The organism is Brochothrix campestris FSL F6-1037 (assembly GCF_000525915.1).
Lineage (GTDB): Bacteria > Bacillota > Bacilli > Lactobacillales > Listeriaceae > Brochothrix > Brochothrix campestris.
This window is the reverse complement of record NZ_AODH01000013.1, coordinates 1-57,671: the sequence shown is the minus strand read 5'-3', so window position 1 is coordinate 57,671 and position 57,671 is coordinate 1. Positions and strand designations below refer to the sequence as shown.

General features: G+C 40.7%; 46 protein-coding genes, 3 pseudogenes and 1 CRISPR repeat array. Of the genes and pseudogenes, 46 read left to right on the top strand and 3 right to left on the bottom strand.

All coding sequences use genetic code 11. The annotated features are described in order from the left end of the window. Positions 1 to 45: 45 nt before the first annotated feature. Positions 46 to 648: a lysophospholipid acyltransferase family protein gene (locus tag BCAMP_RS03675; RefSeq protein ID WP_035313768.1), complete on the bottom strand. Its 603-nt coding sequence runs from the start codon at positions 646 to 648 to the stop codon at positions 46 to 48. A 268-nt stretch (positions 649 to 916) separates the two neighbouring features. On the opposite strand from BCAMP_RS03675, the gene BCAMP_RS03670 reads away from it, so the two are divergent. The 22 genes and pseudogenes from BCAMP_RS03670 to BCAMP_RS03565 all read left to right on the top strand — a co-directional run bounded on the left by BCAMP_RS03670 (position 917) and on the right by BCAMP_RS03565 (position 28,167). Next, positions 917 to 2,083, top strand: a complete 1,167-nt coding sequence (locus tag BCAMP_RS03670) for an exonuclease SbcCD subunit D (protein WP_035313767.1) — start codon at positions 917 to 919, stop codon at positions 2,081 to 2,083. Further along, positions 2,070 to 5,162, top strand: a complete 3,093-nt coding sequence (locus tag BCAMP_RS03665) for an AAA family ATPase (RefSeq protein ID WP_035313765.1) — start codon at positions 2,070 to 2,072, stop codon at positions 5,160 to 5,162. Before BCAMP_RS03670 ends, BCAMP_RS03665 begins: the two co-directional genes overlap by 14 nt. A 138-nt stretch (positions 5,163 to 5,300) precedes the next feature. Beyond that, entirely contained in the window at positions 5,301 to 5,882 is a 582-nt protein-coding gene (locus BCAMP_RS03660) for a GNAT family N-acetyltransferase (RefSeq protein ID WP_035313763.1), read from the top strand. Further along, entirely contained in the window at positions 5,883 to 9,008 is a 3,126-nt protein-coding gene (locus BCAMP_RS03655) for a DEAD/DEAH box helicase (RefSeq protein WP_035313761.1), read from the top strand. Between the two features lie 15 nt (positions 9,009 to 9,023). Further along, positions 9,024 to 9,602, top strand: coding sequence for a lytic transglycosylase domain-containing protein (locus BCAMP_RS03650; RefSeq protein ID WP_035313760.1), 579 nt, complete (start codon positions 9,024 to 9,026; stop codon positions 9,600 to 9,602). A 229-nt stretch (positions 9,603 to 9,831) separates the two neighbouring features. After that, a pseudogene (acnA, locus tag BCAMP_RS03645) lies at positions 9,832 to 12,527 on the top strand (aconitate hydratase AcnA). A gap of 249 nt (positions 12,528 to 12,776) precedes the next feature. Beyond that, the gene (rpsB, locus tag BCAMP_RS03640; RefSeq protein WP_035313758.1) at positions 12,777 to 13,505 is read left to right on the top strand and encodes a 30S ribosomal protein S2; all 729 of its coding nucleotides are present in this window, start codon (positions 12,777 to 12,779) and stop codon (positions 13,503 to 13,505) included. A gap of 111 nt (positions 13,506 to 13,616) precedes the next feature. Further along, the gene (gene tsf, locus BCAMP_RS03635; protein WP_035313756.1) at positions 13,617 to 14,501 is read left to right on the top strand and encodes a translation elongation factor Ts; all 885 of its coding nucleotides are present in this window, start codon (positions 13,617 to 13,619) and stop codon (positions 14,499 to 14,501) included. 166 nt (positions 14,502 to 14,667) lie between these two features. Further along, a complete protein-coding gene (gene pyrH / locus BCAMP_RS03630; RefSeq protein ID WP_035313754.1) occupies positions 14,668 to 15,393 on the top strand; it encodes a UMP kinase in 726 nt (241 codons plus the stop codon). Position 15,394: 1 nt separating this feature from the next. Continuing rightward, positions 15,395 to 15,952, top strand: coding sequence for a ribosome recycling factor (gene frr, locus BCAMP_RS03625; RefSeq protein ID WP_035313753.1), 558 nt, complete (start codon positions 15,395 to 15,397; stop codon positions 15,950 to 15,952). 202 nt (positions 15,953 to 16,154) lie between these two features. Continuing rightward, positions 16,155 to 16,923, top strand: a pseudogene (locus BCAMP_RS03620) (isoprenyl transferase). A gap of 24 nt (positions 16,924 to 16,947) precedes the next feature. Then, entirely contained in the window at positions 16,948 to 17,736 is a 789-nt protein-coding gene (locus tag BCAMP_RS03615) for a phosphatidate cytidylyltransferase (RefSeq protein WP_035313751.1), read from the top strand. Positions 17,737 to 17,901: 165 nt separating this feature from the next. Continuing rightward, on the top strand, positions 17,902 to 19,170 hold the full coding sequence (rseP, locus tag BCAMP_RS03610; RefSeq protein ID WP_035313749.1) for an RIP metalloprotease RseP: 1,269 nt from the start codon (positions 17,902 to 17,904) through the stop codon (positions 19,168 to 19,170). 24 nt (positions 19,171 to 19,194) lie between these two features. Continuing rightward, positions 19,195 to 20,895 (top strand): proline--tRNA ligase, encoded by a 1,701-nt coding sequence (locus tag BCAMP_RS03605; RefSeq protein ID WP_035313747.1) that lies wholly within the window; start codon positions 19,195 to 19,197, stop codon positions 20,893 to 20,895. A 122-nt stretch (positions 20,896 to 21,017) separates the two neighbouring features. Then, on the top strand, positions 21,018 to 21,398 hold the full coding sequence (locus tag BCAMP_RS03600; RefSeq protein ID WP_035313745.1) for a hypothetical protein: 381 nt from the start codon (positions 21,018 to 21,020) through the stop codon (positions 21,396 to 21,398). A 278-nt stretch (positions 21,399 to 21,676) separates the two neighbouring features. Continuing rightward, positions 21,677 to 22,633, top strand: coding sequence for an LD-carboxypeptidase (locus BCAMP_RS03595; protein WP_035313743.1), 957 nt, complete (start codon positions 21,677 to 21,679; stop codon positions 22,631 to 22,633). Between the two features lie 358 nt (positions 22,634 to 22,991). After that, the gene (locus BCAMP_RS03590; RefSeq protein WP_035313741.1) at positions 22,992 to 25,073 is read left to right on the top strand and encodes a bacterial Ig-like domain-containing protein; all 2,082 of its coding nucleotides are present in this window, start codon (positions 22,992 to 22,994) and stop codon (positions 25,071 to 25,073) included. Further along, positions 25,073 to 25,783: a hypothetical protein gene (locus BCAMP_RS12485; RefSeq protein WP_156921133.1), complete on the top strand. Its 711-nt coding sequence runs from the start codon at positions 25,073 to 25,075 to the stop codon at positions 25,781 to 25,783. The genes BCAMP_RS03590 and BCAMP_RS12485 overlap by 1 nt, the downstream gene beginning before the upstream one ends. Positions 25,784 to 25,794: 11 nt before the next feature. Further along, the gene (locus BCAMP_RS03580) at positions 25,795 to 26,292 is read left to right on the top strand and encodes a hypothetical protein (RefSeq protein ID WP_035313740.1); all 498 of its coding nucleotides are present in this window, start codon (positions 25,795 to 25,797) and stop codon (positions 26,290 to 26,292) included. Between the two features lie 104 nt (positions 26,293 to 26,396). After that, positions 26,397 to 27,338, top strand: coding sequence for a DUF916 domain-containing protein (locus BCAMP_RS03575; RefSeq protein WP_051456867.1), 942 nt, complete (start codon positions 26,397 to 26,399; stop codon positions 27,336 to 27,338). Further along, a complete protein-coding gene (locus BCAMP_RS03570; RefSeq protein WP_035313738.1) occupies positions 27,316 to 27,576 on the top strand; it encodes a P-loop NTPase family protein in 261 nt (86 codons plus the stop codon). Before BCAMP_RS03575 ends, BCAMP_RS03570 begins: the two co-directional genes overlap by 23 nt. Positions 27,577 to 27,984: 408 nt before the next feature. Further along, positions 27,985 to 28,167, top strand: a complete 183-nt coding sequence (locus tag BCAMP_RS03565; RefSeq protein ID WP_198015695.1) for a hypothetical protein — start codon at positions 27,985 to 27,987, stop codon at positions 28,165 to 28,167. Between the two features lie 169 nt (positions 28,168 to 28,336). Here BCAMP_RS03565 and BCAMP_RS03560 read toward each other — a convergent pair whose 3' ends face one another. Then, on the bottom strand, positions 28,337 to 29,047 hold the full coding sequence (locus BCAMP_RS03560) for a LytR/AlgR family response regulator transcription factor (RefSeq protein WP_035313735.1): 711 nt from the start codon (positions 29,045 to 29,047) through the stop codon (positions 28,337 to 28,339). Positions 29,048 to 29,182: 135 nt separating this feature from the next. Between BCAMP_RS03560 and BCAMP_RS03555 the strand changes: the two genes are divergently transcribed. The 9 genes from BCAMP_RS03555 (at position 29,183) to BCAMP_RS03515 (ending at position 40,366) form a co-directional block, all read left to right on the top strand. After that, positions 29,183 to 30,790, top strand: coding sequence for a DUF2075 domain-containing protein (locus BCAMP_RS03555; RefSeq protein WP_035313734.1), 1,608 nt, complete (start codon positions 29,183 to 29,185; stop codon positions 30,788 to 30,790). Positions 30,791 to 30,934: 144 nt separating this feature from the next. Next, positions 30,935 to 31,816, top strand: a complete 882-nt coding sequence (locus BCAMP_RS12480; protein WP_051456866.1) for an Rpn family recombination-promoting nuclease/putative transposase — start codon at positions 30,935 to 30,937, stop codon at positions 31,814 to 31,816. A gap of 329 nt (positions 31,817 to 32,145) precedes the next feature. After that, positions 32,146 to 34,404 (top strand): type II CRISPR RNA-guided endonuclease Cas9, encoded by a 2,259-nt coding sequence (gene cas9, locus BCAMP_RS03545; RefSeq protein ID WP_035313733.1) that lies wholly within the window; start codon positions 32,146 to 32,148, stop codon positions 34,402 to 34,404. Positions 34,405 to 34,408: 4 nt separating this feature from the next. Beyond that, complete coding sequence (gene cas9, locus BCAMP_RS14655; protein ID WP_332248500.1) at positions 34,409 to 36,097, top strand: type II CRISPR RNA-guided endonuclease Cas9; 1,689 nt, start codon at positions 34,409 to 34,411, stop codon at positions 36,095 to 36,097. 17 nt (positions 36,098 to 36,114) lie between these two features. Then, positions 36,115 to 36,990 (top strand): type II CRISPR-associated endonuclease Cas1, encoded by an 876-nt coding sequence (cas1, locus tag BCAMP_RS03535; protein ID WP_035313731.1) that lies wholly within the window; start codon positions 36,115 to 36,117, stop codon positions 36,988 to 36,990. After that, positions 36,983 to 37,306, top strand: a complete 324-nt coding sequence (gene cas2, locus BCAMP_RS03530; RefSeq protein ID WP_232217904.1) for a CRISPR-associated endonuclease Cas2 — start codon at positions 36,983 to 36,985, stop codon at positions 37,304 to 37,306. The genes cas1 and cas2 overlap by 8 nt, the downstream gene beginning before the upstream one ends. Continuing rightward, positions 37,303 to 37,962, top strand: a complete 660-nt coding sequence (gene csn2, locus BCAMP_RS03525) for a type II-A CRISPR-associated protein Csn2 (protein WP_035313730.1) — start codon at positions 37,303 to 37,305, stop codon at positions 37,960 to 37,962. The genes cas2 and csn2 overlap by 4 nt, the downstream gene beginning before the upstream one ends. An 84-nt stretch (positions 37,963 to 38,046) precedes the next feature. Next, a CRISPR array of direct repeats spans positions 38,047 to 39,602; the repeat unit is 36 nt; unit sequence GTTTTAGAGCTGTGTTAAATTGAATGGTATTAAAAC. A 24-nt stretch (positions 39,603 to 39,626) separates the two neighbouring features. Next, the gene (locus BCAMP_RS12980; RefSeq protein WP_198015694.1) at positions 39,627 to 39,968 is read left to right on the top strand and encodes a PTS transporter subunit EIIC; all 342 of its coding nucleotides are present in this window, start codon (positions 39,627 to 39,629) and stop codon (positions 39,966 to 39,968) included. Further along, the gene (locus BCAMP_RS03515; RefSeq protein WP_051456865.1) at positions 39,941 to 40,366 is read left to right on the top strand and encodes an HAD family hydrolase; all 426 of its coding nucleotides are present in this window, start codon (positions 39,941 to 39,943) and stop codon (positions 40,364 to 40,366) included. The genes BCAMP_RS12980 and BCAMP_RS03515 overlap by 28 nt, the downstream gene beginning before the upstream one ends. Positions 40,367 to 40,419: 53 nt before the next feature. Here BCAMP_RS03515 and BCAMP_RS03510 read toward each other — a convergent pair whose 3' ends face one another. Next, positions 40,420 to 41,070: a FadR/GntR family transcriptional regulator gene (locus tag BCAMP_RS03510; RefSeq protein WP_035313728.1), complete on the bottom strand. Its 651-nt coding sequence runs from the start codon at positions 41,068 to 41,070 to the stop codon at positions 40,420 to 40,422. A 339-nt stretch (positions 41,071 to 41,409) separates the two neighbouring features. Between BCAMP_RS03510 and BCAMP_RS03505 the strand changes: the two genes are divergently transcribed. The 15 genes and pseudogenes from BCAMP_RS03505 to pnp all read left to right on the top strand — a co-directional run bounded on the left by BCAMP_RS03505 (position 41,410) and on the right by pnp (position 57,411). Continuing rightward, complete coding sequence (locus tag BCAMP_RS03505) at positions 41,410 to 41,763, top strand: hypothetical protein (RefSeq protein ID WP_035313727.1); 354 nt, start codon at positions 41,410 to 41,412, stop codon at positions 41,761 to 41,763. A gap of 18 nt (positions 41,764 to 41,781) precedes the next feature. Beyond that, positions 41,782 to 41,994, top strand: a complete 213-nt coding sequence (locus tag BCAMP_RS03500; protein WP_035313726.1) for a hypothetical protein — start codon at positions 41,782 to 41,784, stop codon at positions 41,992 to 41,994. A gap of 71 nt (positions 41,995 to 42,065) precedes the next feature. Then, entirely contained in the window at positions 42,066 to 42,281 is a 216-nt protein-coding gene (locus BCAMP_RS03495) for a hypothetical protein (protein ID WP_035313725.1), read from the top strand. A gap of 436 nt (positions 42,282 to 42,717) precedes the next feature. Then, positions 42,718 to 46,981: pseudogene (locus BCAMP_RS03490) on the top strand (PolC-type DNA polymerase III). A 360-nt stretch (positions 46,982 to 47,341) separates the two neighbouring features. Then, positions 47,342 to 47,797: a ribosome maturation factor RimP gene (gene rimP / locus BCAMP_RS03485; RefSeq protein WP_035313724.1), complete on the top strand. Its 456-nt coding sequence runs from the start codon at positions 47,342 to 47,344 to the stop codon at positions 47,795 to 47,797. Between the two features lie 33 nt (positions 47,798 to 47,830). Continuing rightward, the gene (nusA, locus tag BCAMP_RS03480; RefSeq protein ID WP_084038505.1) at positions 47,831 to 49,051 is read left to right on the top strand and encodes a transcription termination factor NusA; all 1,221 of its coding nucleotides are present in this window, start codon (positions 47,831 to 47,833) and stop codon (positions 49,049 to 49,051) included. A 19-nt stretch (positions 49,052 to 49,070) separates the two neighbouring features. Then, positions 49,071 to 49,352, top strand: a complete 282-nt coding sequence (gene rnpM, locus BCAMP_RS03475; RefSeq protein WP_035313723.1) for an RNase P modulator RnpM — start codon at positions 49,071 to 49,073, stop codon at positions 49,350 to 49,352. Next, positions 49,342 to 49,524, top strand: coding sequence for a L7Ae/L30e/S12e/Gadd45 family ribosomal protein (locus BCAMP_RS14895; protein WP_332248498.1), 183 nt, complete (start codon positions 49,342 to 49,344; stop codon positions 49,522 to 49,524). The genes rnpM and BCAMP_RS14895 overlap by 11 nt, the downstream gene beginning before the upstream one ends. A gap of 144 nt (positions 49,525 to 49,668) precedes the next feature. After that, entirely contained in the window at positions 49,669 to 49,998 is a 330-nt protein-coding gene (locus BCAMP_RS03465) for a translation initiation factor IF-2 N-terminal domain-containing protein (RefSeq protein WP_035313722.1), read from the top strand. A 14-nt stretch (positions 49,999 to 50,012) separates the two neighbouring features. Beyond that, positions 50,013 to 52,052 carry a translation initiation factor IF-2 gene (gene infB, locus BCAMP_RS03460; protein WP_084038503.1) on the top strand — a complete coding sequence of 680 codons (2,040 nt, stop codon included), beginning with the start codon at positions 50,013 to 50,015 and terminating at the stop codon, positions 52,050 to 52,052. 59 nt (positions 52,053 to 52,111) lie between these two features. Then, positions 52,112 to 52,459, top strand: a complete 348-nt coding sequence (rbfA, locus tag BCAMP_RS03455) for a 30S ribosome-binding factor RbfA (RefSeq protein WP_035313721.1) — start codon at positions 52,112 to 52,114, stop codon at positions 52,457 to 52,459. An 83-nt stretch (positions 52,460 to 52,542) separates the two neighbouring features. After that, entirely contained in the window at positions 52,543 to 53,472 is a 930-nt protein-coding gene (gene truB / locus BCAMP_RS03450) for a tRNA pseudouridine(55) synthase TruB (protein WP_035313720.1), read from the top strand. 33 nt (positions 53,473 to 53,505) lie between these two features. Then, entirely contained in the window at positions 53,506 to 54,450 is a 945-nt protein-coding gene (locus BCAMP_RS03445; RefSeq protein ID WP_035313719.1) for a bifunctional riboflavin kinase/FAD synthetase, read from the top strand. Positions 54,451 to 54,594: 144 nt separating this feature from the next. Beyond that, entirely contained in the window at positions 54,595 to 54,864 is a 270-nt protein-coding gene (gene rpsO, locus BCAMP_RS03440; RefSeq protein WP_035313718.1) for a 30S ribosomal protein S15, read from the top strand. Positions 54,865 to 55,299: 435 nt separating this feature from the next. Then, positions 55,300 to 57,411, top strand: a complete 2,112-nt coding sequence (pnp, locus tag BCAMP_RS03435; RefSeq protein ID WP_035313716.1) for a polyribonucleotide nucleotidyltransferase — start codon at positions 55,300 to 55,302, stop codon at positions 57,409 to 57,411. Positions 57,412 to 57,671 lie beyond the last annotated feature (260 nt).

Sequence of the window (57,671 nt, the reverse complement as noted above, 5' to 3'; positions counted from 1 at the left end):
CCATAAAACGGTTAGTTTTAGGACGGCTTAGCGATAATGTTTGGTTTACTTGCTTTTTGTTGCTTCAAGCTCGCTCCGCAACTCATCGAAGGCAGCAATAAGGACGGCTGATTTTTGTTCGAGCGCTTCTTTCGATTTGGCATCTGCCATCGAAATCGGTTCACCGTAACGAATCGTTACTTGTTTTCGTTGAAATAACTCTTTTAAGTTTTGTGGTCCGTCATAATAAGCTGGTACAATCGGTACTTTTGCCATTTTAGCGATGGTTACGGCACCACGTTTCAATTGGTTATGCGTATTTTTGCGAGTGCCAGAAGGAAAAATGCCAAGGACATTACCATCCTTTAAAAGCTTAACGGGCACTTTTAAAGCACTTGGTCCAGGATTGGTGCGGTTAACTGGAAACGCATTTAAGCCTCGCAACACCTTACCAAATAATTTGTTTTTGAATAATTCTTCCTTCGCCATAAAGTGAATTTGAATCGGTTTAATGGTGACGCCCAAGTATAAAATTTCTAACCACGAGGTATGGGGCGAAACAAGCACAAAAGGTGCAGGGATAACTTTAGCTCGATTTTGGATGTTAATCCGTCCGTTGGCTAAAAATAGAATTCCTGCAATTAATGATCGTGCAAACTTATAAAACATAGGTGGACACTCCTGTCGATTTCATTCTCAACACTTAGTGATACTAAATGTATGGATTACTTTCTAATTATAGAGGGTTCTTGTCAATTTTAAAAGGGGGTAGACAAACGTTTTGTTAAATTAAATGAAGTGAACATTAATTTTATTATGTAAACTAGATTGAGAACACGTTTAAAAGTGGCCGTATCGGGAAAGAAAGCTACGGCAGTTTTCGTTTTTAGTGTATAATTAGACTATTAAAGTGATTTTATGAGAGGGCGTTGCACAGATGAAGATTATCCATACAGCCGATTGGCATTTAGGGAAAATAGTTGCGGGTCAATCAATGACAGCTGACCAAGCGTTTCAGCTTAAGCAGCTCATTGCCCTCATTGAGACTGAGCAGGCTGACGCCTTAATTATTGCCGGTGATTTATACGATCGTGCGATTCCACCGCTCGATGCGGTTGAACTATTAAATGACACATTGGCCACGATTAACTTGACCTTGAAAATTCCCGTTTTAGCGATTAGTGGTAATCATGATAGCAGTGACCGATTACATTTTGGGAGCAACTGGTATCAAGCCAATGGTTTTTATTTGACGACCCAACTTGAACAGATTTTCACACCCATTACACTTGGTAATACGCAATTTTGGCTCATTCCGTTCTTTGAGAACCTTGCGGCTGCCGCATATTTTGAGGATGCCACCATTCGTACCCAAGAAGCAGCGATGCAACGCATTATTGCAAAAATAAAACCACTCCAAGATGCAACTAAATATCAGGTAGCGATTGCACATTTATTTGTTACGGGTGGTGAACCAAGTGAATCAGAACGTCCACTGGCAATGGGTGGCGTTGATGCAGTCAGTACGAAAGTATTCGATAGCTTTGATTACACCGCCTTAGGTCATCTTCATCGCCCACATGCCTTAGGCAAGTTGGTTGACGGACCGCTTGCGAAGGGAACGGTGAGTTATGCTGGGTCTTTATTAAAGTATTCGTTTTCAGAAGTGGCGGATAAAAAAAGTGTCCGTGTCTTACATATTCCAGAAGCAGGACCGATTACGACGACTGAGGTGATGCTGCAGCCACTGCGCGACATGCGCTTAATTAAGGGGAATATGACCGAGTTACTCGAACAATCATCCACATTCGCACCGTTGGATGATTACCTCCAAATAACGTTGACTGATACGGGGGATGTGTATGAACCGATGCGTCGACTAAAAGAAGTTTATCCGCGTCTATTGCATCTCGAACGTCCAGCACAAACGGCAATCTACCAACAAGGTCAACAGTTTAAAGACTTAAAACAGGCCGATACGTTAACGTTATTCAGCCAATTTTTTGAAAGTGTTGAACAGCAGCCAATCGCAGCGTCACAACAAACCGTTATCAGCGAGATTATTCGCGCTATTCGTCAGGAGGATCAGCATGAAACCGATTGAGTTAACGATTGAAGCCTTTGGTCCGTATGCAACAAAACAAGTGATTGATTTTACTGAGTTGGCTTCGGAGCATATCTTTTTAATTACTGGTAAAACAGGTGCCGGGAAATCAACCTTGTTCGATGCGATGAGTTTTGCCCTGTTTGGCGAAGCAAATGGGGAAATGCGTGACGCCCAATCGTTACGCTCTGACTATGCCGACGCAGACACACCAACCGAGGTTAGTCTCACATTTGATATCAATCAAACCCGTTACCAAATTACCCGTCGACCACAACAGTACCTCAACAAAAAACGTGGCACTGGCCAACGTCTCATCAGTGGTGAAGCAGCTCTTTATCGCCTTGATAATGAAACACCAACGCTGTTAGGGGCGAATATTCGTGAAGTCCAAGAGCAAATGCAAACCATCATTCCGTTAAGCGTGACACAATTCCGCCAAATCATGATGATACCGCAGAATGAGTTCCGTGAATTACTGGTGAGCAACAGTAAGGATAAGGAAGAAATTTTACAAAAACTGGCGGATACATCGTTTTATAAGTTAATTCAAGATCAACTTTATGAACGTCAGCGTCAAGCAGAAGAAACGGTTACGCTCATCGAGCAACAGTTACAAGGATTGCGTGAGGAATATTATAAATTACCACAGGCCGACACTGAAAAACAACAACATCTCGCTATCTGTGATCATGTTGAACAGTTGCATACAGCAACTACGATTGAACGCGACCGTTTAACCGCGGCAAAAGCAAACTGTGATCAACGTTATACGGAGGCCCAAAAAGCGAAGGCGGTCGCTGAAACTTTACTGCGTCAATGGCAACAACTTGCAAGCGTAAAAACGGAGCAAGACGCGTTAGCACTGCGGGCCGATGAAATGGCGCAGCTTGAGCAACAAGTTGAACGCGCTCTGGCAGCACGACCAATCATGACATGGATTGAAGAAAGTATTACAGCCGTGCAACTGGCGCAGCAAAAAACAGCTGAATTAGCAACAGCTCAAGCAGATCTGGTTGAGTTGTCAACGAAGATGACTGCAATAACCACTCAAGTACATCAACTTGAGCAACAACGACCACAAATAACAGAACTGGCAAATAAAACTGAGCAGTTGAAGCAACATTTACCAGCGTGGCAGCAATTGTTTAGCTTACAGCAGCAGATGAACGCGACCGTTCAAGCACAAGAACAGCATCAGGTCATTTTTAACCGTCAAACAGAACGCCTAGCTACCGATGCAGCCTTGCTCGCCACGGCGAAAAGTCAGTTTGAAGCGGCTCAAGTTAGTGATAATCAGCGCTTTCGTATTGAACAACGTGTAACGGACGCGCAACGGTGGTTGAAAAACTATGCCAAGAGCGAAGCGCTCATTGATGAAATGACACGGACTGAAGAGGCGATAGCCTACTTAGAACAGCAACTGATTGAGGCACAAACCACGCAAAAACGCTGGGACGAAGAACGGGCAGCCGTGATTTCGACTGAGAAACAACAGCTGTTACAGCAGTTAGCGTCGCAACTAGCAGCGGGTCAAGCTTGTCCTGTGTGTGGTTCGCTCGAACATCCTCAACCGGCTAATGAAGATGAACCATTAAACGTCGCTGAAACATTAGCTGATTTAGATAAATTAATCGCTGGCATCCTCGCACAAATTGCTGAAACCAAGGTGCAAATTACAACAAATAAATATAAAAATGCGCAAGCGAAAGAACGCTTAGGTGAACTTTATTTGGAGTTAAATATCGATGACAGCACGATTATAGCGCAAAAAGAGCAACAAGAAGCCAACTTAATGGCAGCTCAAGCAGAGCTGCAAACATTTACTGTGACAGAAACGCTCAATGAAGCCGAAGCCAAATACACGCGTTTACAGGAAAATTTCAAACGTCAAGATGAGGCACACCGGGCATTAGAAGTGACGATGGCAGCCAATGTCGCGCGGATAACAGCAATCGCGAATGACCGTCAGCGACTTGAACAAACCACGCCACCGTTGCCGGCAGATATTGAAGCAGTGCAGACAGATGTGACAGATAGCACTCAAAAAGTGGCTGCGTTTATTGCTCAAGAAAAAGACTATCTTAAGCAACAACAAGCGGCGCTTATTCGACAAACCGCATTAATTACTCAAGAAGCCGCCGCCAAAACTGCTGTTGAAACCGAACAACAACGGGTGTCACATTTACATCAGCTGATTAACACGAAAATTGCCGAAGCGCAATTTGCGGATGAAGCGGCTGTTTTGCAAGCGGTGCTGCCAGCCACAGAGCTCGAACAATGCCAAACGACTAGCAATACTTATCGACTACAGCAGCAACAGCTTGAACATCAACGGCAAACACTCGCACAGTTATTAGAAGGTCATTCTATTCCTGATATTGCCGAACACGAAGCGGCTGTGGCAGCGTTAGAAGAAGAACGTCAGCAGCTCGCACAACAGTTGGCTCACCTTCAACAACTATATGCAAATGAGGAACAACTGTTAAATAATTATCAAACGAGACGAGCGGCGATAGAACGAGCTGAAGCGGTCTTCAATGAAATTAGTTATTTGGCAAACGTAGCCCGTGGTAAAAACGGTTCGAAATTAACGTTTGAGCGTTATGTCTTGACGTCATTCTTGGATTTGATTCTAGAATACGCCAATCCACGTTTGCGGACGATGACTGATGGACGCTATCAACTGCAGCGTCAAAGTGGACTGGCAAAAGGCAACGCCCAAAGTGGCTTAGAACTATTTGTTATCGATGCGTATACGTCTAAAACGCGTCATGTTAAAACGTTGTCTGGGGGAGAAAGTTTTAAAGCCTCGTTGGCACTGGCACTAGCATTAGCCGACTGTATCCAAGAGTTGAGTGGTGGCCTTTCACTAGAAACGATTTTTATCGATGAAGGCTTTGGGACACTTGATCCCGATTCACTCGAACAAGCGATTGACATGTTGCTCGATACACAAGCAAACGGTCGTTTAGTAGGAATAATTTCACATGTACCAGAACTGAAATCACGCATAAATAGCAAATTGGTCATAAATCAGACAGCAAATGGCTCAACAACGCATTTTAGTTTCAATTAAAGGTTGTTTTGTGCTATTCTGTAGAGAGATAGTTCTCTACTAGCAAGTTAAACAGATAGATTGAACTAAACGACGGTTATCTCGTCTAGCAAATAGACGATGACGGATGATCAGCTTGTTATGAAAGGATTTTGCCTTATGATAAGACCTGCTAAACGAACAGATGCAAAGCAACTGGCACCGCTACTTTCAATTATTTTACGTGATATAGAATTGCCTGTGTTTGCTCAATTTAATGATGAAGCTTTAAATAATAAGTTGATTCCGATTATAGAAGGAACTGAATCACGCTATAGTTATACAAATTTTCATGTGTATGAACGCGAGGAGGAAATTCTCGGTTTCTTATGTGGATACAGCGGTGGGGCCTTAGCTCAACTCGATGCTCATTTCAAACCGTTTCTCGCATCATTTAATCTAAGTGAGACGCAACGGCTGTTTGAGGACGTTGAAACCGTTGCAGGTGAATGGTACATCGACTCACTTGTAACTGCACCTACTGCCCGTGGTTTAGGCATTGGGACACAGTTGCTCAGCTATGCCAATGTCGCTGCTAAAGCAGCTGGAGAAACACAGGTAGCCTTAAACTGTGATCAACAAAATCCACAAGCCCGTGCGCTATACGAACGCTTAGGCTTTAAAACAAAAGGCACATTAATGATTGGCGATCATACGTACAATCGCATGTTTCGACTATTACCTTTAAGGGATGATAAATAAATGCTATCAATAACTCATTTACGTCAAGATAAAGAGCATAATATGATAATGGCAACGGTTAAAGATACCCGGGTGAGCTACATCGTCTCGGCTTTTCACTTAGATGAGAAAGATCCGACCTATCGATGTGAATGTCATCAATACGAATCAAATCCAAAAGAAGGTTGTGTTCATATCAACACAGTGATTGATGAACTTGTCCAACAAAAAGTGATCAAACCGCGACCGAAAAATACAACGATATCTTTAATTAACGATTTCGCAGCTGATTTAGCAGAAGATACGTACAGTTATGACTTTGAAAAAGCAGAACGAATTCCGTATGAATTAACATACATGCTAATGCCTTTATTCGTCTCAGAAGCCGATCGTAAAATGGCGATCTCGCTGCAAATAGGTAAGGTTGGTCAAACACATTATGTGATTAAGGACATTCGTGCCTTCTTAAAATCATGGGAGAATGATACGTATTACATTGTCAATCCCCGTTTGACGGTTGATTTTAAAGATATAGCGCTCTCAAAAGCCCATTTGAAAATCTTAGCGGATTTAAGTGAATTGGCACGTGTTGCGCGTATTTATGATACAAACGATTGGTCACGTACATACGCTGAAGAAAAACAACTGACGTTAACAAGTGAGATGATCATCCGTGTATTACGACAAATGCCAATGCAGTTAGCGACATTTACATACCAAGATGTCAGTTATCCCATCCAAGGGTTTTATGATAATCGGAAGGTTCCCATTCATTTAACACATCAGTTTAATGACGACGGCGTTGCCTTCGATTTTCAAGAGTTTGAACAAGCACTTGTGTTCGAACAAGAACAACTGCTCTTTTTTGATGGCTCTTTTTATCATTTTTCCGAACATACGATCAAGCCGTTTATTTTAATCAAAAAATGGCTCAAAAAGACCGAGCAAACAATTCACACTGTCTTGAAAGAAGATTATTCCAATTTCTTCTCGTATATTTTAACGAGTCTTGAAAAAATAACTGACATTCAATTGCCTGAATTCAATGAAATGAAGGTTGTTCATTATCCGATTCATACCGTTATTCGGATTACGGCGAACGAAAAGGAACATGCCCTGCAGGTGACACATTATTACAATGATTTTGGCTATGATCCGTTCTTTGATAAATGGACGCCCGCACTTAGTGGCGATGCGCTCTTTATTAGAGACACGTATGCCGAACATGCTGTAATGCGCATTTTAGAGCAGGCGCCGTTGCATGTTAAAAAGAACACCGTGTTAGTGAGTACGAAAGCGAATGAGCGCTATGTCTTTTATAAATACATTGTTCCTTTGCTACGAGAGCAAGCAGAAGTCATTATGGATGAGTCCCTTGAAAATATTATTACCGAAATGCCAGTTGAAACCTACTTCAATGAAGATGCACAAGACGGTTATGTCAACTTTTCAGTCCAGTTTAAGGATTACGAAGGTGAACATTCTAAATCATTGATTGAACATATTCTCGAAGGTAATTTAGTGTACGAAGATGAAGCGGGTCGTTTGATTTCGCTTGAGTCAGAAGATGCACTTGCACTCCATGAATTGTTACGAAAAATGCGGATTAAGCCGGCCGATTGGCAAAAAGATCAGTTGCGTCTGTCAATCTATCGGGCGTTGCCGTTAATGCAAAACCGCGAAACACAAATGCATATTACGGATCAGCTCCATGATTTAATGGTACTGATGCAATCAGGGAACTGGGAGCTAGAACAAGTGAGTCCCCAATTGACTGGCGGCACACTCCAACCACATCAGGTTGAAGGTTACAGCTGGTTAACATTACTAAGCCAATATGGCCTAAATGGTATTTTAGCTGATGAAATGGGGCTTGGTAAGACCATTCAAACGATTGCTTATATTTGTCGCTTAATCGATAAATACGAGACGTTAGAACCAACCTTAATCGTTTGTCCATCCTCAGTTGTCTACAACTGGAAAAACGAGTGGTTGAAGTTTGCACCGGGGATTCAAGCAGAAATAATTGATGGTAATAAGGTGAAACGGCAAGATGCCATTGCAGGCATGAAACAAAATCAAATATACATTACGAGCTACGCGATGTTGCGCGAAGATTTAACTGATTATCGTCAACATACATTAGGCTGTTTTGTGCTCGATGAAGCGCAGTCGCTTAAAAATTCACGTTCGCTCATTTCACAAGCGGCGAAGCACGTCAATGCCTTGCACAAGGTGGCCTTGAGTGGAACACCGATTGAAAACCGCATCGATGATTTATGGGCACTGTTCCAAATCATTTTACCGGGTTACCTTCCGCTATTAACACAGTTTAAAAAACTGCCACCGGCTGAGGTGAAGAAACTAACCGAACCGTTTATCCTACGACGCTTAAAGGATGATATTTTATCCGATTTGCCGAGTCTCAATGAAAAAAATGTGATGATTGATCTCAATGACGAACAAAAGAAAATCTACATGCAGGTTATTAATAGCCTCCGTGTATCACTCGAAGAAGACAATAGTGAGCCGCAACAACGGATGCAAATACTAGCAGCCCTCACACGTTTACGTCAGATTTGTGATGATCCCCGCTTAATCTTAGAAGATTATAACGGTGGCTCAGCGAAGTTAGGTGAATTGCTTCGCCTGGTGATTGAAACAACATCAGCCAACAAGCAGATGTTAATCTTCTCACAGTTTGCCTCAATGTTGCCGTTAATCGGGCTAGAACTCGATAAGCTAGGTATCCCGTTCTTCTTACTCGATGGTAAAACTAATGCCTCAAAACGGATGGAAATGGCAACCGCGTTTAACAACAATGAACGCGCCGTCTTTTTAATCTCCCTTAAAGCAGGAGGAACAGGCTTAAACTTAACCGGTGCTTCACGGGTCGTGCTATATGACCTGTGGTGGAACCCGGCAGTTGAACAACAAGCCGCTGCGCGAGCGCATCGAATTGGTCAAACGAAGGATGTCGATGTTGTACGGATTATATCGGAAGGAACAATCGAAGAGAATATTCGTGAGTTGCAACAATCCAAACTCTCACTCGTTGATCAAATTCTGCCTTCAAATGAACAAAAGGCGAGCATTAATATTAATGAATTAAAACAATTATTATTTAACACGGATAAATTATCATAAGAGAGGTTGAAGCGAATGAAACTGTTAAAAACAGCTGGACGCGCTTTTGATTTTCTCTTACTCGCAACTGTTTTTCTAGCGTTACTTTTTGGGAACGTTTGGCAATCACAAGCAATGAAAATTAAAGGGCATATTCCTGCGAAATATGTGTCTACTTATCAAGCAGCCGGACAGGCTTACGATGTCGATTGGTATTTATTGGCCGCGATTCATCGTGTTGAAACGAACTTCTCTCAATCAAAATCAATGGTATCCAATGCAGGCGCGTTAGGACCAATGCAATTTTTACCGTTAACCTGGGTCGGATGGAATTACCCAGGTAAAAATGATGACGTCACCGCCGCTGATTTAGTCAATCTCGATGTGATTGCCAAGTACGGTGGTTATGGAATTGACGGTGATAAGGATGGAAAAGCTGATCCGATGAACCTTAGTGATGCGGTTTTTAGCACAGCCAATTACCTCGATAAAACGAAGGCAAGCGTCGACCGCAAACATCTCAAAAAGGCGATTTTCGATTATAACCATTCTGATATTTATGTGACCGATATTTTATATTATTATGACCTGTATAAAAAATTGGCACAAAACTAAACAGCACAGACGTTTAACAGTACTAGTTAAACATCGGTGCTGTTTTTCTAATGTATAGAGATAAGTAAAACTTATCTCTATTTTAAAATACAATCTAATTTACTTATGTTAGAAAGAAGGCTATAGTAAGGAGTAGATAAGCGTCAGTAACACAACGGGCGCATTTATTCTGAACAGAATTTTCTTATTATTCTGACAGAAAATAAAGCGGTGAAAATGGGGGTATTCGATGTTAAACAATGAGCAATTTGTAGCAAAAACAATGGTCGATGGGGAAGAATACACATATTTTGATATTGCGGCTTATTGCGAGGCGCAGCTGCGCGATGTTACCACATTGCCATACAGCATTCGTGTGTTACTCGAATCGGTGTTACGACAACACGATGGCTTAATCATTACGGAAGAACATGTACAAACATTAGCGCAGTGGCAACCGACCGACCAATCCGGCGAAGTGCCGTTTAAACCAGCTCGGGTTATTTTACAAGATTTCACCGGTGTACCTGCGGTGGTTGATTTAGCAGCAATGCGCGATGCCCTCAAACAACTGGGGGGGAATCCTGAAGCAATTAACCCTGAAGTGCCAGTTGATTTAGTGATTGACCATTCGGTTCAGGTTGATACGTACGGGACGCATGAAGCGTTGCAACGGAATATGGTGATGGAGTTTAAACGCAACCAAGAACGCTATGAGTTTTTAAAATGGGCCAGAATGCCTTTGATAATTATCAAGCAGTGCCACCAGCAACGGGTATTGTACATCAAGTTAACTTAGAATTTCTAGCGCGGGTGGTGTTTGAACAGACGACTGAACAAGGCACGGTCTTGTATCCAGATACACTCGTCGGCACCGATTCGCATACGACGATGGTTAATGCCTTAGGTGTACTGGGGTGGGGTGTTGGCGGAATTGAAGCAGAAGCAGGGATGCTCGGTCAACCGTCGTACTTCCCTGTGCCCGAAGTTGTCGGCGTCACTTTATTAAACGCATTGCCAGCCGGTGCGACCGCAACTGACTTAGCCTTAAAAGTGACACAAGTGCTACGTCAACATGGTGTTGTCGGTAAGTTTGTTGAGTTTACCGGGGCAGGATTAGCAAGCTTAACCTTGTCTGATCGAGCAACGATTGCCAACATGGCACCTGAATACGGAGCAACCTGTGGCTTTTTCCCAGTCGATGCCGAATCATTAGCTTATTTAGCCCTAACAGGACGAAAGCAAGCTAAAATAAACGTGATTGAACGCTATTTAAAAGACAATCATCTGTTCCATGATACAACAGAAACAATTGCTTACAGTTCGAGTGTGACGATTGATTTGGCAGAAATCATGCCGAACTTAGCGGGACCAAAGCGTCCGCAAGACTTAATACCCTTGACAGAGATGAAAACGGCGTTTGAAACCGCTTTGCAAGCACCGGTCGGAAATCAAGGTTTCGGTTTAAGCGCAGCCGAGACGCAAAAGACAGCGCAGATTACGTTTGATGATGGTGAAACGTTAGCGATGCCGACAGGCGCTGTGGCGATTGCTGCCATTACCTCTTGTACGAACACGTCAAATCCGTATGTGTTATTATGCGCAGGTTTGATTGCGAAACGTGCCGTTGAACTTGGCTTGAAAGTGCCACGCTACGTTAAAACCTCGTTAGCGCCGGGATCAAAAGTAGTGACGGCTTATTTAGATGATGCGGGCTTAACGCCTTATATGGATCAACTCGGTTTCAACCTCGTTGGTTATGGCTGTACGACCTGTATTGGGAACTCCGGTCCGTTATTGCCTGAAATCGAAGCGGCCATTCAACGCGAAGACTTACTCGTATCGTCGGTCTTAAGTGGTAACCGTAACTTTGAAGGTCGGATTCACCCGTTAACGAAGGCGAACTACTTGGCTTCACCACCGCTCGTGGTGGCCTATGCTTTAGCGGGAACGACTGCCTTTGACTTTGAAACGGAAGCGCTCGGAACAGATCAAAGCGGCACTTCAATATACTTGCGTGACCTCTGGCCGGATAAAGCAGCGGTTGAGGCATTAGTGAAAACCGTTGTAACACCAGAAATATTCAGCAAACAATACGCACAAGTGTTTAATGACAATGAGGTGTGGAACGCAATTGAAACAACTGATGAGGCTGCCTATAACTGGGATGAAACATCAACTTATATTGCAAATCCGCCATTCTTTGATGCGTTGCAAATGGCAATTGAACCAATACAACCGATTAGCGGTGGACGTGTATTAGCTTACTTTGGCGATTCAGTGACAACCGACCATATTTCACCAGCTGGTGCCATCGGAAAAGATACACCGGCAGGCCTTTATTTAAGAGCGCATGACGTACCAATTCGTTCGTTTAACTCGTATGGCTCACGACGTGGTCACCACGAGGTGATGATGCGTGGTACCTTTGCTAATATTCGGATTCGCAACAAGGTTGCACCGGGCACAGAAGGTGGCTATACTACCTATTGGCCAACAGCTGAGGTCTCATCAATTTATGATGCTGCAATGCGTTATAAAGAGACACAAACACCATTGGTTGTACTTGCGGGTAAAGATTATGGAATGGGGTCGAGCCGTGACTGGGCAGCGAAAGGGCCGAAATTACTCGGTGTTAAAGCCGTAATTGCTGAAAGCTATGAACGAATTCATCGTTCTAACCTTGTGTTAATGGGTATTTTACCGTTGCAATTTATTGATGGACAATCAGCAGCGTCGCTCGGATTAAACGGCGACGAAGTGTTTGATATTGCGATTGATGATACAGCAGGTGTTCGTGAAATGGTCGAAGTAACGGCTACGCAAGGGGAGAAAATCCTGAAATTTCAAGCCATTGTAAGATTTGATAGTTTAATCGACGTAATCTATTATCGTAACGGGGGTATTTTACCGCTGATTTTACGCCAGAAAGCCGTGCAGAAATAGGGCAGTTGTATTCGTCATAAGATTTGTGCAACAGAGCCCTTGTGAAAGTAAAGACCCTTTTTTTTCTAAAAAGGCTGTTAGAAAGCCTTGCAATCATAAAACAGACATGCTATAATTACTAATGTTGTTAAAATCACATATAAATTGATATGCAGGGTGGTACCAAAGGAAATGGTTCCCGGTATAGTTGATGTTTATAGAGGGCGATTTTTTCGCAAAAATAATAAAACCACAGGAGGGAATAACATCATGGCAGTTATTTCAATGAAACAATTATTAGAAGCAGGCGTTCACTTCGGTCACCAAACTCGTCGTTGGAACCCAAAAATGAAAAAATTCATCTTCACAGAACGTAACGGTATTTACATCATCGACTTACAAAAAACAGTGAAAAAAGTTGACGAAGCATTCAACTTTGTTAAATCAATCGCTGAAGACGGTGGCCGCGTATTATTCGTAGGTACTAAAAAACAAGCACAAGAATCAGTAAAAGACGAAGCGATTCGTTCAGGTCAATTTTACGTTAACCACCGTTGGTTAGGTGGAACATTAACTAACTTTGGTACTATCAAAAAACGTGTACGTCGTTTGAAAGACATCGAAAAAATGGCTGAAGATGGTACGTTTGACGTATTACCTAAAAAAGAAGTTGTTTTACTTAAGAAAGAACAAGAAAAATTAGAACGTTTCTTAGGCGGAATCAAAGAAATGCAAGATATTCCTGATGCATTATTCATCGTTGATCCTCGTAAAGAACGTATCGCAGTTCAAGAAGCTCGTAAACTTAATATTCCAATCGTTGGTATCGTTGATACAAACTGTGATCCTGACGAAATCGATTACGTTATCCCTGCAAACGATGATGCAATCCGTGCTGTTAAATTATTAACAGGTCGCATGGCTGACGCTATCATCGAAACTAAACAAGGACAAGAAGAAGTAGTTGAAGAAACAGTTTCTGAAACTGTAGAAGGCTAATTTCTAAAACGTTCCGAACAACAAAAGGTGATAAGCAGATTGAATTGTTTATCACCTTTTTTTTAAAGAAAAAAAATAAAAAAAGACATTTATCCTAGGAGGAAACATACAATGGCTCAAATTAGTGCTGCTTTAGTAAAAGAATTACGTGAAAAAACAGGTGCAGGCATGATGGACTGTAAAAAAGCTTTAGTTGAAACAGAAGGTGACATCGACGCTGCAATCGATTACCTCCGCGAAAAAGGTATCTCAAAAGCTGCTAAAAAATCAGATCGTATCGCTGCTGAAGGTCTTACTAACGTATTAGTAGACGGCAACGACGCTGTCTTATTAGAAGTTAATGCTGAAACTGACTTTGTTGCGAAAAACGAAGAATTTTTAACAGTTGTTAACGACTTAGCAAAACATTTATTAGCTGCAAAACCAGCTGATTTAGCTGCTGCTTTAGCATCAGAAATCAACCCTGGCGAAACAGTTGAAACATACATTACTTCTGCAATGAACAAAATTGGTGAAAAATTATCATTACGCCGTTTTGTCATCATGAGCAAAACTGATGCAGATTCATTCGGTTCATACTTACACATGGGTGGCCGTATCGGTTCTTTAACTATCGTTGAAGGAACAACGGATGAAGCTGTCGCTAAAGATGTTGCAATGCACATCGCAGCTGTAAACCCTAAATATGTTTCTCGTGATCAAGTAGCCCCAGAAGAAATTGCTCACGAAAAAGAAGTGTTAACACAACAAGCATTAAACGAAGGTAAACCTGCTAACATCGTTGAAAAAATGATTGTTGGTCGTTTAAACAAATTCTTAGCTGAAATTAGCTTATTAGATCAACCATTCGTAAAAAACCCAGACTTGACTGTTGGTAAATTCGTTGAAGAAAAAGGTGCTAAAGTTGCTAGCTTCGTACGTTACGAAGTCGGTGAAGGTATCGAGAAACGCGAAGAAAACTTTGCAGAAGAAGTTATGAACCAAATCAACAACTAATTACGTGTCGCGTAGTTAACCAGACGAATTGTGAACTGGCGCTACTTAGCATTAGTTCGCAATTGAATAAACCTATATCATGGATAGGTTGTCTGGGGGGAGCATTAGCTCCCCTTTTTTTAAAGAATATCAATAAATCGATTGCAAAATTGAGCGGAGGTTAACAATGAATACACCTAAATATAAACGTGTCGTATTAAAATTAAGCGGTGAAGCATTAGCAGGCGAAGAAGGTTTTGGGATTAACCCAACCGTTGTCAACTCTATTGCTAAACAGGTGAAAGAAGTTATCGAGTTAGGGATTGAAGTCGCAATTGTATGTGGTGGCGGCAATATTTGGCGCGGTAAAATTGGTAGCGAAATGGGAATGGACCGTGCAAACGCCGATTATATGGGCATGTTAGCGACAGTCATGAACTCACTTTCATTACAAGATTCACTTGAAAACGTTGGTGTACCGACACGCGTTCAAACATCGATTGAAATGCGTCAAGTTGCGGAACCTTATATTCGTCGTCGAGCAATTCGTCATTTAGAAAAAGGCCGTGTGGTCATCTTTGCAGCGGGTACGGGTAACCCTTACTTCTCAACAGATACAACCTCAGCATTACGCGCAGCAGAAATTGAAGCAGATGTTATTTTAATGGGTAAAAACAACGTCGATGGTGTATACACTGCCGATCCTAAAACAGATGCAACTGCAACGAAATACGAAGAATTATCATACCTTGATATTATCTCGGGTGGACTTGAAGTAATGGATACAACTGCCTCATCATTAAGTATGGACAACGATATCCCATTAGTCGTATTCTCATTAAACGAATATGGTAACATTAAACGTGCCGCTATGGGCGAAAAAATCGGAACAACTGTTAGGGGGAAATATTAAAATGTCAAAAGAAATTTTAAACTCAGCAAAAGAGCGTATGACAGGTGCAGAAAATGCGCTAACACGTGAATTAGCAAACATCCGTGCTGGCCGTGCCAACACATCAATCTTAGACCGTATTACGGTTGAATACTGGGGTGCGCAAACACCTTTAAATCAATTAGCTTCTATTTCAGTACCAGAAGCACGCGTCTTACTCATCTCACCATTTGATAAAGGCACATTAACTGAAATTGAACGTGCGATTTTCGCTTCAGATTTAGGTTTAACACCTTCAAACGATGGCGAAGTCATTCGTTTAACAATTCCAGCCTTAACTGAAGAACGTCGTAAAGTTTTAGCGAAACAAGTTAAAGCTGAAGCTGAAAACGCAAAAGTATCAGTACGTAACGTCCGTCGTGACGCGAACGATGAGCTTAAAAAAGGCGAAAAAGCAGGCGGTATTACTGAGGATGAGTTGCGTTCATTATCAGATGATATTCAAAAATATACGGATGCAAGTATTAAAAAAATCGACAGCATAACAAAAGATAAAGAAGAAGAGATTATGTCTGTTTAACGTTAAAACGCATAGCCGGCCATCCACCACTCGTTCTTTGGTGTTTGGTCGGCTATTTGATTAGAAAACGGGTCCGATTATGATAAAACACTAATAATTGGCTAAGTTTCGCCACTAAATCATGCATCATACGTCTTATTTTGGTATGATTAACGAGAACAATAAGTTAGGTTTTGCATAAAAACCTTGTGGGGGATAAACTATGTTTAATAAACTATTTAAAAAAACAAACGGAACGAAAGCCTTACCTCAACAGCTAACGACAGACAAGATACCGCAACACATCGCAATTATTATGGACGGAAACGGTCGTTGGGCAAACAAACGTTTGTTACCCCGAATTGCAGGTCATAAAGAGGGCATGGACACCGTGAAAAAAAATTACGATGGCAGCGAGTAAACTTGGTGTCGAGGTGTTAACCTTATATGCCTTTTCAACTGAAAATTGGAAACGTCCAACCGATGAAGTCCAATTTTTAATGAAATTACCCGTCGATTTTTTTGATACATTTATGCCTGAATTAATGGCTGAAAACGTTCGTGTCAATGTCATGGGGTATCATGACGCCTTACCACTGCAAACGCAAAATGTGGTAAAACAAGCAATGGAAACAACTAAAAATAATACCGGACTCGTGTTGAACTTCGCCTTAAATTATGGCGGTCGTGCTGAGATAATCTCAGCAGCGCAGTCAGCAATGCGTGAGTTGCTCGCTGAAAATGGGACAGTCGAACAGTTAACAGAGGAAAGACTAGCAGCGCATTTAATGACATCTTCTTATCCCGAACCGGATTTATTAATCCGCACGAGTGGTGAAATGCGCGTCAGTAATTTTATGCTCTGGCAAATTGCTTACAGCGAATTTTACTTCGTCGACAAACATTGGCCTGATTTTAATGCAGCCGATTTGACAGAGGCCGTGGCAACATATCAACACCGTACACGTCGCTTTGGCGGCATTTCAAAGTAAAAAAAGTGGAGTGTGAACAATAAAATGAAAACACGTATTATTACAGCAATCGTGGCATTAGCTGTATTTGTACCATTTCTTGTCATTGGTGGGAACGCCTTTCAAGCCTTGATGTACATTATTACAACGATTGCCATTGGCGAAGTGATTCGCATGCAAAAACGCTCTCTGGTTGCAATCGATAGTATCCTGCTCTTTTTATTAGGCTGGGTTATCTTATTGCCAAATGAAGCTGTGACATATTTAGCAGATTATAACATTAGTTTCATCTTAATTGTGTCCGTTATCGTGATGCTAAACTTAACTGCAAGTGTCTTATCTGCTGATAAGGTCAATGTTGCGCAAGCTGCCTTAGGGATTATTTTAACGTTATATATCGCAGCTGGTTTCCGTTCGTTTTTGACGATTCGAAACGAGAGTTTAAACCTGATTGTATTTGCGATTTTAATCGTTATTTTAACCGATAGTTTTGCTTACTTTGTCGGACGAAAATTTGGTAAAACTAAATTAGCACCGACAATTTCACCGAATAAAACAATTGAAGGATCAATTGGCGGAACCCTAATTGCGACGATCGTAGCAGTTGCTTATACATTGATTTTTCCAATCGATGTCGGCCTGATTCATATTATTATCGGTACGATTGTCTTATCGATTGTCGGTCAATGTGGGGACTTAGTCGAGTCAGCCGTTAAACGTTATTGTGACGTTAAAGATTCGGGTAAGATTTTACCAGGACACGGTGGTTTATATGATCGCTTTGATAGTTGGTTATTTGTGTTCCCAATGATGATTATTTTACAATTTATGTAAGCACGAGGAGAAATGACTCTAAATAGGGGGAACGTTAGGGGAATAACTGTAGCAGCTGCATAATTCGCAACAACACGATGTACATCCGTTACCTGTAAACGAATGACCTTAAATTTAGATTCGATCGCGCGGTGCAGAAGCATTGCTAATCAGAAGGAGTGACAAATGGAAAATATACTAGCATTTATCGTTGTCTTTGGCTTACTTGTGTTCTTCCATGAACTCGGCCATTTCCTCTTTGCTAAAAATGCAGGGATTTTGGTACGAGAGTTTGCCATCGGCTTCGGTCCGAAAATATTCTCATATAAGAAAAAAGAAACATTGTATACTGTACGCTTACTTCCGTTAGGGGGCTACGTGCAAATGGCGGGGCAAGATGACGAACCCGTTGTCTTAACGCCAGGTTATCGCGTGGGTTTAATGTTTAATGAGGCTGGCGAAGTAAGTCAAATTATGACATCCAACCTTGATAAATATCCAAACATTGAACCGATTGAAGTCGCAGCTGCGGATTTAGAAAAGGACCTATTTGTTCGTGGAATCGTCTTAGGCGATGAGAGCGAAACCGTAGTCACTTATCCCGTTGCCCGTAATTGTGAGATGGTAGATGGTCATACAACACGCGCGATTGCGCCGCTCGACCGTCAATTCAACTCGAAATCATGGTGGCATCGTTTTATGACCATTGCAGCGGGGCCACTCTTCAACTTTATTTTAGCATTCTTCCTGTTCATCGTGTTTGCCTTCGCTTCTGGTGGCGTGCCGACCGATGATGCGAGAATGGGTGAGGTTCAGTCTGGTTCAGCAGCAGCAATAGCTGGTGTTAAAGCAGATGATGTTATTAAAACAATTAATGGTGAAAAAATCGAGTCATGGACAGACATGACAACCATCGTTCGTGCAAATCCACAAAAGGAACTTGCTTTTTCACTCGAACGAGATGGGGAAGTTAAAAATATTACGATTACACCGAAGAAAGTAACACAAGATACCGAAAAAGTGGGCCAAATTGGTGTAATGGCACCAAAAGATAGTACGATTAGCGCGAAATTAAACTATGGTGTTGATCAAACTGTTTTCTGGTTTAAACAAATTTTTGTGTCACTTAAAAACATGGTCTCTGGTGGCTTTTCATTAGATAGCCTTGGCGGACCGGTCTATATTTACCAAAGCACCGCAACAGTTGTCAGCAATGGGGCAATTATGCTCTTGCAATGGGGTGCCGTCTTAAGTATTAACCTAGGTATTATTAACTTATTACCAATACCAGCGCTAGATGGTGGGCGCTTACTCTTCTTAATTGTAGAAGCAGTTCGCCGTAAACCGCTAGACTCTAAAAAAGAAGGTCTTGTTACTGTAATTGGGTTTGCACTGCTAATGTTATTGATGGTGCTCGTTACATGGAACGACATTACCCGTTTCTTTTTCAAATAAAATGAACATCGAGGAGAATCTAATATGAAACAATCAAACATTTTAATTCCGACTTTAAAAGAAGTCCCAAGTGACGCTGAGATAAAAAGCCATCAATACCTAATTCGTGCGGGCTATGTTCGCCAAAGCGCTCGTGGCATTTATTCATATTTGCCACTTGCACAAAACGTTAAAAATAAAATTGAAGCAATCGTTCGTGAAGAATTAGCTGAAATCGGTGCGACTGAAGTGTTAATGCCGGTCTTACAACCAGCTGAAATTTGGAAAGAATCAGGTCGTTGGGATAAATACGGCGCTGATTTAATGAAGATGAAAGACCGTCACAACCGTGATTTTGCGTTAGGACCAACGCATGAAGAAATGGTGACGGACTTATTACGCGATGATATTAATTCATACAAAAAATTACCCTTGACTGTCTTCCAAATTCAAACAAAATTCCGTGACGAACGTCGTCCACGTTTTGGCTTACTCCGCGGCCGTGAGTTCTTAATGAAAGATGCGTACTCATTCCACTCAGAAACGGAAACATTGGATGCAACCTTTGATGATATGGCTAAAGCGTATGGTAAAATCCTCGACCGCTGTGGTTTACAATGGCGTTCAGTTATTGCTGATTCCGGTGCAATTGGTGGTAAAGGCTCACGTGAATTCCAAGTTATCGCTGAGGTCGGCGAAGATACTATCGTGTATGATAAAAACAGTGACTATGCTGCCAACGTTGAAATGGCTGAGGTGTACTACGAAGCGAAGCCTTCAACAGCAGCAAAAGAGAGCCTTACAAAAGTGGCTACACCAGGCATGAAATCTATTGCTGATGTTGTTGCAGGACTAAATGTGCCAATCGAACAAACGATTAAATCATTATTAGTTCAAGCAGACGATGAAGTTGTGATGGTATTAGTGCGTGGCGATCATGAGTTTAACGATGTTAAATTAAAAAACATGCTAGATCTCGATACAATTGCCTTAGCAGACGAAACAGTTGCGATGACAGTTATGGGCGCAGATTATGGTTCACTCGGACCGATTAATGCACCAGCAGAAATGAAAATCTATGCTGATAATAACGTGCAAGATATCGTTAATGCTACAGTGGGTGCCAATGAGTCAGACTTCCACTTCCAAAATGCGAATCATGGTGTTGACTTTACGGTCGAAGCTTTTGCCGACTTACGGATGGTACAAGCAGGCGATTTAACACCGGATGGTAAAAACACATTAAGCTTTGCTAAAGGTATCGAAGTGGGGCATATTTTCAAATTGGGCACGCTCTACTCTGAAGCAATGAAAGCGACGTACTTAGATGAAAATGGTCGCCAACAACCATTTATTATGGGGTGCTATGGTCTGGGGATTTCTCGTTTAATGGCAGCCATCATCGAGCAAACAGCAGATGATAAAGGCCTCGTTTGGAACAAATTATTGGCACCATATCACGTGCATTTAATTCCAATTAAACCAGCTGATGAAGCCCAAGCCGCATTAACGACAGAAATCGAACAATTATTGAAAGAGAACAACTTAACGTCATTAATTGATGATCGTAAAGAACGTCCTGGTGTTAAATTCGCTGATAGTGAATTGATTGGTTTACCTGTCCGTGTGACAATCGGTAAACGTGCAGCAGAAGGCGTTGTTGAAGTTAAAGTTCGTGCAACTGGCGAAAGCTTTGAAATTGAAGTCGCTGAACTTGTCGCAAAAATTAATGAGCTTTTAAACTAAAAGTGAAGTCTGCTCGTTCAACTATCTGAAAGCTATTAATTATTTTCACAAAAAAGTTTCATTAGACATTGTCTACAATCTGGAGCCGTTTAACGGCTCCTTTTTGATTCATAGGAGGATTTATGACATTATATCGATACGGTAAGCAAAAATACATTCAAATTGCGTTGCTACTATTTGTTTTTTTTGTTAGTTATACTAATTTGAATCCGGCTGAAATAAGTCGTGGTTTTAAGATTGTTACGGCCATTATTTTCGCATGGCAACTTTATCGTTTAGGTGCGAATATAACGATTTATCCGGACCAGCTGGCCTATCGTTTTTTTGGAGTAACCTATAAAACGATTGCTCTAAAAGGACTAGACTATCAAGCGCCAGCACTGAAACGAAAATTCGGCTCAAAGCCGTTTGCTTTTTTTAGCCATCATCATGAGATTGGTATTTATGAAGGCAATCATCAAGTCCACCAACTAAGCTTGAACACAGGCGCAAAAAAAAGCTGAAATGGTGTACAGTTATTTAAAAAGTTTAAATTCAAACAATCGTTAATTTTTAGCTTCGGCCTTATTATCGCGAAAACAAAGTCACTGTCAGCGAATTCGAAAAAAAGCAGTTTAATTTGACTTTATCTACAATCTGACGCCAGCTTAGCTGGCGTTTTTTGTTTTTTTTATCCTTAAATATATTTAAAGTGTTTATGTGTGTTCTTTTAACAACAGCTGTGTTAATCTTTACGTGTACGAGGCGTATAATTGATACTAGAAAGGTGAGGGGAACATAAATGAAGCATATTACATTGTGGAGTCCAGCAAACACGGGGGCAGCGCTTAGCACAACAGCTATTATCCAAGCGCTTGAAGTATTAAATGAAGGTGGTTTTGAAGTAAATATCCCACAACGAGACCTCTTTAAAGCAACTGATTTAGGTGTGATAACACAGGAAAGTAACCGTAATCTGCTGCGCCAATTCAATCAGGAAAAAGACACGACAATCTTGATGTCACTTTATGGTGGTTACACAAGCAATCTCCTGTTAGATGAGTTGCTTCATTTTGATAAAGCTACCGATAAGTGCTTATGTGGTAAAAGTGATTTAACCTGTTTATTGAATGGCCTGTTTTTCTTGCATGGTATCAAATCGATTTATGGCATTGATTTTGCAAAATTCAGTAACCAAAATTATTCAAAAGCACAGACTGACCAATTTATCGCCGCTTTACGCCAAGAATCATTAACTTTTTCAAAAGCAGCTAGTTTTAATGATGGGTTTTGGTACATCGAGGATCATCTACAAGAACAACATCTAGCATTGCCGTGGGGTGTGATTGGGAACCCGAACATCGCTCAAATAAGTGGCACTGCTGTGGGTGGGAATCTCGAGAGTCTGAACACCTTAATCGGGACGTCTATTCCACTTGATTTTGAGGATAAAGTGGTTGTACTGGAAGGAATCTCGAATAGTTTGCCTGCTAAATTCATGATGGATTTGAAACATTTATTGATGACGACCAATATTGAGCAGGCACGTGCGCTTGTTATCGGTACGTTTGAACCGAGAAGCCAATTGAATGAGGTGACGGTGTTGGAACGCATCTTTAAAGAAGAACTAAGGTGTCAACGTCTACCGTTAGTTATTACAAATGTGGATGTATCACATACCGAACCGTCTGTACCGTTTTATATTGGGGGCGAGATGACTTTAGATCTTCGCTCAAATACACTAAGTATTCAATGGTAACTTTACTATTATGATTTAACTGAAGTGATGATAGAGCAGCTATGCAACAGCGGATGGCTGCTTTTTTGTCGTTCAAAAAGGGAGTGAACGTTGAGCTTGATTGAGACGATAGTTAAAGTGAATAGCGTATTAACAAAAATATGAGCGAAAATAAATGAAGTTTTGGGAGCGAATATTTTTTTTGCGGAATTAATAAAGCTTTCATAATAATATTATGTAAACCACGAAAAGGCGGTTGATGTGGAATATTTGTTTTTTGTTACATTGTATATGTTGTTCGTTACATTTTGAGCCCATTACAGCAATTGTGTGTATATGATGATAAGGAAAGGTGCGATTACTACAAGGGGGAATGGGAATGAAATCACTGATGATATTGCTAAGCTCTCTGTTTTTAATGCTGTTATTAGCTGTTCCCATCACTGCAAAGGACCTGACACCAACTTATTCTGACGAGCTTGTTACTGTCGATCAAGCAAAAACAACAAGTGTTGCACAGCCCGCGCAGCCGAAAGCACTGATTGAATTAATTGAAGAAACCGAACTAACAAAGGCTGCTTTTATTGAGCATTTAAAACCGCAATTAGATGCAGCGTATGCAACAGATTTAGTAATTGAAGCAGCTGATAAGGTGTTAGGTCCTGCGGTTGGTGATATCCTGGAGGCATATGTCGAATTACCGGTGCATGCGACAATCTCGCACGAGTGGCATTTATTATTTTATGGCTTTCGGTATTTTCCAACGATAATTCCTTATCATAATAATGTTGAATTTACCTTTAACCATGATAAGGTCGTTTACGATGTGAGAGTGGTATCGGTGGAGTTTCCAACCGAAGAAGGGGCACGAATAAAGGCGCCTAACATCGGTTTGTTAGGAAATAAAGCTCGTTTTAATCTTGAAATTGAACGCATGCGCGCAAGTACGGCATCACATCTAAACATACCGACTGACCTCAGTTGGCAAACAACCTTCTTTCAAATCAACAGCCCGATATTACAATATTTTCTTTTGAACTGGTCGTATAATGCGTCAAAAACTTATGCGATCAATGTCCAACGTTCCCCTTTGATTACAACGACGAACACAACCCTCTACCAAAAGCAAACGTATAACCCAAAAGACAATTATGTGCGAGGGTTTGATATACACAATAAGCCGCTTCATTGGGATTCAAAAACGATGACGATTAGCGGTACAATAAATACGAGTAAACCAGGGAAATACCGGCAAGTATTAACGTATCATTACCTGTACCAAGGCGTTCCAAAAGAATACACCAAGGTTTATTTTGTTGACATCATCGCTGACCAAACAGCGGTTCTATTACAAGATGTTTCACTGTATCAAGGCCAAGCATATAATGCGAATGCGCCGTTTCTTAATGTAACGAATAAAGATGGTGAACCACTTAAAGCGGAAAATATTCACTATTACTATGTCAACAATCAACTGACGAAAGAAATCGATACATCTGTTCCTGGTAAACATGATGTTCGCATTGTGATTCAAGATGCTACGAATGCTTGGCGTTATAGTGAAACAGCCAGGGTAACGGTTAAGCCGGATCAAACAACGGCGGTTTTAAAAGATATTGAGCTGTACCAAGGTCAATCGTTCGATGCGAATGCACCGTTTGACACAGTCACGAATAAAGATGGCACACCATTAAAAGCAGAAGGCATCAACTATTACTACATCAATAATGTGCTGACAAAAGAACTCGATACGACACAACCTGGCAGTCATCAAGTGCGGATTGTAATTCAGGATGCAACCTCTAAATGGGTGTACAGCGATCCTAAAACAATCACGATTAAAAAAGACTATACAGCGATTGAAGCGAAAAATACGAGCTATTATGTTGGCGAAACGTATGAAGCGATTAAAGGCTTTGTAAGTGCGACCGATGAAGATAATCGAGCATTAGCTTTTGCAGCTGAGATGAGTTGGATGAATGATCAGAAACCGGTTGATATGTCACGTGCCGGGACGTATCAGGTCTATTATGGTTTGACAAATATGAGTGGTCAGCTTGTGATAAAAGCTGTCGAGGTGAAGGTAAAAGAACGTGATCTCATATTAACAGTGGCTCCGTCACAAGCTTTTGGCAATGTTAACTTAGGAGAAACGATGACGAACCTATATTGGAAAAAAGAAAATAAAGTAGCTGTGAGTGACGAAGGTGATAAAGGCTGGCAATTACAAGCCGCTTTAGTAAATGCAACTCAATTCGAGCGTTATTTATTTATCCGTGATCAATCATTCGCGGATGGTGCAGTGTTAATTAGTGACGGCCGAGGCTCGCAAGTCGTAAGTGATCAATTAGCTACAGTTGATTTTGTTTATGTGAACTATCAAGCAACCACGCAATTACGGACAGATTCAGGTGTAATTGAGTGGATGCTCAGTCCTTCAATTAGGGCGGTGACAGAGTAATGACTTTCTTGAAACGACACATGTTCAAGCTACCAATAATAAGCGGTATATTTATTTTGGCAACCGCTCTCAAAGGCAGTGCCCACCAATCAGAGGTGCTACTCGTGTTACATCCTGCAGAAATTGAGCTTGATCAGTTGCCAGCCTTAGGTGACATCACGTTGGGTTGGCAACCGTTACTATGTTTCATCGCGGCCGTTTGCATCGTTGTGTGCATCTCAAACAAGCAACGGCATCAACTTGAAATCGGAGTAGTAACAGCTTTAATGATAGTGCTAAGTGCTTATCCACTAACCGCTTCAGTGTCTGATTCGACACGGATTCAAGCAGCAACTAGCCCGGGAGAATTTAGCCTGTCGCAACCGAATGATGTTCCGTTTGAATTGACGTTAAACGGCAACCAACAAACAGTTAGACCACAAGCCATCACAACGACTGTGACGGATTATCGCGGCATTAAATCTGGCTGGCAGTTGTTAGTTAAAGAGTTGTCGATACCGACTGAACGGCAGCCTTTTCAAGTAACTATTAATGAACAACCAATTTCACATGTAAATACACTTGTGTATGATCAAGTACGACCAACAGTGAAAGAAGTCCTCACATTGGTTACAAGTGTAACTGTCTTTTCAGAGGCAAGTGCCGGAACATATTTAACACAACTACAATGGCAACTACAACCGCAAGTCATTACAAATATTACGGAATAGGAGTGTTGACAATGACAACTAAACAAGCGTTTTATCCACTAATAGGCTCATTAGCACTGCTTACGCTGATGACAGCAGGTGCAGTTAACGTACACGCAGATGATGTTTTAACGGGCAACACAACAATTGATGCTCAGGTGACTAAAGGCGATTTAATACTGGCGATGGATGAAAAAACAGATTTTGGAACACAGCCACTCGGTGATAAAATCGATTTTGGAACGAAAGATATTGCCTTTACGGTGACCGATTTCACTGGAACAACGACAGGATTTACACTGACTGCCCAACTCGGGGATACCGATGCCAAACGATCATTAAAAGTAGGCGGTGTTGAACTGTCCGAAACAGCAGTGACTGTGTTGTCAAAACCAACAAACATCATTGGTGAAAACAAAGAAAAAGTGGGAGCTCAACTCGTTTACACAAACGTGAATGAAACAAAGGTTTTCCAAACACTTGTTAAATGGCAGCTAACAAATGCAACAACGAAAGATATTGCAGAATAGGCGCAAAATAGTGGCAGCGGTTTGGAAGGAGTTACAAATGAAAAAAATACTAACGGGGTTAACAGTCGTGTTGCTGTTAGCTCTTCTTTTTTAAGACAACAGCAGTGAGGGCAGAACAAGTCGGAGAGTATGCGGTTAGTCCCTTATTACCAGCATATCAAACGGAAGGGGTCGAACATTTTTTTGATATTCGTTGGACACCAAAGCAAACAGCTGAGTTTGGTGTCCGCATTACCAATAAAACAAACGTCAAAACGACTTATACGCTACAACTAAATAAGGCACGTACGAATCGGAATGGTGTCATTGATTATGCTGATAGTCGTCCAGAAGCTGCGCAAACACGTTACAAGTTAACGGATTTGATTAAGCTACCTGAAACCGTCGTCGTTGAAGGGAAAAGCAGTGTTGCAGTAATGGGGAAAATCAGCTTCGGTGCGGCTGATTTTAATGGTATTCTCATGGGTGGCATTCATGTTGCTAAGCAAGCGGAGACACGAAGCGAGGGGATTAGTCATAGCGTCTCATACAATTTACCGCTGATTATTAGGGGGAACGATGACCACCGACCAGTGCCACAATTGGCTGTAACAGATGTAACTGTTACACCCTTGAAAAATAACCGAGGATCAGTTGATCTAACCCTTGTTAATCAAGACGCTAATTTTTTAAAAGAGGTAACGTTTGCAGCAGTGATAAAAAACAAACAGGGTGATCGGATGGATAGTCAAACGAGCCAATGGGATTTGACACCAGAAACAGCGATGCAATACCCGATTAAACTCAATGGCCGTTATCGACCAGGACGCTATCAGGTTGACCTCACAGTGACACATCGAACGAAGGGGGAATGGCAGTTTAATGAAACATTTGAATTGACAGCAGCCGCGGCCAATCAATTGAATCAAAAAACGACCGGGAGTGCCAACTCCTGGATTAGTGTGATGCTGGCAGGTGTAATCCTGCTTGCCTATTTTATTAGTAAATATGTCAGACGTCAGTATGATAAACAAGGGAGGCGAAATGATACAAACATTAACCCTTAAAAACATTTCTAAGCAATACGCAGATGCAAAAACACTAACAAATAATCAGCTGCGTATCTCCTTTGAAGCCGGTGAAGTGTTAGCGTTAACGGGGCAGAAAAAACAACTTTACTCAAGCAAATTACTCATGTTTGATGAACCATTTAATGGCCTTAATCCGGATGGCAGTCTGTTGTTAATTAGGCGAATCAACCAAACAGCCCGGTCACACCTAACACTTGTCAGTAGTCATGCCTAGGCCGAACTCCAGCAGTTTTTTTTGTGGGCATGTATCAGCAAATCGTTCACTGACCGATATTCGTGACACGTATCCGACGGGAAGAATGGGGTATTACGATGCAACGAAGCGTCACTCGATTGAGTATCGTTCGCTGTGAATACCGTCTGATTCGGCATCATTTGTTGAGCGTTAGCCTGATGAGTGCCGGCTGTCCCTCGCTTTTTTCGCTTTTTTGCCGTGGTTGGTTTTTATGAACGAACCGATTCAATTCAAACGCATTTCGAGGTGTTTTTTCGTTGGCAACAACGATTACTATAGCATTTGTCGCTGTTTATGGTGCGGTAATTGCTCGCAAGGAATTGGTGAGCCACTATGTTGGAACCGCACGTACACACATTTTTTTATGACCTGTGTCACGAAAAAAAAATGTTCCCAATTAACAGTCAGCTGTTGACTATCACTGCCCGGTTTTTCGCTGGAACGTTGGCCACAACTATCTTAGAACTGTTAGCGATAAAACTGTTGCAAGTGATGACTGTTGCATTTATGCCACACCTCATTCTCGCCATCTTTGCGTTTGCGAATGTAACCGCAATCGCCACGAGCTAATTTTTCGGCATTGCACTCATCATCGCCTTCTGTTTAACGGTAAGCTCGTAGTGGTTTTTGCACAGCTGTGGTGCGACACTAATTAGTATTGGCAACTCCCGTATTAACACTCTTCATATGCATATGTAACACACCTTCTCTCCATACAAAGGTGTGTTTTTTTTGTTTTTTAAAACCGTTGGTGCCTTAACTGTTGCAATGCGTGCTGTTTGAAGGTGCGACCAAGCGGTAAGCTGATTTTTTCATGATGAGCATCTTTGAGGGTGACCGTTGTCGCATTATAGGTCAACACAGAGCGACTATTAATTATATACGACCGATGAATTTGAACAAACTGATTGTCAAGCTGTTGCTTGACTGCGGCCGTTGTTAAATAGGTCGAGTAGCTCTCACTATCCGTCACAATGATGACTAAACGACGGTTTTTTTCGAAATAAAGAATATCGGATAAGGGCAGTCGTTGCTGTACATGGTGCTCGTTGAAACGAAAGTAGCGTTCGGACTGATTTAAAAAGTGGAGCAGGCGCTTAATAACTGCAACAAAAGGAACCGTTGTTAAAGGAGTTAAGAGGCAATCGAACGGCTGAAAAGAGAGTAATGTTGGTAATTGATGGACTGAAGAGACGACAAAGAGAACCGGAACGGTCTGATCATGGGATCGAATGGTTGTTACTAAGGCGTGTGTCTGAGGGAGTTGTTCAGTGGTTACGATAATGAAACAATCAAAACGAGTTGTTGTGAGGTGTTTACGTAGTTTAGCGGCTTTGTTATAACTGTGGATAGTAAAGGTCTTGTGCGAGCATTGTTGAAGCATCGTTTCAATCGTGAGAGAGGTTGTCAAATGAGTGGCATAAAGGGCAACATGGAATATTTTTATCACCTCCTTCCATCCATTAGTATACCTGTTTATGTCGATTGGAGGCGAGTAACTAGCGGTTAAAAAGTCGTGGTGGACTAGGCAACGTTTGAAACAACCGTTATACTTAAGTTATCTACTAAAATGAGGTGAACGAGCATGACAGAAGTGCAAATCAAACAGTTTTCATTTCAAGAAACGGCCTTAGCGACGATTTCGGATGAATTGATAGTCGATTATCCCACCGTTTATTTACTGAATAACCAAAAAGAAGTGTACATCGGAGAAACAGTCGCCCTTAAAAATCGGATTAAACAGCATTTGAAAAACCCTGCGCGTAAACAGTTAGTCGATGTCCGTGTTCTCAGTCATCAAGCCTTTAATCAATCTGCTACTTATAATATCGAAACGAAGCTAATTAATTATTTCTTAGCGGATGAAAAGTACCTCCTGCAAAATAAAAGTCAAACGGCTCAGAGTGTCACCCATAATTACTACAATAAAAATTTTTTTGATGATATTGTTTTTAGTGATATTTGGCGCAAATTATTACAGGCCGGTTTTGTAAATCATAGTGCCGATCAAATTGAAAATAAAGATATTTATAAGTTATCACCGTTTAAACAACTCTCAACCGAGCAACTCGAATTAAAAACGACTATTATTGAACGCTGTGAAACGCATATTAATGATGCTAAACCGTTTGTGTTTTTTATTAAAGGTGAAGCGGGTGTTGGAAAAAGTATTATTTTAAGTGCCGTTTTTAACCAATTGCAAGAGTTGTCACAAACAAAAAATTCACCCCTTTATCAGACGACTAACCGGTTACTCGTTAATCATGGGGAGATGTTAAAGACCTACTTGAAAATCGCCTCCCAAGTAAAGAGTTTAAAGAAAAACAATTTCAAAAAACCAACGACCTTTATTAATGAAATGAAACAGCATCAAACTAAGGCTGATATTGTCCTAGTTGATGAAGCCCATTTACTGTTATCGCGGCCGGACCGTTTTAATGGCTTTCAAGAACAAAATCAATTAGAAGAAATAATCAAACATAGTAAAATTACCATCGTTGTCTATGACGATAAACAAGTACTTAAATTAAAAAGCTATTGGGATGATACAAAGTTAGCTCAGTTGAACGTTGATTATACGACTGAAGCCCCGTATGTCTTGAAAAATCAATTTCGGATGAAGGCAAATGATACTGTTATAAATTGGATTGATGCCTTTGTTAAGCGTGAAATATTGCCATTACCAACTGATGAAAATTTTGACTTCAAAGTATTTAATGATGCACAGCAGCTGTTTGAACGAATCAAAGAAAAAAATGGAGCCGGTGGTTTAGCTCGAATGGTTTCTACGTTTGATTATCAACATAAAAAAGATGGTGCAACCTATTACGTTGAAGAAGGTGCCTTTAAATTACCATGGAACATCGTCGATAAAGAAACCTGGGCCGAAAGAAACACATCGATTAATGAAGTGGGCTCTATTTATACAGTTCAAGGCTTTGATTTGAACTATGTCGGCGTTATTTTAGGTCCGTCTGTTTCATATGATGAAGAAACAGGCGCTCTAAAAATCATCACGGCTCATTATGCTGATACAGGTGCCTTTAGTGGTAAAGAAGGATTTGCCGATGTCGAAGCGATTAAAGAACAAATCATCCTTAATTCAATTAACGTTTTAATGAAGCGGGGGATTCATGGCTTATATATTTATGCTAGTGATCCAGCCTTGCGAGCGCGGTTAGCGAAAAGATAACGAGTTAATAGTCAAGTGAAGCAAGCATCGCCCGCAGTTTGGGCGATGCTTTTTTGTGGAGCATCAAATCAGTTGAGCCTTGATTCAAAAAATGTTACGGTGAAATAAGAAGGGCAATAACCGTTTGAGGAAGGGAGTGAGGGCTTGATACCCAAGCAATACTTACCGACGAACGACTTATTATTCAAGAAGGTGTTTGCATCGTCAGGAAATGAAAACGTTTTAAAAGGCTTGATAACTGATGTCCTTGGTCTGCCGATTGAGACCGTAACGATTACGACACCGTATGCCATTGATACTTTTTATAAGGATCACGCCACACATAAGCTTCAAGACACCGAGGTTGATCTTAAAGCGGAACTAAGTGATGGCAGTGTGGTCACGATTGAAGTGCAGTTACAGCAACATCAGTTTTTCAAAGAAAGAGTGCTTTATTATGCGCTCGAAACCTACATTGCCAATTACAGTAAACAAACAGTGGGTAATAAATACCGTAGCTTAACACCTGTTTTTGGCATCAACATCATTGATTTTATTTTGTTTCCTCAAAGTGAAGGCGTACTCCAGCACTTTGAGTTATATAATAAAGCGGCTAATTTGCCATACCAAAGGTCCGGGGCGCAGCCGCCAATAGCGCTAACTTTTTTTGAATTAGCAAAGCGACAACCACATCAGCGTTCGGTCATTAATGAGTGGAGACGCTATTTTAAAACGGGCGTTGTTTCTAAGCAGGCACCGCCTTATTTACAGCAGGCTTGTCATTTAGCACAGTATCAAAACCTATCGAAGGAGGAGCGAACGATGGTAGATGCAACACAAAAAGCACGAGATATTCAAGAGGCCTTTATGGCAGATGCAGAAGAAAGAGGAATTGAAAGAGGAATTGAAAGAGGAGAAAGACAGAATCAAATGAAAATAATCCACCGAATGCGCACGAAGGGAATGTCAAATGAAGAGATAAGTGTGTTAACCGGAATAGAGTCTTCGGAAATAAAACGTTTGATGAAAACAGCATTAATTGATTGAATCGGTGAAAAACAAAGAAAATACAAATTGATGGACTTTGTCTGCAATTTTAGAGATGAAGTCTCTTTTTTATTTAATCAACAATATATTACATGAAAAAATGGTGACAGTAAGCGAAAGTCGCGGTATGATAAAAATGTAAGGGCTTACTAAAAAAAACGCAAAAAAAAAAGACCTGATGGCAGGTCATCTAATGAAAGACGCTAAACAAAAATGTTTATTTTAACTCGCTGTGTTAAATTGAATGGTATCAATTGAATGAATGATACAAGTTAATTGTATAACGAGGCTGACAAAATGTCAACATACTAACTGAAAGAGGGATGAAAATGACGAATGAAAACAAAAATACAGACTATAATATCGGATTGGATATTGGCGTTGCCAGTGTTGGGTGGGCAGTAACGGCTAGTAACGATAACGAGTTACTACAGGCTAAGAAAAAGAATTTATGGGGTGTGTCATTGTTCGAAGAAGGGCAAGCCGCTGCCGAACGACGTGGCTATAGAAGTACACGTCGCCGTTTACGTCATCGTAAATTCCGTTTGCAATTATTAGAAGATTTATTCGAAGCAGACATTTTACAAACAGATCCATCTTTCTTTATTCGTCTAAAAGAAGCCTTTTTATCACCTAAAGACAATCAAAAAACATATAAGGGATCGCTCCTTTTTCAAGATGAATCTTATAGTGATGTCGATTATTATCAAAAATTCCCGACTATTTATCATTTGCGCCAACATTTAATGACTACTACTGAAGCGGCAGATATCCGTGAGATTTACCTTGCATTACATCATATTATCAAATACCGAGGTCATTTTGTTTATGAACAACAAACATTTACAATGAAGGGTAGTCAAGTGGGTGATGATTTGCGAGACCTACAAGCGAAATTCCGCTTGATTGATAATTATTTGCTCGATGACGTCAATATTGCGAGTCTTTCAGCAATTTTAACAGATAATCAGCGAAATAAAAGTACTAAGGTGAGAGACTGCGTGTCGTTAACTGGAGCCATTAAAGAATCCAAGAAACGTCTCACACAGCTGTTTAATCTCATTGTTGGATTAAAAGCTAATATCGCTATCTTATTTGATAACGACAGTTTTCTTGAAGTAGGCAAAGATGTTACCATGGCTGCTGAGGACATTGATGTTAAATTAGCAGAGCTTAATGATGTATTGGATGAAGAACAGTTTAGTATCGTTGAGAAGGCGCAATACATTTATAGTAGTATTGTTTTACATGAGATTATGAAAGGCAAAAACAATGTGAGTGCAGCTAAAGTCGCTACCTATCATAAACATGCTGCCGATTTGGCAGCAGTTAAAACGCTTCTACGCCAAGACGATGTCACCATGAAAGAGCGTCAACTATTTGAAACGAGCTATGCGAATTATATCAAAAATACGAATTTAAAAGAAGATTTCTTAAAAAGAGCCAAAGGTTTACTCGAACACAATCGCTTCGCGGGAAATGATGTTGCTCAACAACTCCTCGCTGATATCGATGTAGATGACTTTATGGAAGTTCAACGTCATCGCGGCAATGGTGCGATTCCTTTTCAAGTCCATCAGCAAGAATTGTTAGCCATACTAGAAAATCAAGGCCAATTTTATCCGTTTTTACGAGAGCAAGCAGCTAACATTCAAAAGTTACTGACTTTTAGAATTCCTTATTATGTCGGTCCACTAGCGGATGAAAAAGATAGTCAATTTGCATGGATGATTCGTAAACAAGTCGGTAAAATCACACCGTTTAACTTTGAAGAAATGGTTGATATTGATGCGTCATCGGAAGCTTTCATTAAACGCATGACAAATAAATGCACCTATTTATTACACGAAGACGTCTTGCCAAAGAACTCCTTGGTTTACGCCAAATTTGAAGTTTTAAATGAGTTGAATAAAATCCGCTTAGATAATCGACCACTTGATGTTGCTTTAAAACAGCGCATTTATGAATGCCTCTTTATGCATAAGCAAAAAGTGACCCATAAACAATTAAAAAAATGGTTGGCGGAGCATGAGCATCTTACGGTAGCAACAATTCAAGGCACGCAAAAAGAAACTGAATTTGCGACATCATTAACGGCTTACCACCGTTTACAGTCTATTTTAGGTGCTGAATTTGTGAATCAGCCAGAGAATCAAGCAATGGTGGAACAAATCATCTACTGGTCAACCGTTTTTGAAGATAAAAAGATAATGCGCCGTAAGTTGGAAGCTTATCCGCAACTGACAGCAAAACAAGTGACGGAGCTGGCCAATTTACGTTTAAGAGGTTGGGGACGATTGTCACGAAAATTATTGACAGAGATTAAAGTTGCGGCACCATTAGTCGATAATGAACCACAGTCATTGCTCGCTTTATTATGGCAAACGAATGACAATTTAATGCAGGTGCTACGTCAGAAAGACTACGGTTTCCAAACGATTATTGATGAGCAATTTGAGGGAGAAACACGTGGCCTTTCGAAAGAAGTCATTGATGAATTGGCAACATCACCTGCAAATAAGAAGGCAATTTGGCAAGCCATTAAAATCGTTAAGGAACTTGAGAAAGTAAAAAAAACGACCAGCTAAAAACATCTTTATTGAATTTGCTCGTTCGGATGAACAATCAAAACGGACAAACACACGTGATAAATTCATCGAAAAAGCCTTTGCTAAACTAAAAATTGAAACAGATGCGTTTAATAAAGAGCTGTTAGCCGAATTGAGAGAGCATCGCAAAAACATCAGTCAACAACGGTTATTTCTTTATTTCATTCAAAATGGTAAATGTATGTATACGGGTGAGACATTACAGATTAACGACCTATCTTCGTATGAAGTTGACCATATATTACCGCAAAGTTATATAAAAGATAACAGTATCGAAAATTTAGCGTTGGTCAAACGGAGTGAAAACCAACGAAAGGGTGCCGACTTATTATTAGATTCCACTGTGATTACTAAAAATCGCACCCGTTGGGAACAACTGAAACGCGCTGGCTTAATTGGTGAAAAGAAATTCCGTAATTTAACACGCACTAAAATCACTGATCGAGATAAAGAAGGTTTTGTGGCACGGCAATTGGTCGAAACACGACAAATCACGAAGCATGTGACTCAGTTGTTGCAAAAAGAGTACCAAACAGATACGAAGGTTGTGGCAATTAAGGCAGGGCTAGTGAGCGATTTACGACATAAATTTAACTTTATCAAAAATCGTAATGTGAATGATTATCACCATGCGCAAGATGCTTATTTAGTAAGCTTTATCGGTACGTATATCATGTCGAAATACCCTAAATTAGAAATGGAATTTGTTTACGAAGGCTATAATAAGTACTTGGCCGATTTGCGTAAAACAACGACGAAGCCGAAATTTTCTTTCATTGTTGAAAGTTTGGCGAAACCGACATTCAATCATGAAACAGGTGAATTGTTTTGGAACCCTGAAACCGACATTGCCAAAGTGAGACGAACCCTCAATTTTAAACAATGTAATATTGTTCGAAAAGTGGAAGAACAGTCGGGGATGTTATTTAAAGAGACGATTTATCCGGCGTTAAAAGCAGCGGATAAAACGATTCCATTAAAGAAAAATTTAGGGGTATCACTCTATGGTGGTTACACAAATGTTAATTATGCCTTTTATAGTTTGATTGAATATCCTGTGAAAAATAAACAAAAGCGTCGTTTGTTAGGGATTCCGATGGCTACGAAAGTATTGATTGATACGGGTCAAACGACTTTACAAGCCTATGTGACAGATTGTATCGGTGGGCCATGTCAAATACTAAAAGAGCGGGTTTTAAAATATCAATTAATTCAAAATGACAACTGTGCCCTTTATGTGGCAGGACCGACGGAACGTCATAATGCGCGTCAATTAGTTGTTAGCGAAGCAGCGGCACAAATCATCTATCTAATAAGTGCAAAACAAGCAGCCGAAGCAAGCTTTTTGGAGCAGTACCGCAGCAGTGATTTAACCGTCGTTTTTGACGAACTGCTGTTAAAAATAACCTCTGATTTCAAGATATTCAAAAATGTCGCAGTTAAACTGACAGCGGCCGCGGAGCGATTTAACGTGTGTACCTTCAATGAAAAAGTCATCATCATCGAAGAAATCATCAAAGTAATGCGTGCGAATGCCACAAATGGTAATTTAAAACTGCTTGGTCTGACAGAGCGAGAAGGACGGTTAGGCAATGTACCAATCTCGAATAACCTGAAAATAATCAACCAGTCCATTACAGGCTTATATCAATCAATTGAGGATTTTAGTTAATCGAAAGAAGGGATGTTATGAGTTGGCGTACGGTAGTCATTACCAAGCATGTGAAGTTATCCTATAAAAACGGGTATTTAGTTATCCGAGGTGAGCAACAGCAAATGATTCATTTGTCTGAAATACATACATTGCTAATCGATTCTACACGAACAGTCATAACAGCATATTTAATTTCGGAGCTGATGAAGAAAAAGGTGAAGGTCATCTTTTGCGATGAAAAACGACAGCCTGAAAGTGAGTTGGTTCCCTATTATGGTGCCCATAACACGAGTAAGAAAATTAAAGAACAAGTTGCGTGGCCGCAAGCGGTGCAACGAGTAATCTGGACAGCTGTTATTAAAGCTAAAATTGAGCAGCAACAACTATTATTAGCACAACTAGCATTACCAGAAGCAGATAAGTTGCAGCAATACGTGCAAGATTTACAACTCTATGATGAAACAAATCGTGAGGGTCATGCGGCTAAAGTATATTTCAATGCGTTATTCGGTAAAAAATTTACGCGTGATGAGCCTGGTTCAATCAATGCAGCGTTAAATTACGGCTATACGATATTATTATCAAGTTTTAATAAAGAAATTGTGAGTCAAGGGTACTTAACACAAATAGGTTTAAAGCATACGAATCAATTTAATTTCTTCAATTTGTCATCGGATTTGATGGAGCCGTTTCGGCCGTTGGTCGATGCCTTTGTTTATCACAATCAAGCGCAAGTGTTCGATCAATCATATAAAATGGGTCTTGTGAACCTGCTGAATGACAAGGTCATCATTCAACAGCAAAGCCATTTTGTTAGTTTAGCGATTCAAATCTACTTAAAAAGCGTCTTTAAAGCGATTGAGACAGCGGATGCGAATCAAATAAAACAGCTTGTTTTCCAACATGAGTAGTTATCGCTTTATGCGACTGATTGTCTTTTTTGACCTACCGATTGAAACAACCGAAGAAAAAAGAGCCTATCGTCATTTTCGAAAATTTTTAATCCAAGAAGGCTTTATCATGGTGCAACAATCTGTTTATGCTAAGCTCGTACTAAATGGCACAGCGGCCAATTTATTGCGCAAGCGCATCAAGAAAGCTTGTCCGACGAAAGGGTTAGTGCAAGTGCTGACAGTCACTGAAAAACAATATGCTGCTATCGACTTAATGGTTGGAAAAGAGCAAGACCACGTCGTAGCTAATGAGAAACGGTTGGTGATTTTTTGAACCTTGAAATCTTCCAATTGGAACATTCGCTTGCGTTTGATGACGAAAGTGTCGTTATTCTGGCAATTGAGAATCAGCGTTTTTATCGTGAAATAATTGAGAGTTTCGTCCAAACACTTAACGACGAACCAGCTCCGATTGAAATTCAATTGTATGAAGCGGGCGAACGGCTAGTCTTAGCCAAAGAACTGCTACTCATTACCGATGTGTTTGGGTTTGACTTTAAGCAGCGCACCTTGGTTACTAAAATTTACAAACAGCTTGAAAAGCGGTATCATATAAGTAAGGAAACTGATGTTATCGATCAAAAAATAGTTGAACTAAGAAGTTTGATTACTGACCAACTAACCGAGTGTGCAATTGAATTAACAGTGGATGATGCGACGAGTCTGGCAACCATTTTTAAAATGTTTAATTTGCGCATTGATATCGAAGAAACGACGATGTTCCAACGTCTGTTAGCGATTATTGATGTAATTGCCGAATTAGTATTGGTGCGGGTACTAGTGCTAAATAACATTCGCTGTTATTTTAACGCGAACGAACTAGTTGAAATTTATAAATATGCATTGTATCACCAAGTGAAATTGTTGGTAATCGAGCCACAGTACCACCAAAAAGCACTAATGTACGAAAAAAACGTTACATATCGATGAGGATTACGTCGAATTTTGGCGGTAATACCATTCAATTTTGAATCGCGCAACGAGAACAGCAATGACAAAATCGACGCATTTGAGGTTTTAGAGCTGTGTTAAATTGAATGGTATTAAAACCACCCTCTGTGTAATCATTTGCTTGTTCGTGTTTTAGAGCTGTGTTAAATTGAATGGTATTAAAACTAAAGTTTCTAAGATGATTAAAACAGTGAAAGTTTTAGAGCTGTGTTAAATTGAATGGTATTAAAACACAGTCTTTTTGACAAAGTAGAAGACTGGGGTTTTAGAGCTGTGTTAAATTGAATGGTATTAAAACCCGTTGTCTAATCTTTTCTATATCATTGAAGGTTTTAGAGCTGTGTTAAATTGAATGGTATTAAAACTTGGAATAAAACGCGCAGGCCATTTGTTTTGTTTTAGAGCTGTGTTAAATTGAATGGTATTAAAACAATGGACGGTTACGCAAAAGGCGGTATCGTGTTTTAGAGCTGTGTTAAATTGAATGGTATTAAAACTTGTTCAAACGCGTCACCTCCGCTTTCGTGGTTTTAGAGCTGTGTTAAATTGAATGGTATTAAAACATCTTTTTTGTGTTGTTCTAATAATCGGGCGTTTTAGAGCTGTGTTAAATTGAATGGTATTAAAACAGACAGTGTAACCTTTTCAAATGGTACTAGGTTTTAGAGCTGTGTTAAATTGAATGGTATTAAAACCAGCGCCTACCAAAGAAGCGCAAAAAACAAGTTTTAGAGCTGTGTTAAATTGAATGGTATTAAAACCTATCTCTTTACCGAACATATAACCGACTTGTTTTAGAGCTGTGTTAAATTGAATGGTATTAAAACTACTTTTCTATTGCACTATGTGGTTCACTAGTTTTAGAGCTGTGTTAAATTGAATGGTATTAAAACTGCTATGTTATGGTGTATAATTAATATATAGTTTTAGAGCTGTGTTAAATTGAATGGTATTAAAACAATCGGAAAAGGTCATGGTTATGCAAACGGGTTTTAGAGCTGTGTTAAATTGAATGGTATTAAAACGACTAACGAGATAGCAGATTACATCGAGAAGTTTTAGAGCTGTGTTAAATTGAATGGTATTAAAACGTTCATTTCTATTCATTTCAACGCTGGCGGGTTTTAGAGCTGTGTTAAATTGAATGGTATTAAAACTAGCTTACTAGATAGAGAGATAGAGCAGCAGTTTTAGAGCTGTGTTAAATTGAATGGTATTAAAACCTTCTTTTATTATTTCTAGATATTTCTTTTGTTTTAGAGCTGTGTTAAATTGAATGGTATTAAAACTAAGGCTATCTGTTATGACCCTTATAACGCGTTTTAGAGCTGTGTTAAATTGAATGGTATTAAAACTTCAGAGGACGCGCCAGCGAAGGGGAACGCGTTTTAGAGCTGTGTTAAATTGAATGGTATTAAAACAATCTGATTTGATTAATGATAATGAATATGGTTTTAGAGCTGTGTTAAATTGAATGGTATTAAAACTGGTGGTTTAGGCGCTGGAACAGTAATGGAGTTTTAGAGCTGTGTTAAATTGAATGGTATTAAAACGTTAGTTAGTAAACTCAATATCAAGTTGAAGTTTTAGAGCTGTGTTAAATTGAATGGTATTAAAACACAACTTTCAAACCGCTGGTGTTCGTGTTCGGTTTAAATACGATTCCTGGTTTACTGGTATTTACGTTGTTAGCCCTTGGTTTGTGGACGTTAGGTATCCATGGTCCAAATCTATTGGCAGGAATAACAACACCAATTTTTCTAAATAATATTGCAATGAATATGGAGGCATTTCGCAGTGGTCAGCCGATTCCAAACGAAGTTGCTGATGGTTTGTGGACCTTATTTATGAATGTAGGGGGATCGGGAGCTACGATTGGTCTGGTATTGGCGATGGTATTTGCAAAAAGTAAATCGTATCGTGAACTAGGTAAATTATCGTTCCCTTCAGCCATTTTTTGTATCAATGTTATATTAATAACTTAGATGAAACAGCGGTTTTGCCAGGGGTACGCCGTATCTTAGAAACGTTAAATGAACGACAAATACCAATTGCTCTAGGTTCGGCGAGTAAAAATGCTAGTGCTATTTTGACGAAAACAGCACTACTGCCTTACTTCAATTCTATTGTCGATGGCAATATGGTTTCTGAGGCAAAACCGGATCCGGAAGTGTTTCTTAAAGGGGCGCAGTTGTTAGGAGTTGAGCCTGAATGTTGTTTAGTGTTTGAGGATTCACAGGCGGGGATAGAAGCAGCAAATAAGGCGAAAATGGTAGCCGTTTGCATTGGTCAAACGGATCAATTACAAGGAGCCGTGACAGTGTTACCTGATTTAACAATGTTTGAAGTATCTCAGTTTTTCAAGCATGATGAAATGGTTTAAAACAATGACTAACTTCACGAGAGAGGCCACTATTGGTCTCTTTTTTTAGTCAATCACATCAATTGTGAAGCTAGAGCACTGTCCCCTGCAGTAATTGCGTCGAACAGAGCTGTTTGTGCGGAGCCATCATCGGCAACAATCGTGCGGTATTTTAACATTAAGAATTGTTGCAGTTCGATAGTCGCGCGCAACTGCTCGATTGCTTCTATTAATGGCGTATAATGGGTTGCTTGAGCAAGTGACCGGTGGAAATAAAAGGCCGCTTCTAAATAATAATCATCGTTTAAACGAGTGGGGCTGTTGAGTTCAACCAACAAATTATTTAAATAGAGCCGCAGTTGTTGGATGTCAGCAGCGGTTGCTTTGAGTGCAGCAATACGAGCAGTCTCAGTTTCAAGCGTACGTCTAACGAGAAAAGAGTGCATCAAGAGGCTGTTAGAACTGAAACACTCTGTTATGTCATTATCGCCTCGCAGTGGTATTACTTTAAAGCCGACAATCATTTTACGGCCATTTGTCTGTTTTTGGAGAACACCGTTTTTGATGAGGTGCTCGATTGCTTTTCTTACAGGATGTGCGCTTACTCCAAGCGTTTGAGCAAATAACAGTTCCGCAGGTAGTAATGAACCAAGCGGAAACTTTTCTGTTAGAATACCGTTCTCAATGTAGTTTTTAACGGAATCTGTTAAGGCTGCTTTACGCATGTTATCACTCCTTGTCATATGAACTGAGCATAGCACGGCTTTTTAATTTAATCGAGTAATTAGCGAAAGCAAAGGGAGACAATTAAATGAATTTTTTTAGTGGATGAATTAATAGTTGTATATCCCAATATAACGCAATTAATTTATTTTTAAATGAAGGAAGTCGATGTGGCGGTGCAGCCACTACAGTTTGCGAGCGTTGAAGCGGTTCGTTCTCAAAGAAGGCAGTTGCACCCATCGATTGTCGTCATTAAAACGGTGTTGAATGGTTAGTCTTTTATGACTAGCTAAAGCAAATTAACTCCGTTATACTAGCGGTAAGTAGAAAGGGGGAGAGCGTTGTATTTCGATCAGAGTTTAGTATTAATTCCGTTGACTTGCCTCATGATTCTGCTCATTGTAAGTACTGCGGTATTGCTTTATTTAACAATCACAAAGAAACAACAGCGTCATTTGCGAATCATCGCTGCGCTATTGCTCGGATTAGGTCTTTTTCAATTGTTTTTTGCAACGATTATTTTTCCGGTGCTTGCAAGTGTCGTGTTACTGTCGTTGGCAATGATGTTACTGCCACTTTTTTATCGAGTGAAGTTAACGGATGTTGTGATGATACCAGTGATGGTGGTAGGATTTATCCTCTTTATCCCAGCCATCTTTCTTTTTATCGCTGGTGTTTCGTTTGTAATGAACTAAAAGATAAGGAGTGGTTAAATGCTAGGGTATCTTATCCAGGAACGTTGGCTTATGCTGCTGAGTGGTATTATCGGCTGCCTTGTTAGTATGGCGTTTTGTTATAGTGGTTGGCAGTTACGACGCAAAATAGCACCTGTTTTAGCAGTGACTATCATTGGAACAGGCTTTTTGTTCACACTCTGTGCGTTGCTATTCCTAATCATCGTTTTCTTTTTCGGTGTTAATACATAAGGGTTTGTTTTTTTTGCTTATAAGGGGATAGCAGTAAGAAGCAACAATGAGAGACATAAGGAGGCGATTTGATGGCTATTATTGAAATAATGAAGGAACGATACTTATATATCTTACTTTTCGTGGCTGCCTTCGCAGTCAGTGCCGTTATTTTATGGGGTGGATGGCGTATGCGTTTTAGCGTACCGCGAATAGTGGCGATGTTGCTCTTTTTAATTGGGCTTAGCTTGGCCATCAGCACGCTCTATTTATTACTGTACGTCATACTAGGCGATGCTACTGTCTAACTACTCATTTCAACTTTCAAACAAATAGTCGCTAGCACGACCTTTCCAATTTATACGCTGTTGAACGAGCAAATTTCACTTTCAAATGTAACCGCCATCGGACATGGTGGTTTTTTTGATGGCAAAGAAACCAATGTGATGAAAAGGAGCGCACCTTTCGAATCGTAAGTTTGGTTAATTGTTTGCCCGGTGATTTTCGAGACGACCCTTTTAAAATAAGAAAATGACCACATAAAGTTACTAAAAATAAAGAGAGAGGGCAAAACGAGCAATCTACTCATGTTTTTCAGCTGATTCTTCAGGTCGTCTGTTTGAGAATAGCTTGAAGTTTGCTATAATTAATCTTTGTAGAAGAAATATCCCAATTGGAGATGAACACATGGAAAATAACAGTCAATCCAACAAATTACACATCTTGCTTGAACAAATCGGCTTGATGGATAATGACCTCATCCGTGCAGAACTGACACACGCTTCGTTAGCAAAGGTCGTTGTGCATGAACAAAGTCAACGGTGGCAGTTTGTCATTGATATAGAAACATATTTAACTGGTACAACGTATCGCGTATTAACAGAAGCCTTAACAAATAGCTTTGAGCATATCCATTCGGCGGAGTTTAAGTTTGTTTCAAAGGCAGGCGAACTCACCAATGCGATTTTAGCTGATTACTGGCCGTTCTTTGCCAATAAAATTCGTGAGTCGTCACCGATGATTGGGCAACGTTTCGCTGATCAAGTGCCGCTCATTGCCAACAATAAAATTCAATTGGCGGCTGATAATGAGACAGAAAAATTAGTGATGACTAAAAAATTGTGGCAACGCGCTGCTGCCCTTAATGGAACAGGCGGGGATGACAGGCTATAGCTTTACGATTGAAGTTAAAGCGGTTGACCGTGAGTCAGAAGCCTTTAAACAGTTCACAGCAAACAAAGAGAAAGAAGATAAGGCAAAAGCGTTAGCGACCTTAAACGAGATGCAAAAACGTGTCGAGAATCAAGCGAAAGACAATCCTGTTCCGAGTGGCCCATTAGTTTTAGGATTGCCAATTAAGGCGAATGAAGAAATGATGACCTTGGATCAAATCGTTGATGAAGAACGAAAGGTAACTGTCCAAGGTTACATATTTGCCTCAGAAGTGCGTGAATTACGCAGTGGCCGTTCACTCGTTCAGTTTAAGATTACCGATTACCGCAGCTCAATCATCGTGAAGATGTTCTCACGAGATAAAGATGACAGCTCTATTTTTGGCGGCATCAAAAAAGGCATCTGGGTTAAAGTACGTGGCTCAGTGCAAAACGATAACTTCTCACGAGAATTAATTTTAATGGCACAAGATATTAACGAGATTAAAGTGAAGGGTCGTGAAGATACCGCTAGCGAAAAACGGGTGGAATTACATTTACACACACCAATGAGTACGATGGATGCTGTGACACCAACCGCAGATCTTGTTGCCCAGGCAGCCAAGTGGGGGCATAAGGCAATCGCGATTACCGACCATTCAGGGGCACAATCTTTCCCTGATGCGCATAGTGCTGGCAAGAAACACGGCGTTAAAATTTTATACGGCACCGAAATCAACTTAATCGATGAAGGTGTTCCGATTGCCTATAATGAAGCACCGCTCGCATTACAGACCGCTTCATATGTCGTATTTGACTTTGAAACGACGGGTTTATCAGCCGTTTACGATAAGGTAATTGAAGTCGGGGCCGTCCGCATGGTCAATGGTGAAAAAATCGACGAATTCGAGGCCTTCATTAATCCGGGGCATCCGTTAAGTGCGACCACCATTAACTTAACCGGGATTACCGATGAGATGGTTGCTGATACACCAACGGAGCTTGAAGTGTTTACCCGTTTCAAAGCATGGGCCGGTGACGATATTTTAGTGGCACATAATGCCAGCTTTGATATGGGCTTCTTAAACGCTGCCTACAAACGTCATGGCTTTGGCGAAGCGACTAATCCAGTGCTCGATACGTTAGAGTTAGCGCGTTTCTTATACCCGCAATTTAAAAACCATCGTTTAAACACGTTAACGAAACGGTTTAACATTATTTTAGAACAACATCACCGCGCCATCTTTGACTCTGAAGCAACTGCCTACCTGGCATGGAAGCTTATTAAAGACGCCGAAGAAAACCGCCAGATTACGATGCACGACCAGTTGAATCAATATGTTGGTGAAGGCGATGCTTATAAACGAGCGCGCCCCTCGCATGCGACCTTGTTAGCGACAAACGATGTCGGGTTAAAAAACCTCTTCAAAATTATTTCAGCGTCGAATCTAAATTACTTGCACCGTGTGCCTCGCGTACCACGAACACTACTTGATAAACATCGTGAAGGAATCATTGTCGGTTCAGGTTGTGACCGTGGCGAAGTGTTCATGGCAATGATGCAAAAAGGTGCGGTTGAAGCGGAAAACGCAGCGCATTATTACGATTTTATTGAAGTAATGCCACCGACTGTTTACCAACCGTTAATCGATGGTGAGATGGTGAAAGATCGTACGGAGTTACAAGACATTATTAAAAACATCGTTGCACTCGGTGAGAAATTAGAAAAAACCGTTGTAGCAACCGGAAATGTGCATTACTTGGATCCAAAAGATAAAATCTACCGTAAAATTCTCATCAACTCACAAGGGGGCGCCAACCCGCTTAACCGTAATCCATTGCCGGACGTCCAGTTCCGCACGACGAATGAGATGCTCGAAGAATTCGCGTTTATGGGCAAAGACAAGGCCTTTGAAATCGTCGTAACGAACACGAACGCCATCGCCGATCGGTGTGAAGAAATTGTCCCTGTTCGAGATAAGCTCTATACACCTAAAATCGAAGGGGCAGACGAAGAAGTGACTGAAATGAGTTACACGAATGCTCGTGCAAAATATGGCGACGAACTGCCCCAGATTATTATCGACCGTTTAGAAAAAGAATTAAAAAGTATTATCGGTCACGGTTTCGGCGTTATTTACTTGATTTCACAAAAGCTCGTAAAAAAATCAAACGATGATGGTTATATCGTAGGGTCGCGTGGCTCGGTCGGCTCGTCTTTTGTAGCGACGATGACAGGGATTACCGAAGTAAACCCCTTGCCACCACATTACGTTTGCCCCAACTGCCAACACTCTGAGTTTTTCCATGATGGTTCAGTCGGTTCTGGTTTCGACTTACCCGATAAGGCCTGTGCAAAATGTGGCACGAACTATGATAAAGACGGCCATGATATTCCGTTCGAAACCTTCTTAGGCTTTAAAGGGGATAAAGTACCCGATATCGATTTAAACTTCTCGGGTGATTACCAAGCGCAAGCTCATAACTATACGAAAGTATTATTTGGGGAAGATTACGTCTTTCGGGCAGGCACAATCGGTACCGTTGCCGAAAAAACAGCCTATGGCTTCGTAAAAGCGTATGAGCGCGATAACGACCTCCATATTCGCGGTGCAGAAACCGACCGCTTAGTGAATGGCTGTACAGGCGTGAAGCGGACAACCGGACAACATCCTGGGGGGATTATTGTTATTCCTGATTACATGGACGTTTACGATTTTTCACCGATACAATTTCCGGCGGATGACGTTAACTCAGAATGGCGTACCACCCATTTTGATTTTCATTCGATTCACGATAACGTCTTAAAACTCGATATTTTAGGACACGATGATCCGACAATGATTCGGATGTTACAAGATTTAAGCGGCATTTCACCAGCCGATATTCCGACGGATGATCCTGATGTGTTCGCCTTATTCTCAGGCACGACATCATTAGGCGTTACGCCAGAAGACATCAACTCCAAGACAGGCACGCTCGGTGTACCCGAGTTCGGCACGCGATTCGTTCGACAAATGCTCGAACAAACGAATCCAAGTACCTTTAGTGAATTGCTCCAAATCTCTGGTCTATCACACGGAACCGACGTTTGGTTAGGCAATGCTGAGGAATTAATTAAGTCAGGACAATCTGTCTTGTCTGAAGTAATCGGTTGTCGTGATGATATTATGGTCGGCTTAATCTACATGGGTGTCGAAGAATCATTAGCCTTTAAAATCATGGAATCAGTGCGTAAAGGAAAAGGCGTTCCTGAAGAATGGGAAGCGGCCATGCGCGCTGAAAACGTACCGGATTGGTACATCGATTCGTGTAAAAAAATCAAGTACATGTTCCCGAAAGCCCATGCCGCAGCCTATGTCTTGAACGCGGTACGCATTGCCTACTTTAAAGTCCATCATCCATTGTTTTATTATGCGACATACTTTACCGTTCGCGCAGATGACTTTGATTTAATTGCAATGGTCAACGGCAAGCAAGCCATCATGGCGAGCATGAAAAATATTACCGATAAAGGCATGGAAGCATCAACGAAAGAGAAGAACCTCTTAACCGTGCTAGAGTTAGCCAATGAAATGGTCGCGCGTGGTCTTAAATTCCAAAAAGTCGATTTATACAAGTCGAGCGCAGATGAGTTTATCATCGAAGGCGATTCACTGATTCCGCCGTTCAACTCGATTCCTGGGCTAGGAACAAACGTGGCGAAACAACTTGAAGCGGCTCGTGATAATGGCATCTTCTTATCGAAGGAAGATGTGAAACAACGCGGAAAAGTATCGCAAACGATTATTGATTACATGAGCGATATGGGTTGTTTAGACGGCTTGCCAGATGAAAATCAGTTGTCATTATTTTAAGGGATAACAAGCATAAACGACATTTCTACGTCAATTCAGTCAAACGAATTGATGTGGGAGTGTTTTTTTGATGAAAGCAGAAGCGGTCGTGGCCTAATTAATTAGGCGCTAAAAACACAGCCATTAGCAAAACAGATAAAGAAGCTACTGAAAGCGATTGATTGGAAATGATGATAAAACGCAGAAGACGTGCTTGATTAACGGCTAATAGTTGCAAGAACGGTGCTTTTATGCTATATTTAGTATGTAAAGTTTAGATAGTTGTCAGCGGAGAGTGGGTATATGCCCACTCTTTCGTTTTGACATCAGCATGAAGTGGCAATCAGTCACTGTGCTGTAAACAGAGGTTAGGAGGTCGAAATGAGTAAAATTACAGAGCAAATTACAGCGATTGCAGAGCCAATTGTGGAAGGCCTTAATGTTGAATTAGTCGATATTGAGTTCTTAAAAGAAGGTGCCAACTGGTTCCTCCGTATTTATGTGGATACTGAAGCAGGTATTGATATTTCAGAATGTGCTGCAGTCAGCCGCGAAATTAGCGCGAAATTGGATGAGTTAGATCCGATTGAACAAAACTATTTCCTTGAAGTGTCATCTCCAGGAGCAGAACGACCATTGAAGAAAAAACGTGATTTTGAACGTGCCATCGGTCAATTCATTAACGTAAAATTGTACGAACCGTTCGAAGACAGTAAGGAACATGAAGGTACATTAAAAGCATACGATGGCGAATCAATCACAGTCACAATCGCCGATAAAGATTTGACATTCGACATTAAAAAAATTGCTATGGTACGTTTAGCAATTCAATTTTAACGAGTCAGCTAATTAAATAAGGGAGTGAACGAAATGGGTACAGAATTATTAGATGCTCTAACAGTTTTAGAGAGCGAAAAAGGGATTGAAAAAGATTTTATTATTGAAGCATTAGAGGCAGCACTTGAATCAGCTTACAAACGTAACTTTGATCAAGCGCAAAACGTTCGTGTGGACATTAACCAAACAACAGGTTCAATGCATGTTTACGCGCAAAAAGAAGTAGTGGATGAAATTCTTGATTCACGCCTTGAAATTACGCTTGAACAAGCACACGAATATAACTCGGCTTTTGCAGTTGGCGATACAGTTGAAATCGAAGTGACACCACGTGACTTTGGTCGTGTAGCGGCACAAACTGCGAAACAAGTTGTGACACAACGTGTTCGTGAAGCTGAACGTGGCATTATTTACAACGAATTCATCGATCGTGAAGATGACATTATGACAGGTATCGTAGAACGTCAAGATTCTCGTTTCATCTATGTGAACCTTGGTAAAGTAGAAGCGATTCTTTCGAAAAATGAGCAAATGCCGAATGAGCGTTACCACGCACATGACCGTATTAAAGTTTACATTACGAAAGTTGAAAAAACATCAAAAGGCCCACAAATCTATGTGTCACGTACACATCCCGGTTTGTTAAAACGCCTCTTTGAAATTGAAGTGCCTGAAATTTATGATGGCTTAGTTGAAATTAAATCGGTTTCACGTGAAGCTGGCGACCGTTCTAAAATCTCGGTCTTTTCATCAGATCCTGAAATCGATGCAGTTGGTTCATGTGTTGGGACAAAAGGGCAACGTGTCCAAGCAATTGTTGATGAATTAAAAGGCGAAAAAATCGACATCGTTGAATGGTCTGAAAACCCAGTTGAATTTGTTTCTAATGCATTGAGCCCAGCTCAAGTTGTAAACGTCACTGTCGATCCAACAAACCAATCAACAACTGTTGTTGTGCCTGATTACCAACTATCATTAGCAATCGGTAAACGTGGTCAAAATGCCCGTCTTGCTGCTAAATTAACAGGTTGGAAAATCGACATTAAAAACGAAACAAACGCTGCTGAATTAGGTATCTTCCCATTCGTTGAAGGCGCTCAAGCCGACAAAGAAGCAGAAGCTGCACCTGTTGAGGTCGAAACAGTGACAGCTGAAGTTACGGCTGAACCAGTTGTCACAGAAGAAGTTGTTGAAGAAGTTACAGCTCCAACTTTTGTTGTTGATATCGAACCGGCTGCTAACACAGAAGAATAATTCAGACGGAGGTGAGATCATGGTGAAAAAAATACCGCTACGTAAGTGTATCGTCACCAATGAACGGATGCCTAAAGCAGAATTGCTTAGAATGACCTATTCTAAAGAAGGTGAAATCGCGATTGATCCCGCAGGTAAACTGCCGGGTCGTGGCGCTTATATAACTAAGTCTGTTGACATCGCTAAAAAGGCGAAGAAACGCAATAGCTTAGGCACTGCATTTAATGCAAAAAATGACTTTCATTCATTTTACGATGAAGTGATTGCTTATTTGGAAAATGAGGTTAACAATGCAAACTAGTGATAACGTATTATCTACACTTGGAATGGCAATGCGTGCAGGAATGATTACTGCAGGTGAAGAATTTGTAATTGCAGATGCGCGAAAATCAAAAGCAAAATTAGTCATTATCGCAACAGATGCTTCTGAACGAACACAAAAAAAAATTGATCGACAAATGTACTTTTTATGAAACACCCTATGTGATTTACGGCTCTCGTGAAGATCTCGGTGCGGCAATTGGTAAATTTGATCGGGTTGTTCTTGGCGTGCTCAGTGGCGGATTTGCGAAGAAAATACGTTCATTACTGTCTGACAAATAACGGAGGTGCTCGATATGGCGAAAATCAGAATTCATGAATACGCGAAAAAAAGACGAGTTACAAATAAGTTAGTAATCGACGAATTGAATGCAATGGGAATTCCTGTTACAAACAACATGTCGCTGTTAGATGAAGAAGTAGTGAAACAATTAGATACAAAAAAATTCAGCGGTGTCAAAGCACCGGCTAAAAAAGCGGTCGTTAAACCAACTGAAAAAAAGGCGAAACCCGTTGCTAAAACAACGAAACCAGCCGCAACAAAACAAAATAAAGCTCAGTCAAAAGAGTTAGATAAGGTGGAAACTATAACGGATACTAAAAAAAACGAAACCAGCAACGTCTAAGCCAGCTACTAAAGCTGCATCGCCAAAAAAAAGCTGATGTTAAAACGAACAAACCTGCTGCTAAGCCAGCAGCTAAAAAAGTGGAGGCGAAACCTGCTACTAAACCAGCAGCAAGTGCTGCCAGTGTTGCAGCCGCAGCTTCTAAACCAACAGGGGGCGGAAACAACCGCGGAGGTAACAGCCGTTACCAACCAGCGAACCGTTTCAACAACCGTCGTCGTCGTAAACCAAAACAATCAGCAAGTCAAATTGCTGCGCAAAAACAAAAGATGTTAGTACCACTTCCTAAAAAAATCATGATTGACGAAACAATGACAGTCAGTGAATTAGCGAAAGCATTAGGTCGTGAAGCGTCTGAAGTTCTTAAAAAATTATTTATGCTTGGTGTCGTTGCGACAATCAACCAATCATTAGAAAAAGATGCCGTTGAACTTATTTGTAATGAATATGGCGTTGCCGTTGAAGATGAAGTGAAAGTGGATACTGCTGACTTAAACTTATACTTCGAAGATGATACAAAACCAGAAGACTTAACTGAACGTGCGGCTGTTGTTACTATTATGGGTCACGTCGATCACGGTAAAACAACCTTGCTTGACAACTTACGTAACTCTAAAGTAACTGACGGTGAAGCCGGCGGAATTACACAGCATATCGGTGCTTACCAACTTGAATTAGAAGGTAAAAAAATCACTTTCCTTGATACACCAGGACATGCCGCGTTTACAACAATGCGTGCGCGTGGGGCTTCGATTACCGATATTACAATCTTAGTTGTTGCTGCTGATGATGGTGTTATGCCACAAACAATCGAAGCAATTAACCATGCAAAAGCGGCTGATGTGCCAATTATTGTAGCGGTTAATAAAATCGATAAACCAGATGCAAACCCAGATAACGTTATGCAATCATTAACTGAATATGGTTTAGTACCTGAAGCTTGGGGTGGCGATACTATCTTCGTACCAATCTCAGCTAAATTCGGTAAAAACTTAGACGAATTGCTTGAAATGATCTTATTAGTTGCTGAAGTACAAGAATTACGCGCAAACGATCAACGTACAGCAATCGGTTCTGTGATTGAAGCGCGTCTTGATAAGAGCCGTGGTCCAATCGCAACCTTATTAGTACAAGATGGTACGTTAAACGTTACTGACTCAATCGTTGTTGGTAATACTTACGGCCGTGTTCGTACAATGGTTAACGATTTAGGTCGTCGTGTTAAAACAGCCGGTCCATCAACTCCAGTTGAAATTACTGGTTTAAACACAGTGCCACAAGCAGGTGACCACTTCGTTGTGTTCGCTGACGAGAAACAAGCTCGTGCTGTAGGTGAAGCGCGTGAATCACGTGCTGTTGTTGAACACCGTCGTTCAATTAACCGTGTAAGTCTAGATAACTTATTCGAACAAATGAAAGAAGGCGAAATGAAAAACGTTAATGTTATCATTAAAGCCGATGTTCAAGGATCAGCTGAAGCATTAGCTGCCTCATTACGTAAGATTGATGTCGAAGGCGTTCGCGTTGACATTATCCATACAGCTGTAGGTGCGATTAATGAGTCAGATGTAACACTTGCGGCTGCATCAAACGCAATCGTTATCGGATTCAACGTTCGTCCGACACCACAAGCGCTTGAAGCATCAACAATTGAAAAAGTAGATATCCGTTTACACAACATTATCTATAACGCAATTGATGAAATTGAATCAGCGATGACTGGTATGTTAGACCCTGTCTTTGAAGAAAAAGTAATCGGTAAAGCGATTATCCGTCAAACATATGCTGTTTCTAAAATCGGTACAATTGCCGGAACATATGTGACAGAAGGTAAAATCACACGTAAGAGCCAAATTCGTGTTATCCGTAACGGTATTGTTGTCTTTGATGGCTTACTTGCTTCATTACAACGCTTTAAAGATGATGCTAAAGAAGTTACAATGGGCTTTGAATGTGGTGTTACATTAGAAAACTACAACGATATGCAAGAAGAAGATATTCTTGAAGCATACATCATGGAAGAAATTAAACCTAAATCAAAAGGTAAAAAATAAGTAAATGATGCGCAGTCCCTCTTGGTTGAGGGGCCTCGCATGATTATGAGGTGACTAATATGAGTAATTTACGTGCTGAACGCGTAGGTGATCAAATGCAAAAAGAGTTAGGTCAAATTATTAGCCAAAAGCTAAAAAATCCTAACCTCGGCTTTGTAACGGTGACAGATGTCCGTGTCACAGGTGATTTATCACAAGCGAATGTCTATGTATCAATCATGGGCTCAGACAAAACAAAAGAAAAAAGTATGCTTGCCTTAGAAAAATCAAAAGGTTTTATTCGAAATGAAATCGCCAAACGTATTCGTTTACGGATTGTGCCTGAACTCTTTTTCGAAATTGATGCTTCGGTTGAATATGGGAACCATATTGATGATTTATTACGTAGTTTAAATCAAAAAGACTAGACATCAGTGTCTAATAATAGTGAAAACGCTTGTCAAACGTAGGTTTATCGACGTATGCGAGCGTTTTTTTTTAGGAGGAGAATATGAACGGTATATTAGCATTATGGAAACCAGCTGGCATTACATCGCATGATTGTGTCTATAAACTCCGCAAAATTCTAGGCACAAAAAAGGTTGGTCATACGGGAACGCTTGATCCAGCTGTTACAGGTGTGTTGCCAATTATGATTGGTAAGGCGACCAAGCTGTCAGAATATATGACGGCAACTGGTAAAATGTACGAAGCTGTTATTTGCCTTGGCTCAACAACAACAACAGAGGATGCCACAGGCGAGGTTGTTGAAACAAAAGCACTCGTTGGTGACATCAGTCCAGTCGAAATTGAAGCTGCGTTGGCGGCATTAACTGGCGAAATCACGCAAATACCACCGCTTTATTCAGCGGTTAAGGTCAATGGACGTAAATTGTATGAGTATGCCCGACTCGGTCTTGAAGTTGAACGACCAGAACGTCAGGTAACGATACATGCGTTGGAACGACTCGATGAAGGTGTCGTTAATGCGGCCAATCCGAGCTTTAAAATTCGGATAGACTGTTCAAAAGGCACATACGTACGGACGTTGGCTGTGATGTTAGGCGAATTGCTTGGTTATCCTGCCCATATGGAAGACTTGGTCCGCACAATGAGTGGGACGTTTACACGCAAAGACTGTATCACGTTAGAGGAATTAAATGAATGGAAAGCAACTGGCGAGCCAGCAGACTTTTTATATGATATGATGTTAGCGGTTAAAGATTTAACACAGATTCATCTTTCAGACGAGGCACATTTAACTGTTAAACACGGCGGTTCATTAACGGCTGAACAGGTGCAAGAACAACCGGGCGATACAACGACCTTGCGTGCGTTGATTCATCATGACGTGCTTGTGGCGGTTTATAAACCACATCCAACGAAAGAGGGCATGTGGAAGCCTGAAAAGATGATTTTAAAAACAAACGGCTCAATTTAATTATTTTGACGTAAAATGAGAGGAATGACAGTAGTGGAAATTATTCGTTTGCACCATCCCTTGGCTGCTGAGTTACGTTCGACAGAGCCAATCGTATTAGCCTTAGGCTTTTTTGACGGTGTTCACCGTGGGCATCAAGCCGTTATTAAAAGGGCCGTTGTAGAAGCAAAGAAACGCGGCGTTAAATGTGCGGTGATGACCTTCGATCCGCATCCATCAATGGTTTTAAGCAAGGTGAAAAAAACAGTGAAGTACTTAACACCCTTGGCTGAAAAAGGCGATGAAATTGCCAAACTTGGCGTTGATACCTTATATGTGACGCGTTTTACATCTCACTTTTCAAGTTTAGCACCGGCCGACTTTGTTGAAGACTATATCGTCGGTTTAGGGGCTGTTCATGTTGTGGCTGGCTTCGATTACTCGTATGGTAAATTTGGTGCTGGCAAAATGGAAACTTTACCAGACTTCGCCAAAGGTCGTTTCGAGGTGACGACGGTTGGTAAGTTAAGTGATTTAAACGATAAGGTTAGCTCAACTGTAATTCGTCGCTATTTAGGCGAAGGTGATATGGCTGCAGTCAATCAATTATTAGGCCGGCCGTACGAAACACGAGGTACGATTATTCATGGTGATAAACGGGGGCGCACCATCGGTTTCCCGACCGCTAATATTTTAACCGAACACAATATGATGTTGCCACCGATTGGAATTTATGCGACTCGGATTACGGTCAACGGACAAACGTATGATAGTATGACGAGCGTCGGCTATAACATTACCTTTAAAGATGAAAAAATCTTGTCGACCGAAGTGTATATTCTTGATTTTAACGATCAAATTTATGGAGAAGAAGTCGTGATAGAATGGCATCATTATTTCCGTCCTGAACTGAAGTTCACAGGAATTGAAGGCTTAGTGGCGCAATTAAAAGAAGACGAAACCAATACACGTGCTTTTTTTGCGAAAAAGAACAACTAATTTAACGCAAATGGTTGATTTAACAGCCGAAATTGTGTATAGTTACTATTGTACCTTGCGTACTAACCTTTACTTGGCTTGTCGACTTTCACCAGCGCTTGCTCAGTATTTGGGGCTATTAATTAATTTGGAGGTGAAAAGAAAATGGCTATCTCAAAACAAGAAAAAGCTGAAATCATCAAAGCATACGCAGTACACGAAGGTGACACTGGTTCTCCAGAAGTTCAAATCGCTGTATTGACTGCTGATATCAACTCTTTAAACGGTCACTTAAAAGAACACAAAAAAGATTACCATTCTCAACGTGGTTTAATGAAAATGATCGGTCGCCGTCGTAACTTATTGACTTACTTACGTAACAATGATGTTCCTCGCTACCGTGAATTAATCCAACGTTTAGGATTACGTCGTTAATATTAACGACTGTATTAATGCGGGAGCGAACCTCCCGCATTTTTATTTGATTAAGAACAGACTGATACGTCGATTATGAATCCAAAAAAGTGCTTAAAAGAACGAATCGCATAATAAAAAAAGTGTGTGCTACTGACCTGTAAGATGAATAGGGGACAGTTAGCTCTGTTTTTTAATGCTCTGAACGAGTTGCTTTCGCTTTTAATTATCTCGTTCAATCAACCAGAAACTTACACCTTTCAGAAAAAGGCTTGCGACGGTAGATAATCGCTCACATTTTTCTTCCAAGCTGTTTGTTTCTATCGGTTGCTTTCGCTTTTAATTACTTTTTTGGATGATGGTGCATAACCATTTTATTATAATCCGTACAGGACTGTGACATCACTAACACTAGGCTCTAACGTCTATTGTTTACTTTGGAAGGGGACTATTTTAATGACAGAAAAACAAGTATTTGAAACAACTCTGGGTGGTAAACCCTTCATTATCGAAACAGGCCAATTAGCTAAACAAGCAAGCGGTGCAGCGTTTATTCGTTATGGCGACACTGTCGTTTTAACAGCATCAGTTGGTTCTAAAAATCCGAAACCATATGATTTTTTCCCGTTAACAGTTAACTACGAAGAAAAAATGTATGCTGTTGGTAAAATTCCTGGTGGTTTCATCAAACGTGAAGGTCGTCCAAGTGAGCACGCTACTTTAACAGCGCGTTTGATTGACCGTCCCATTCGTCCATTATTTGCCGATGGATTCCGAAACGATGTTCAAATTACAAACACTGTAATGAGCGTTGAACAAGATTGTGCACCAGATATTGCTGCGATGATAGGTTCTTCAATCTCATTATGTATTTCTGACATTCCATTCGATGGCCCAATTGCGGGTGTACATGTCGGCCGCGTGAACGGTGAGTACATTATTAACCCCTCTGTTGAGCAGAAACAACTGAGTGACATTGAATTAACGGTTGCCGGTACAAAAGATGCTATTAACATGGTTGAAGCTGGTGCTAAAGAAGTGGATGAGGAAGCAATGTTAGGCGCGATCATGTTTGGTCACGAAGAAATCATTCGCTTAGTTGCATTCCAAGAAGAAATTGTTGCCAAAGTAGGGAAAGAAAAACGTGAAATCGAGCTCTTCGTTCCTAACGCTGACTACGTTGCTGAAGTTAAGGCTGACTACGAAGCTAAAATGAAAGCTGCGATTAAAACGGAAGAGAAAAAAGCGCGTGAAGCTGCGATTGATGACGTGAAAGCTGAAGCGATTGCTTTCTATGAAGAAAAATATGCAGCTGAAACTGAATTAGCTGACATCATTGCCGAATTCAAGAGCATTTTAGGGAATCTTGAAAAAGATGAGATGCGTCGTTTAATCTCAATCGATAAAATCCGTCCTGATGGCCGTAAAGTCGATGAAATTCGTCCGTTAGCATCAGAAGTTGGTATTTTACCACGTACACACGGTTCAGGTCTCTTTACACGTGGACAAACACAAGCATTATCAGTTGCAACCTTAGGACCTTTACGTGAACACCAAATCATTGATGGATTAGGTGAGGAAGAAACAAAACGTTACATGCACCATTATAACTTCCCACAATTCTCTGTTGGTGAAACGGGTCCAAAACGTGCGCCAGGTCGTCGTGAAATTGGTCACGGGGCTTTAGGTGAACGTGCCTTGTTCCAAGTTTTACCAAGTGAAGAAGAATTCCCTTACACAATCCGTGTTGTGTCTGAAGTATTAGAGTCAAATGGTTCGAGTTCACAAGCAAGTATTTGTGGTTCAACCCTTGCCTTAATGGATGCGGGTGTGCCGATTAAAGCACCAGTCGCTGGGATTGCAATGGGCTTAGTTAAAGTGGGCGATGATTATACCATTTTATCTGATATCCAAGGCATGGAAGATCATTTTGGCGATATGGACTTTAAAGTAGCAGGTACTTATAAAGGGATCACAGCCTTACAAATGGATATTAAAGTGGATGGCTTAAGCCGTCAAATCTTAGAAGAAGCTCTTGCTCAAGCAAAAGCAGGTCGCGAGCATATCTTAGATCACTTAATTACAACGATTTCTGAAACACGTCCTGAGTTAAGTGCTTACGCACCTAAAATTGTGACAATGCAAATTAAACCAGCTAAAATTAAAGATGTTATTGGACCTGGTGGAAAACAAATCAACAAAATCATCGAAGAAACAGGCGTTAAAATCGATATCGAGCAAGACGGTACCGTTTACATCGCATCGCTTGATCAAGCCATGATTTCAAAAGCGAAAGAAATCATCGGTGATATCGTTCGTGTTGCTGAAGTAGGCGCCTCTTACTTAGGTAAAGTCCGTCGAATTGAAAAATTCGGTGCGTTTATCGAAATCTTTAAAGGAACTGACGGTTTAGCACATATTTCTGAGCTTGCTCATGAACGTGTTGCCAACGTCGAAGATGTCTTGAAAATGGATCAAGAAATCATGGTTAAAGTCATCGCGGTTGACGAAAAAGGCCGTGTGAATTTATCAATTAAAGCGTTGTTAGATAAACCAGAAAAGAAATAAACACGTTACGTTCACGCAAGTGAACGCTGACGACTGAGCATTGTGTTGATCAAAGCCTCAAGTCTCTGAATTTTAATGGCTCTATGTCAAATAGTGTTGTTATTCAAAATTTAGTAAAATAAGTCATTTTTTGCAGCTACCTTTTTTTGGTAGCTGCTTTTTTTTGTAGTCATTCCTAATGTGAAGGACGCTTTCTGCGGGTGACGCTTCATCCTCCGCGCTCCGCTGTGGGGTATTCAGCTGCCACTTTTCCCGCTAGA

Coding starts and splice junctions, on each gene's coding strand:
- BCAMP_RS03605 (WP_035313747.1), top strand. CDS start 19,195: ATGAAACAATCAAACATTTTAATTCCGACTTTAAAAGAAGTCCCAAGT.
- cas2 (WP_232217904.1), top strand. CDS start 36,983: ATGAGTAGTTATCGCTTTATGCGACTGATTGTCTTTTTTGACCTACCG.
- BCAMP_RS03665 (WP_035313765.1), top strand. CDS start 2,070: ATGAAACCGATTGAGTTAACGATTGAAGCCTTTGGTCCGTATGCAACA.
- BCAMP_RS03510 (WP_035313728.1), bottom strand. CDS start 41,070: ATGCGTAAAGCAGCCTTAACAGATTCCGTTAAAAACTACATTGAGAAC.
- BCAMP_RS03600 (WP_035313745.1), top strand. CDS start 21,018: ATGACATTATATCGATACGGTAAGCAAAAATACATTCAAATTGCGTTG.
- BCAMP_RS03495 (WP_035313725.1), top strand. CDS start 42,066: ATGGCTATTATTGAAATAATGAAGGAACGATACTTATATATCTTACTT.
- BCAMP_RS03465 (WP_035313722.1), top strand. CDS start 49,669: ATGGCGAAAATCAGAATTCATGAATACGCGAAAAAAAGACGAGTTACA.
- BCAMP_RS03590 (WP_035313741.1), top strand. CDS start 22,992: ATGAAATCACTGATGATATTGCTAAGCTCTCTGTTTTTAATGCTGTTA.
- BCAMP_RS03580 (WP_035313740.1), top strand. CDS start 25,795: ATGACAACTAAACAAGCGTTTTATCCACTAATAGGCTCATTAGCACTG.
- BCAMP_RS03555 (WP_035313734.1), top strand. CDS start 29,183: ATGACAGAAGTGCAAATCAAACAGTTTTCATTTCAAGAAACGGCCTTA.
- rimP (WP_035313724.1), top strand. CDS start 47,342: ATGAGTAAAATTACAGAGCAAATTACAGCGATTGCAGAGCCAATTGTG.
- BCAMP_RS03615 (WP_035313751.1), top strand. CDS start 16,948: ATGAAAACACGTATTATTACAGCAATCGTGGCATTAGCTGTATTTGTA.
- rbfA (WP_035313721.1), top strand. CDS start 52,112: ATGAGTAATTTACGTGCTGAACGCGTAGGTGATCAAATGCAAAAAGAG.
- BCAMP_RS03650 (WP_035313760.1), top strand. CDS start 9,024: ATGAAACTGTTAAAAACAGCTGGACGCGCTTTTGATTTTCTCTTACTC.
- truB (WP_035313720.1), top strand. CDS start 52,543: ATGAACGGTATATTAGCATTATGGAAACCAGCTGGCATTACATCGCAT.
- BCAMP_RS03565 (WP_198015695.1), top strand. CDS start 27,985: ATGTTCCCAATTAACAGTCAGCTGTTGACTATCACTGCCCGGTTTTTC.
- nusA (WP_084038505.1), top strand. CDS start 47,831: ATGGGTACAGAATTATTAGATGCTCTAACAGTTTTAGAGAGCGAAAAA.
- BCAMP_RS03570 (WP_035313738.1), top strand. CDS start 27,316: ATGATACAAACATTAACCCTTAAAAACATTTCTAAGCAATACGCAGAT.
- BCAMP_RS03595 (WP_035313743.1), top strand. CDS start 21,677: ATGAAGCATATTACATTGTGGAGTCCAGCAAACACGGGGGCAGCGCTT.
- pnp (WP_035313716.1), top strand. CDS start 55,300: ATGACAGAAAAACAAGTATTTGAAACAACTCTGGGTGGTAAACCCTTC.
- rseP (WP_035313749.1), top strand. CDS start 17,902: ATGGAAAATATACTAGCATTTATCGTTGTCTTTGGCTTACTTGTGTTC.
- tsf (WP_035313756.1), top strand. CDS start 13,617: ATGGCTCAAATTAGTGCTGCTTTAGTAAAAGAATTACGTGAAAAAACA.
- BCAMP_RS03500 (WP_035313726.1), top strand. CDS start 41,782: ATGCTAGGGTATCTTATCCAGGAACGTTGGCTTATGCTGCTGAGTGGT.
- rpsO (WP_035313718.1), top strand. CDS start 54,595: ATGGCTATCTCAAAACAAGAAAAAGCTGAAATCATCAAAGCATACGCA.
- BCAMP_RS03655 (WP_035313761.1), top strand. CDS start 5,883: ATGCTATCAATAACTCATTTACGTCAAGATAAAGAGCATAATATGATA.
- pyrH (WP_035313754.1), top strand. CDS start 14,668: ATGAATACACCTAAATATAAACGTGTCGTATTAAAATTAAGCGGTGAA.
- frr (WP_035313753.1), top strand. CDS start 15,395: ATGTCAAAAGAAATTTTAAACTCAGCAAAAGAGCGTATGACAGGTGCA.
- cas1 (WP_035313731.1), top strand. CDS start 36,115: ATGAGTTGGCGTACGGTAGTCATTACCAAGCATGTGAAGTTATCCTAT.
- BCAMP_RS03675 (WP_035313768.1), bottom strand. CDS start 648: ATGTTTTATAAGTTTGCACGATCATTAATTGCAGGAATTCTATTTTTA.
- BCAMP_RS03670 (WP_035313767.1), top strand. CDS start 917: ATGAAGATTATCCATACAGCCGATTGGCATTTAGGGAAAATAGTTGCG.
- BCAMP_RS12485 (WP_156921133.1), top strand. CDS start 25,073: ATGACTTTCTTGAAACGACACATGTTCAAGCTACCAATAATAAGCGGT.
- BCAMP_RS03660 (WP_035313763.1), top strand. CDS start 5,301: ATGATAAGACCTGCTAAACGAACAGATGCAAAGCAACTGGCACCGCTA.
- rnpM (WP_035313723.1), top strand. CDS start 49,071: ATGGTGAAAAAAATACCGCTACGTAAGTGTATCGTCACCAATGAACGG.
- cas9 (WP_035313733.1), top strand. CDS start 32,146: ATGACGAATGAAAACAAAAATACAGACTATAATATCGGATTGGATATT.
- rpsB (WP_035313758.1), top strand. CDS start 12,777: ATGGCAGTTATTTCAATGAAACAATTATTAGAAGCAGGCGTTCACTTC.
- BCAMP_RS14895 (WP_332248498.1), top strand. CDS start 49,342: ATGCAAACTAGTGATAACGTATTATCTACACTTGGAATGGCAATGCGT.